At 69.1% G+C, this 56960-nt stretch carries 54 protein-coding genes (2 of these 54 running past the window's edge); 17 read left to right on the top strand and 37 right to left on the bottom strand.

All coding sequences use genetic code 11. The annotated features are described in order from the left end of the window. Window positions 1-295 carry the 5' end (the start) of a GMC family oxidoreductase N-terminal domain-containing protein gene (locus NCO8_RS25930; protein ID WP_067643052.1) on the bottom strand. Its footprint begins 1661 nt before the window's first position, so 295 of the gene's 1956 nt are visible here — the first part of the coding sequence; its start codon is at window positions 293-295; its stop codon lies off the left edge, out of view. Window positions 296-399: 104 nt separating this feature from the next. After that, window positions 400-816, bottom strand: a complete 417-nt coding sequence (locus tag NCO8_RS25925) for a carboxypeptidase-like regulatory domain-containing protein (protein ID WP_167353333.1) — start codon at window positions 814-816, stop codon at window positions 400-402. 200 nt (window positions 817-1016) lie between these two features. On the opposite strand from NCO8_RS25925, the gene msrA reads away from it, so the two are divergent. After that, on the top strand, window positions 1017-1529 hold the full coding sequence (gene msrA, locus NCO8_RS25920; RefSeq protein ID WP_067643046.1) for a peptide-methionine (S)-S-oxide reductase MsrA: 513 nt from the start codon (window positions 1017-1019) through the stop codon (window positions 1527-1529). A 117-nt stretch (window positions 1530-1646) separates the two neighbouring features. After that, window positions 1647-2711: a hypothetical protein gene (locus tag NCO8_RS32620; RefSeq protein ID WP_245655499.1), complete on the top strand. Its 1065-nt coding sequence runs from the start codon at window positions 1647-1649 to the stop codon at window positions 2709-2711. Window positions 2712-2762: 51 nt separating this feature from the next. Here NCO8_RS32620 and NCO8_RS25910 read toward each other — a convergent pair whose 3' ends face one another. Continuing rightward, complete coding sequence (locus tag NCO8_RS25910) at window positions 2763-3014, bottom strand: hypothetical protein (RefSeq protein WP_067643043.1); 252 nt, start codon at window positions 3012-3014, stop codon at window positions 2763-2765. 119 nt (window positions 3015-3133) lie between these two features. Here NCO8_RS25910 and NCO8_RS25905 point away from each other — a divergent pair, with 119 nt between their 5' ends. After that, window positions 3134-4165 (top strand): glycoside hydrolase family 18 protein, encoded by a 1032-nt coding sequence (locus NCO8_RS25905; RefSeq protein WP_067643040.1) that lies wholly within the window; start codon window positions 3134-3136, stop codon window positions 4163-4165. Here NCO8_RS25905 and NCO8_RS25900 read toward each other — a convergent pair. The 3 genes from NCO8_RS25900 to NCO8_RS31585 all read right to left on the bottom strand — a co-directional run bounded on the left by NCO8_RS25900 (window position 4155) and on the right by NCO8_RS31585 (window position 6713). Continuing rightward, entirely contained in the window at window positions 4155-4799 is a 645-nt protein-coding gene (locus NCO8_RS25900; RefSeq protein ID WP_067643036.1) for a nucleotidyltransferase domain-containing protein, read from the bottom strand. The two genes, NCO8_RS25905 and NCO8_RS25900, sit on opposite strands and share 11 nt — an antisense overlap. Window positions 4800-4888: 89 nt before the next feature. Continuing rightward, on the bottom strand, window positions 4889-6439 hold the full coding sequence (locus NCO8_RS25895; RefSeq protein WP_225282211.1) for a bifunctional phosphatase PAP2/diacylglycerol kinase family protein: 1551 nt from the start codon (window positions 6437-6439) through the stop codon (window positions 4889-4891). Between the two features lie 94 nt (window positions 6440-6533). Next, window positions 6534-6713, bottom strand: coding sequence for a hypothetical protein (locus tag NCO8_RS31585; RefSeq protein WP_157105104.1), 180 nt, complete (start codon window positions 6711-6713; stop codon window positions 6534-6536). A gap of 101 nt (window positions 6714-6814) precedes the next feature. On the opposite strand from NCO8_RS31585, the gene gcvT reads away from it, so the two are divergent. Both gcvT and NCO8_RS25885 read left to right on the top strand, forming a co-directional pair. Next, entirely contained in the window at window positions 6815-7915 is a 1101-nt protein-coding gene (gene gcvT, locus NCO8_RS25890; protein ID WP_067643033.1) for a glycine cleavage system aminomethyltransferase GcvT, read from the top strand. A gap of 26 nt (window positions 7916-7941) precedes the next feature. Then, window positions 7942-9039, top strand: coding sequence for a branched-chain amino acid aminotransferase (locus NCO8_RS25885; RefSeq protein ID WP_067643030.1), 1098 nt, complete (start codon window positions 7942-7944; stop codon window positions 9037-9039). A gap of 48 nt (window positions 9040-9087) precedes the next feature. Here the strand turns inward: NCO8_RS25885 and NCO8_RS25880 are convergent, their stop codons facing one another. The 6 genes from NCO8_RS25880 to NCO8_RS25855 form a co-directional block, all read right to left on the bottom strand. Further along, window positions 9088-9801: an MBL fold metallo-hydrolase gene (locus tag NCO8_RS25880; protein WP_067643314.1), complete on the bottom strand. Its 714-nt coding sequence runs from the start codon at window positions 9799-9801 to the stop codon at window positions 9088-9090. 135 nt (window positions 9802-9936) lie between these two features. Continuing rightward, window positions 9937-10686: an adenosylcobinamide-GDP ribazoletransferase gene (locus tag NCO8_RS25875; RefSeq protein ID WP_067643310.1), complete on the bottom strand. Its 750-nt coding sequence runs from the start codon at window positions 10684-10686 to the stop codon at window positions 9937-9939. Between the two features lie 136 nt (window positions 10687-10822). Next, window positions 10823-11890 carry a nicotinate-nucleotide--dimethylbenzimidazole phosphoribosyltransferase gene (gene cobT, locus NCO8_RS25870; RefSeq protein WP_084457479.1) on the bottom strand — a complete coding sequence of 356 codons (1068 nt, stop codon included), beginning with the start codon at window positions 11888-11890 and terminating at the stop codon, window positions 10823-10825. Between the two features lie 73 nt (window positions 11891-11963). Further along, window positions 11964-12500, bottom strand: a complete 537-nt coding sequence (locus NCO8_RS25865) for a bifunctional adenosylcobinamide kinase/adenosylcobinamide-phosphate guanylyltransferase (protein ID WP_067643025.1) — start codon at window positions 12498-12500, stop codon at window positions 11964-11966. A 146-nt stretch (window positions 12501-12646) separates the two neighbouring features. Next, window positions 12647-13579, bottom strand: coding sequence for an alpha/beta hydrolase (locus tag NCO8_RS25860; protein ID WP_247607180.1), 933 nt, complete (start codon window positions 13577-13579; stop codon window positions 12647-12649). Between the two features lie 173 nt (window positions 13580-13752). Then, window positions 13753-14715 carry a helix-turn-helix domain-containing protein gene (locus tag NCO8_RS25855; RefSeq protein ID WP_067643307.1) on the bottom strand — a complete coding sequence of 321 codons (963 nt, stop codon included), beginning with the start codon at window positions 14713-14715 and terminating at the stop codon, window positions 13753-13755. A gap of 85 nt (window positions 14716-14800) precedes the next feature. Between NCO8_RS25855 and NCO8_RS31580 the strand changes: the two genes are divergently transcribed. Continuing rightward, the gene (locus NCO8_RS31580; RefSeq protein WP_157104682.1) at window positions 14801-14968 is read left to right on the top strand and encodes a hypothetical protein; all 168 of its coding nucleotides are present in this window, start codon (window positions 14801-14803) and stop codon (window positions 14966-14968) included. 57 nt (window positions 14969-15025) lie between these two features. On the opposite strand, the gene NCO8_RS25850 is transcribed toward NCO8_RS31580, so the two are convergent. Further along, window positions 15026-15685: a DUF3043 domain-containing protein gene (locus NCO8_RS25850; protein WP_067643304.1), complete on the bottom strand. Its 660-nt coding sequence runs from the start codon at window positions 15683-15685 to the stop codon at window positions 15026-15028. A gap of 257 nt (window positions 15686-15942) precedes the next feature. Here NCO8_RS25850 and erpA point away from each other — a divergent pair, with 257 nt between their 5' ends. Continuing rightward, complete coding sequence (gene erpA, locus NCO8_RS25845; protein ID WP_067496006.1) at window positions 15943-16299, top strand: iron-sulfur cluster insertion protein ErpA; 357 nt, start codon at window positions 15943-15945, stop codon at window positions 16297-16299. A gap of 217 nt (window positions 16300-16516) precedes the next feature. Further along, window positions 16517-17443, top strand: a complete 927-nt coding sequence (locus NCO8_RS25840; protein WP_210740862.1) for a carbohydrate kinase family protein — start codon at window positions 16517-16519, stop codon at window positions 17441-17443. 52 nt (window positions 17444-17495) lie between these two features. Here the strand turns inward: NCO8_RS25840 and asnB are convergent, their stop codons facing one another. Then, window positions 17496-19439: an asparagine synthase (glutamine-hydrolyzing) gene (asnB, locus tag NCO8_RS25835; RefSeq protein ID WP_067643017.1), complete on the bottom strand. Its 1944-nt coding sequence runs from the start codon at window positions 19437-19439 to the stop codon at window positions 17496-17498. Window positions 19440-19978: 539 nt separating this feature from the next. Between asnB and ctaC the strand changes: the two genes are divergently transcribed. Together ctaC and NCO8_RS25825 are read left to right on the top strand one after the other, a co-directional pair. After that, on the top strand, window positions 19979-20977 hold the full coding sequence (ctaC, locus tag NCO8_RS25830) for an aa3-type cytochrome oxidase subunit II (RefSeq protein ID WP_067643014.1): 999 nt from the start codon (window positions 19979-19981) through the stop codon (window positions 20975-20977). A 10-nt stretch (window positions 20978-20987) separates the two neighbouring features. Further along, on the top strand, window positions 20988-21404 hold the full coding sequence (locus tag NCO8_RS25825; RefSeq protein ID WP_067495990.1) for a cytochrome c oxidase subunit 4: 417 nt from the start codon (window positions 20988-20990) through the stop codon (window positions 21402-21404). A 77-nt stretch (window positions 21405-21481) separates the two neighbouring features. Here the strand turns inward: NCO8_RS25825 and NCO8_RS31905 are convergent, their stop codons facing one another. The 7 genes from NCO8_RS31905 to NCO8_RS25795 all read right to left on the bottom strand — a co-directional run bounded on the left by NCO8_RS31905 (window position 21482) and on the right by NCO8_RS25795 (window position 32932). Continuing rightward, the gene (locus tag NCO8_RS31905) at window positions 21482-21628 is read right to left on the bottom strand and encodes a hypothetical protein (RefSeq protein WP_167353332.1); all 147 of its coding nucleotides are present in this window, start codon (window positions 21626-21628) and stop codon (window positions 21482-21484) included. 911 nt (window positions 21629-22539) lie between these two features. After that, entirely contained in the window at window positions 22540-23292 is a 753-nt protein-coding gene (locus tag NCO8_RS25820) for a bestrophin-like domain (RefSeq protein WP_067495987.1), read from the bottom strand. Window positions 23293-23295: 3 nt separating this feature from the next. Further along, window positions 23296-24507 (bottom strand): cytochrome P450, encoded by a 1212-nt coding sequence (locus NCO8_RS25815; protein WP_067643011.1) that lies wholly within the window; start codon window positions 24505-24507, stop codon window positions 23296-23298. Beyond that, window positions 24504-25961, bottom strand: a complete 1458-nt coding sequence (locus NCO8_RS25810; RefSeq protein WP_067643008.1) for an acyl-CoA reductase — start codon at window positions 25959-25961, stop codon at window positions 24504-24506. The genes NCO8_RS25815 and NCO8_RS25810 overlap by 4 nt, the downstream gene beginning before the upstream one ends. Then, complete coding sequence (locus NCO8_RS25805; RefSeq protein ID WP_067643005.1) at window positions 25961-27361, bottom strand: phenylacetate--CoA ligase family protein; 1401 nt, start codon at window positions 27359-27361, stop codon at window positions 25961-25963. Before NCO8_RS25805 ends, NCO8_RS25810 begins: the two co-directional genes overlap by 1 nt. After that, a complete protein-coding gene (locus NCO8_RS25800; RefSeq protein WP_067643002.1) occupies window positions 27358-32295 on the bottom strand; it encodes a type I polyketide synthase in 4938 nt (1645 codons plus the stop codon). Before NCO8_RS25800 ends, NCO8_RS25805 begins: the two co-directional genes overlap by 4 nt. Before the next feature lie 70 nt (window positions 32296-32365). Continuing rightward, a complete protein-coding gene (locus NCO8_RS25795) occupies window positions 32366-32932 on the bottom strand; it encodes an EF-hand domain-containing protein (protein ID WP_084457476.1) in 567 nt (188 codons plus the stop codon). Between the two features lie 537 nt (window positions 32933-33469). Here NCO8_RS25795 and NCO8_RS25790 point away from each other — a divergent pair. Further along, on the top strand, window positions 33470-34507 hold the full coding sequence (locus NCO8_RS25790) for a helix-turn-helix transcriptional regulator (protein WP_067642996.1): 1038 nt from the start codon (window positions 33470-33472) through the stop codon (window positions 34505-34507). Window positions 34508-34527: 20 nt separating this feature from the next. Here NCO8_RS25790 and NCO8_RS25785 read toward each other — a convergent pair whose 3' ends face one another. From NCO8_RS25785 to NCO8_RS25720, 14 genes are all read right to left on the bottom strand, one after another. Next, window positions 34528-35802, bottom strand: coding sequence for an FAD-binding protein (locus NCO8_RS25785; protein ID WP_067495966.1), 1275 nt, complete (start codon window positions 35800-35802; stop codon window positions 34528-34530). A 51-nt stretch (window positions 35803-35853) separates the two neighbouring features. Continuing rightward, complete coding sequence (locus NCO8_RS25780; protein ID WP_157105099.1) at window positions 35854-37398, bottom strand: alkaline phosphatase D family protein; 1545 nt, start codon at window positions 37396-37398, stop codon at window positions 35854-35856. 115 nt (window positions 37399-37513) lie between these two features. Beyond that, entirely contained in the window at window positions 37514-38917 is a 1404-nt protein-coding gene (locus NCO8_RS25775) for an ABC1 kinase family protein (protein WP_245655497.1), read from the bottom strand. A 190-nt stretch (window positions 38918-39107) separates the two neighbouring features. Continuing rightward, a complete protein-coding gene (locus NCO8_RS25770; RefSeq protein WP_067642990.1) occupies window positions 39108-39881 on the bottom strand; it encodes a sporulation protein in 774 nt (257 codons plus the stop codon). An 81-nt stretch (window positions 39882-39962) separates the two neighbouring features. Continuing rightward, complete coding sequence (locus tag NCO8_RS25765) at window positions 39963-40691, bottom strand: lysophospholipid acyltransferase family protein (protein ID WP_067495956.1); 729 nt, start codon at window positions 40689-40691, stop codon at window positions 39963-39965. A gap of 117 nt (window positions 40692-40808) precedes the next feature. Continuing rightward, window positions 40809-41798 (bottom strand): ROK family protein, encoded by a 990-nt coding sequence (locus NCO8_RS25760; protein ID WP_067495953.1) that lies wholly within the window; start codon window positions 41796-41798, stop codon window positions 40809-40811. After that, window positions 41795-42541: a serine/threonine-protein kinase gene (locus NCO8_RS32055; RefSeq protein ID WP_067642986.1), complete on the bottom strand. Its 747-nt coding sequence runs from the start codon at window positions 42539-42541 to the stop codon at window positions 41795-41797. The genes NCO8_RS25760 and NCO8_RS32055 overlap by 4 nt, the downstream gene beginning before the upstream one ends. Then, a complete protein-coding gene (locus NCO8_RS25750) occupies window positions 42538-43782 on the bottom strand; it encodes an ArsA family ATPase (RefSeq protein ID WP_084457475.1) in 1245 nt (414 codons plus the stop codon). Before NCO8_RS25750 ends, NCO8_RS32055 begins: the two co-directional genes overlap by 4 nt. Before the next feature lie 26 nt (window positions 43783-43808). After that, window positions 43809-44249, bottom strand: coding sequence for an SRPBCC family protein (locus NCO8_RS25745; protein WP_067642982.1), 441 nt, complete (start codon window positions 44247-44249; stop codon window positions 43809-43811). Window positions 44250-44261: 12 nt separating this feature from the next. After that, on the bottom strand, window positions 44262-44651 hold the full coding sequence (locus NCO8_RS25740; protein WP_067642979.1) for a polyketide cyclase / dehydrase and lipid transport: 390 nt from the start codon (window positions 44649-44651) through the stop codon (window positions 44262-44264). Window positions 44652-44694: 43 nt separating this feature from the next. After that, window positions 44695-45822, bottom strand: coding sequence for a glycosyltransferase family 4 protein (locus NCO8_RS25735; RefSeq protein ID WP_067642977.1), 1128 nt, complete (start codon window positions 45820-45822; stop codon window positions 44695-44697). A 63-nt stretch (window positions 45823-45885) separates the two neighbouring features. Next, window positions 45886-46875, bottom strand: a complete 990-nt coding sequence (locus tag NCO8_RS25730; RefSeq protein WP_084457474.1) for a peptidase MA family metallohydrolase — start codon at window positions 46873-46875, stop codon at window positions 45886-45888. A gap of 4 nt (window positions 46876-46879) precedes the next feature. Further along, window positions 46880-47905, bottom strand: coding sequence for an NlpC/P60 family protein (locus NCO8_RS25725; RefSeq protein ID WP_067642972.1), 1026 nt, complete (start codon window positions 47903-47905; stop codon window positions 46880-46882). 219 nt (window positions 47906-48124) lie between these two features. After that, window positions 48125-48694 (bottom strand): C40 family peptidase, encoded by a 570-nt coding sequence (locus tag NCO8_RS25720; protein WP_067497378.1) that lies wholly within the window; start codon window positions 48692-48694, stop codon window positions 48125-48127. A gap of 661 nt (window positions 48695-49355) precedes the next feature. Between NCO8_RS25720 and NCO8_RS25715 the strand changes: the two genes are divergently transcribed. The 5 genes from NCO8_RS25715 (at window position 49356) to NCO8_RS25695 (ending at window position 54668) form a co-directional block, all read left to right on the top strand. Then, on the top strand, window positions 49356-50585 hold the full coding sequence (locus tag NCO8_RS25715) for an ATP-binding protein (protein ID WP_067642969.1): 1230 nt from the start codon (window positions 49356-49358) through the stop codon (window positions 50583-50585). A gap of 10 nt (window positions 50586-50595) precedes the next feature. After that, a complete protein-coding gene (locus NCO8_RS25710) occupies window positions 50596-51606 on the top strand; it encodes a tetratricopeptide repeat protein (protein ID WP_067642966.1) in 1011 nt (336 codons plus the stop codon). Window positions 51607-51738: 132 nt separating this feature from the next. Further along, window positions 51739-53673: a DEDD exonuclease domain-containing protein gene (locus NCO8_RS25705; RefSeq protein WP_210740858.1), complete on the top strand. Its 1935-nt coding sequence runs from the start codon at window positions 51739-51741 to the stop codon at window positions 53671-53673. A gap of 184 nt (window positions 53674-53857) precedes the next feature. Next, entirely contained in the window at window positions 53858-54388 is a 531-nt protein-coding gene (gene trpF, locus NCO8_RS25700) for a phosphoribosylanthranilate isomerase (protein WP_157105098.1), read from the top strand. Window positions 54389-54392: 4 nt separating this feature from the next. Further along, the gene (locus NCO8_RS25695; RefSeq protein ID WP_067497390.1) at window positions 54393-54668 is read left to right on the top strand and encodes an Lrp/AsnC family transcriptional regulator; all 276 of its coding nucleotides are present in this window, start codon (window positions 54393-54395) and stop codon (window positions 54666-54668) included. A 5-nt stretch (window positions 54669-54673) separates the two neighbouring features. Here the strand turns inward: NCO8_RS25695 and trpD are convergent, their stop codons facing one another. Continuing rightward, window positions 54674-55783, bottom strand: a complete 1110-nt coding sequence (gene trpD / locus NCO8_RS25690) for an anthranilate phosphoribosyltransferase (RefSeq protein WP_157105097.1) — start codon at window positions 55781-55783, stop codon at window positions 54674-54676. Window positions 55784-55860: 77 nt separating this feature from the next. After that, entirely contained in the window at window positions 55861-56280 is a 420-nt protein-coding gene (locus NCO8_RS25685) for a hypothetical protein (RefSeq protein ID WP_067642957.1), read from the bottom strand. Window positions 56281-56460: 180 nt separating this feature from the next. On the opposite strand from NCO8_RS25685, the gene ctaE reads away from it, so the two are divergent. Further along, window positions 56461-56960: the 5' portion of an aa3-type cytochrome oxidase subunit III gene (gene ctaE / locus NCO8_RS25680; protein WP_067642954.1), read on the top strand. 112 nt of this gene lie beyond the right edge of the window; only the first 500 of its 612 coding nucleotides appear in the window; its start codon is at window positions 56461-56463; the stop codon falls past the right edge of the window.

Genomic DNA, 56960 nt, shown 5'->3' with positions numbered 1-56960 from the left:
GGGCGAGCCGGGAATCCGCGAGCCGCAGCAGGGCCGCCTCGCGCTGCGCCTGCGACAGGGTGGAGAACCGCCGGAAACCGGTACCGGTGAGCGCGCCGAACGCGCGGGTGTCCCACAGGTCGAGCAGGGTGGCGAACTGCTTGCGGTCGGCCTCGCGCGGGTTACGGCCGAGGATCGCGAGAATGGTTTCCACCGCGCCGAGGTCGGCGGCGCTGGGTAGTCCGGTCTCGTCGCCCGGTATGAACGTGTTGCAGATCGCGGCGAGCGTCGCGCGCTGTGCGGCCGTCGGTTCCATGAGGAAACCACCCCTTTTCCACTTCGGGTGATGTCTATCACGGACAGGGTGAACGCGCTGGGCGTCAACGGTTTTCGGGCCGGACGGATGCCCGGCCCGAACCGTCAGCCTGCGACGAAGCGGACCGTCTTGGTGCTCGGGGTGTCGAGAGCGACCTCGGTGGAGGTGATCGGCTGTACGTCGGAGTCGCTGGTGTAGGCGGTGAGCTGGTAGCGGCCGGGCTGTAGGCCGCGGAAACTGGCCTGGCCGGAATTGCCGGTGAACAGGTGGCGGTGGATCGAATCGCCACAGGCGTCGACGCCGATCAGCACCACCTTGCCGCCCGCGATCGGTGCGCGCGTGTCCGCCGTGACCAGCACGGCATCGATCTGGCCGACCGCCGCGCGGGTGTACCGGTCGTCGTACAGCGTTTCACCGCCCTGCTCGCAGCTGGTCGTGGTCTGGCCGATGGTGTCGTCGGGACCGCCCGGATGGGCGAGGGCACCGCCCGCCGTGCCCGTGAGAAGAGCTGTCGCGATCACTGCGATCGCCGAACACTGTGAAACCCCGAACCGTGGCATTGCGCCGTATTCCTCCTCGAATGTGGGTAACACTGGGGTTGGTGTTGCGTGAACTCTCGGGGCGAGACTGTACTGAGCGGAATTCCGGGGATGAATCCGGCGTTCTACTCCCACGGTTGTGCGCTACACGTGCGACAACGAGCTCTCATCGAGGAGGATCTGTGAGCGAGACCCGCAAGGCGATTCTGGCCGGTGGCTGCTTCTGGGGTATGCAGGACCTGATCCGCCGTCAACCGGGGGTTGTGTCGACTCGCGTCGGTTACACCGGTGGCGAGAACGAGCACCCGACCTACCGCAACCACCCCGGTCACGCCGAGGCCGTCGAGATCGTCTACGACCCCGAGCGGACCGATTACCGCGCGTTGCTCGAATTCCTCTTCCAGATCCACGACCCGACCACCAAGGACCGGCAGGGCAACGACATCGGCTCGAGCTACCGATCGGCGATCTTCTATCTCGACGACGAGCAACGGCGCATCGCGCTGGACACCATCGCCGACGTGGACGCCTCCGGGCTGTGGCCGGGCAAAGTGGTCACCGAGGTCACCCCGGCGGGGGAATTCTGGGAGGCCGAGCCCGAGCACCAGGACTATCTGGAGCGTTATCCCGACGGCTACACCTGCCATTTCCCGCGTCCGGGATGGAAATTGCCCAAACGCGAGAATGTGAGCTGATAGCGACGCCGACATATGCCATGATCGGCGATGTCGGCGTGAGCGCGATGACGCCGGATCGGTATGACTCATGACGGCGGCCGCGGTCGCCGCAGACGATGAGGAGATGCGGTTCGGATGACGTATGGACAACAGCAACCCGGATATCCTCCGGCGAGACCGGATCTCAGCGTAGGCGCCGCTCTCGGGTACGCCTGGGAGAAATACAAGAACAACGTCGTCGTCTGGATCGGTATCGTCCTGATCTTCGCCGTGATCCAGGTGGCGCTCAACTTCATCTTCGGGCTCGGCAATTCCGCCGACACCGATTACAGCGGCAACTTCAGCATCGGATTCGGTGTCTGGCAGTTCATCGGCAGTGTGGTGAGCACCGTCGTCGGCTATCTGATCTCGGCGGCGATGGTGCGTGGCGCGCTGGACGAAACCGACGGGCGCAAACCGGGATTCGGTGAATTCTTCAAGTTCACCAATGTCGGCGCGGTCATCGTGGCCTCGCTGCTTGTCGGTATCGCCACCGGTATCGGCTTCGTGCTGTGCATCCTGCCCGGCATCGTGATCGCCTTCTTCACCTGGTTCACGCTCTACTTCGTACTCGACCGGAACCAGGACGCGATCACCGCGATCAAGTCGAGTTTTTCCGCGATCTCCGCCAATGCGGGGCCGCTGCTGTTGCTGGCACTCGCGCTGTTCGGCATCAATATCGTCGGCGCGTTGCTGTGTGGCCTCGGTCTGTTGGTGTCGATCCCGCTGTCGGTGCTGGCGACGGCCTACGCCTACCGGGTGATCACCGGTGGGCCGGTGGTCGGTGGTCAGAGCGTCGCGGATCCGGGTTACCCGCCGTACGGCGGTTCTGCCGGTGGATTCGGTGAGCAGCCGGGATACGGCGCTCCGGGTGCGGGTGGTTACGGTGAGCCCGGCTTCGGTGGGCAACAGCCCGGCGGGCCCGGTTATGGTCAGCCAGGCTTCGGTCAGCAGCCCGGATACGGCGGTCAGCAACCTGGTGGTCCCGGTTATGGTCAGCCCGGTTTCGGTGGGCAACAGCCCGGATACGGTGGGCCCGGTGCCGGTGACCAGGGTTACGGCGGCCCGGGGACCGGTGGCGGCGGCCACGGCGGCCCAGGCTCGGGGCCCGATCTCGGTAAGCCCGACGACGAGGGTTGGGGCAGGCCCGAGAACCGCTGAGCTACGCCGAGGGGCGTGCGATGATCCGTCATCGCACGCCCCTCGTGCTGTCTACTCGCAGCCGTATCCGTCGCCGTCGCGATCGAGGCCGTAATCGTCGGGGCCGATGACCTTCACCTTGCCGGTGTAGACGGGTCCGTTGCCGCTGCCACCCTCGCAGTCGACGTCGCTGACGATGGGTAGGCAGGGGGAGTACGAGCCGTGGCAGTCCGAGGACTGCTGGGCGCTGGCCACGGCCGGGGTCGCGATCGCGAAGGCGAAGGCCGCGACGGCGGCGGACCCGAGGGTGACGGCGAATTTCATGTGGTGCTCCGTTCAGTTGTACAGCGGCGCACAGTGTTTCACGCGTGGGCGATTTGCCGGAAATTTCCCTGTCGGTACCTGCCGGTAGTATCGGGACGTCGTCGATCGGGGGAGGAACAATGCGGGGGAAGTGGCGGGCGTGGTCGTGGTGGATGCGTGGCGTCGTCGTCGGGCTCGCGCTGGTGGCGGTGGTATCGGTGCCGGTCGCGGGCATACTCACCGCGCTGCTGGTGTACAACGTCGGCGAGCAATCCGAGCAGGCGCGCAGCCGGGGTAAGGACGCGTTCTGGCTCGGCCACGCCTGGGTCGACGGGCGCCGCACCGACGCCGATATCGACGGGCTCGCGAAGTTGCTGGCGGGCACCGGCATTCGTGATCTGTACGTCCACACGGGTCCGCTGGAGCACGACGGGTCGCTGCGCGACGACCTGGCCCCCAGGGCGCGCTGGTTCGTCGACGCGGTACACACGAAGTTGCCCGGTATCCGGGTGCAGTCGTGGCTCGGCGACATCGTGCAGCCCGAATTCGACGGTCTCGACGTGGAATCGGCGGCGTCGCGGGAATGGGTGGTCACCTCGGCGCGGCGGGTGCTCGACTACGGGTTCGACGGCGTGCACTACGACCTTGAACCCATCCGATCGGGGTCGCCGGGATACCTGGCCCTGCTCGAGCAGACCCGCGTGATGACCGCGGCCGCCGGGGTTACCTTGTCGGTGTCGGCGCCGGTGATCGATCCGCTGCCCGGATTGCACGCGGTGGGGATCGCGGTGGCCGATCACGGGAAGTGGTGGAGCCAGGCGTATTTCGCGGAGGTGGCGCGGCGGGTCGACCAGGTGGCGGTGATGTCCTACGACACCGCGATGCCGACGCGCGCGCTCTACAGCGGCTATGTCGCGCAGCAGACGGAGCTGGCGCTGGAGGTGACGCCGGCGGAGGTCGATCTGCTGATGGGCGCACCGGCGTTCTGGGCCGACGATCCCGGCCATCACGGGGCGGCGGAGACCGTGGCGGCGGCGGTGCGTGGGATCCGATTAGGGCAGACGCGCACCGATGTGGGTCGCGCGAACTTCGGGGTGGCGTTGTACGTGGATTTCGCTGCCACGCCCCAGGATTGGGCCGATTACCGGCAGGGGTGGTGCGTCACTGCGTAGCCGAAGGGGCCGGTAGTTCGGCGAGCCAGCGGTGGCCGGGGTGTACTCGGGTCAGCCAGTTGTGCAGCCGGTTCGAGCGTTCCGGGGTGAGCAGTGGCAGTACGTGGTGGAAATCGGCGGAATCCTTGGGGCGGTCGGCCTTCGCCTTGAACAGCAGGACCGCCTCGGGGATCAGATAGGGGATACCGGTGGGGGTGGTGCGGATCAGGTCGCGGTAGGGGAGCGTGATGGTGGGGTCGCGTCGGCAGATCCAGGTGTCGCCGTCGTGCGGTTCGCGGAACACGTCCAGGTGGTAGGCGCCGGTGAACGGATCACGCAACCAGGTCTGGTGCAGGTCGGCGTTCTCGGCGGCGGCCGCGAACGACCACAGCGTGCCCTCACCGACGACATCCCACTCGTACTCGGGAAAAGCCGCCGCGATCGTCGGGAAAGCCGCTCGCGGAACAGCGATTTCGATGTCGGCGTGGGCCCGGGAGATGCTCCCGGCGAACAGGTCGAGCGCCCACCCGCCTGCCACCGCCCACGGCGCCGTGCAATCGGCGAGACGGGCGGCGACCACGCTCGGAGTCCAGGGGTCCCAGCGGCGGTCTGCTTCGAACGCGGTGATCGGACGTCCACCGTCCGGAAAGCTCATGATCCATCATGTGCACAGCCCGGCGCGGTGGCGCAAGGTTGTTGTGGGCGATGGTGATCGAGGTGAGACGGGTTCGTGAGAAACCCGGTTCAGCGGCGCCGGTCGGTGAGCCAGGCCAGCGGACGACGGTGATGCGGACGGGCCCGGTTCTCCCAGCGCGGGTTCTCCTCGTCGCGGCGGTACACCGTCACCCGGCCCGCCACCGAGAACCGCAGGGTGCTCGCCGTGCCGACCACCTCACCGTCGGCGGCCACCGCGATGGGGGACTTCGAGGTGATGGTGAGTTCGTGGGTCTGGCGTTCGCCGTACACCCGGCTGTGCCCGATCGCGGCCAGCATCAACGCGATCACCGCGCGGGTCCGGGAGAACCGCACGTCGGCGCGCAGCCAGCGCACATCGAGCAGCCCCTCGTCGAGGCGGGACCGGAACGCGGGCACCGCGCCGTGCGGGTGATAGGGGCCGTTGCCGATGAACAGGAACCACATGTCGTGCCAGCGGTCGTCGATGCGGATGTGGATCGGTTCGGCCCGGCGCAGGGTGACGACGAGGGCCGCGGCGAACGCGGGCCACTTGCCCCAGCGGTCCTCCCACTTCTCCCGCAACCGGACCAGCTCCGGGTAGGCGCCGACGCTGGCGGTGTTGATGAGGTGATGGGTGTGCGGTCCCTCTGGGGTGTCGAATTCGACTGCGGCGATGTCGACTTCGACGGCCTCGCCCGCACCGGTGGCGTCGGCCACCTCGCGCAGGTCGTAGACGCCGAGGTCGCGCGCGAAGTGGTTGAGGGTGCCCGCGGGGACGACGACCAGCGGCAGGTCGTTACGGATCGCGACGGCGGCGGCCGCGGCGATGGTGCCGTCGCCACCGGCGGCGCCGACCGCGAGCACCGACGGGTCGATCGCCTCCTGCAGTACCTCGGCGGCGTCGCGACCGGGCACGGTGTGCAGCAGTTTCGCGGCGGGCAGGGCCTCGGCGATATCGGGGGTCGGGTCGTAGGTGGAGTCACCGGAGCGCGGATTGATCAGCAGCGCAAGGCCTTTGCCGTCGGCCAGGATCGGCGCGTCCTGCACGGCGTGTGCCTCGGCCTCGTCGGATTCGCGGATCGGCCACCAGCGGCGGGTGGTGAGCGCGACGGCGGTGCCGACGCTCGCGCCGACCAGCACGTCGGAGGGCCAGTGCGCGCCGGTGTGGATGCGCGAGTAGGCGACGGCGGCGGCGACGGGAGCCACGGCGAGCGCGGTGCGCGGGCTCTCCAGCGCGACAGCCGTGGCGAACGCGGCGGCGTTGGCGCTGTGCCCGGACGGGAACGACGACGACACCGGCGCGTCGACGAGCCTGCGCCCGTGCGGCATCAGCTCGGCCGGTGGCCTGCGCCGGGGGATCAGCGTCTTGAGTACGAGATTCACCGCGATGCTCGTGCCCGCCAGGGCGATCACACCGCGCAGCGCGGCCCGGCGCGGCGGACCGGGTTTGGCCGCCAGCACCGCCGCCGTGGCCAACCACAGCCCGCCCGTGTTCGCCGAGCGGGTCAGTCGCAGCATGCCGCGATCGATGGCGGTTTCGGGAATGCGGGACACAGCCCGGCTCATGGTCTCGTCCATCCGGGCGACATGACCGAACCGGGCGCGGGGCAGATCACTCACACCGAGAACACTACCGCCGTTGCCCGTCTTCATCTTTCGCTCGCGACCGTCGCGACCCGTGCACCCCTCGAAGCCGGGTCACGACGGTTCCCGATCAGGGGATCGGGATCGGGGACGGGTTGCAGTCGGCGGTCGGGCTCTCGCCGGACAGCGACTGCAGGATGCAGCCCACATTGATCTGGCTGCTGCCGGTCTCGGCGTGCGCGACCGGCTGGGTCAGCAGCACCGACGCGCCGGCGAGCATCAGGACGGAGATGGGTCTACGGAGATTCATGGCGTGATCCTCGCATGCTCCGGCGTGCCGAGATGCCTGGTGAGAGCCCCCAAATGCAGGGGCACGCCGCGATGTCGGGAGCGCCGGATAAGCTCGCTGCCATGACCGACAACGTCCTGCTCGAAGGCCCCATCCATGCCGTTCATGTCGAACTGGGGGCGACCTTCGCCCCGTTCGGTGGCTGGGAGATGCCGGTGCAGTACGCGGGAACCGTCGGCGAGCACACCGCGGTGCGGACGACGGTCGGCCTGTTCGATGTGAGTCACCTGGGCAAGGCGACGGTGGCGGGACCCGGCGCCGCGCAGTTCGTGAACTCGGCGCTGACCAACGATCTCGGCCGCATCCGCTCGGGCAAGGCGCAGTACACGCTGTGCTGCGCGCAGGACGGCGGCGTGATCGACGACCTGATCGCCTACTACGTCGGCGACGACGAGGTGTTCCTCGTACCGAACGCCGCGAACACCGCCGCGGTCGTCGCCGAACTGCGCAAGACCGCACCCGAGGGCATCACCGTCACCGACGAACACCGTGAGTACGCGGTGTTCGCTGTGCAGGGACCCAAGTCCACGGAGGTGCTCGCCGCGCTCGGCCTGCCCACCGATATGGAGTACATGGCCTACGCCGACGCCGAATGGGACGGTCGGCCCGTGCGCGTGTGCCGCACCGGCTACACCGGCGAACACGGCTACGAGCTGCTGCCGAAATGGGGCGACGCCGAACCGGTGTTCCGCGCTCTGGTCGAACAGGTCCGCGCCGCGGGCGGTCAGCCCGCCGGACTCGGCGCCCGCGACACCCTGCGCACCGAGATGGGCTACCCGCTGCACGGCCATGAACTCTCCCTCGACATCACCCCGAACCAGGCCCGCACCGGGTGGGCCGTCGGCTGGCAGAAGCCGCAGTTCTGGGGCAAGGACGCGCTGACGAAGGAGAAGGCCGACGGACCGCGCCGCACTCTGCTCGGTCTCAAAGCGCTCGACCGAGGTGTGCTGCGTCAGGGCCAGACCGTTCTGCGCGACGGCGAACCGGTCGGCGAGACCACCTCGGGCACGTTCTCACCCTCGCTGAAGGTCGGCATCGCGCTGGCCCTGCTCGACACCGACGCGAAACTCGCGCCCGGCGACGAGGTGGAGGTCGACGTGCGCGGGCGCAGGCTGCGCTGCGAGGTGGTCAAGCCGCCGTTCGTCGACACCAAGACCAAGTAACAGTTACCGCCCGATAGGATCGCATCATGACAGTCGCTGCACAGTTCACCCGTATTCCGCACCCCGCGCCCATCTCGGCGCAGCAGCGGGAACAGGTACTGGCGGCGCCCGGTTTCGGGCGGTACTTCACCGATCACATGGTGTCGATCGACTACACCGACGGTCAGTGGGGCAACGCTCGGGTCGAGCCGTACGGTCCGTTGTCGATGGATCCGGCCACCATGGTCTTCCACTATGGACAGGCGATCTTCGAGGGCCTCAAGGCCTACCGTCAGCCCGACGGCAGCATCGCCACCTTCCGCATCGACGCCAACGCGGCGCGGTTCCGCCGCTCGGCGGCCCGCATGGCGATGGCCGAGCTGCCCGAGGAGCTGTTCATCGAGTCGGTGCGCCAGCTGCTCGAGGTGGACGCCGACTGGGTGCCCCCCGCCGGTGGTGAGGACTCGCTGTACCTGCGTCCGTTCATGTTCTCGACCGAGGCCGGTCTCGGGGTGAAGCCGGCCGCCGCCTACAAGTACCTGCTGCTCGCCTCGCCCGCGGGCGCGTACTTCCCGCGCGGTGTGAAGCCGGTGCGGGTGTGGTTGTCCACCGAATACGTGCGCGCCGCACCCGGCGGTACCGGTGAGGCGAAGGTGGCGGGCAACTACGCCGCCTCCCTGCTCGCCCAGGCCCAGGCCACCGAGAAGGGTTGCGACCAGGTGGTGTGGCTGGACGCCTGCGAGCGTCGCTACGTCGAGGAGATGGGCACCAACAACCTGTTCTTCGTGTTCGGCACCGGGTCGCAGGCGCGGCTGGTGACCCCGGAACTGTCGGGTTCGCTGCTGCCCGGCATCACCCGCGACTCGCTGCTCACCCTGGCCGCCGACTCCGGCTACCCGGTGGAGGAGCGCAAGGTCTCGGTGGAGGAATGGCGCAAGGGCGCCGAATCCGGTGAGATCAGTGAGGTTTTCGCGTGCGGAACCGCCGCCGTGATCACCCCCGTCGGCTGGGTGCGTTCCCACGACGGCGAATTCGCGATCGGCGGCGGCGAGCCCGGCGAGGTGACCATGGCGCTGCGCGACACGCTCACCGGTATCCAGCGCGGCACGTTCGCCGACACCCACGGGTGGATGCGCAAGCTGTAATCGGCGAAAAAGAGCGGGCCCTCGAGTGTGGGCCCGCTCTTTCGTTCGTCAGCCAGGCATCAGGGCTTGCCACTGCTGCAGGGACTGGGGCCGCAGCACGTAGTTGTTGTCGCGGACCGAGGACAGCTCGGCACTCGGCGCCTCGGAGTACCAGTGGCCCGGGTAGACGACGGGATTGCCGTTCAGCCCGGCCAGGTGACGCAGGCTACGGAACATCTCGTCGGAGTCACCGCCGGGGAAGTCGGTGCGGCCGCAGCCGTCGACGAACAGGGTGTCGCCGGAGATGAGGCGGCCGTCGAACAGGAAGCACTGGCTGCCGGGGGTGTGGCCGGGGGTGTGGAGCAGTTCGATGTCGAAGGCGCCGACCGAGACGGTGTCGCCGTTGTCGTGGCCGGTGAGCTCGCTCGGGGCGATGCCGGTGGTCTTGGCGACCCAGTCCAGTTCGTGCTTGTTCACGTGCACGGGCACGCTGGTCTTCTCGAGTAATTCGCGCACACCGCCGAGGGTGAAGCCGAGCATGGTTCCACCGACATGGTCGGGATGGTGGTGGGTGGCCAGCACGCCGCTCACGCGCATGCCGTCGGCGGCGGCCACCTCGACGAGGTCGGCGGCCTGATAGGCGGGGTCGACGAGAAGGGTCTCGCCGGTCTCCCGATCGCCGATGAGATACGCGAAATTGCGCATCTGTGTCGCGATCGGATCGCCGACGGCGTAATCCCGGCCCGACAGCAGCTGACGGAAGTAGAGGCGCTCGGAAGACATGTCTTCCACTGTATTGCCACCGGTGTGCTGGCGATGCACCCGAGTACCGATGACCGGGCGGTCTGTGGGAGCGCACAACCGCCACGCGCCCCAGTTGTGAACAGTGCTGGTTTCACATAGCGCTTGGGTGGGGAGTCAGAGAGTCGACGAGAAGCCAAGAGCCGCAAGGGAACTCGTGATCTCGACGGTGGCGCCGAGGACGTCGCCCGAGAGGCCACCGAAGCGGCGCACGCAGTGACGGGCGATCAGCACCGATCCGGCCAGGGCCGCGACAACGACGACGGGGCCGAGCCAGAAGTTGCCGGGGACGACGAACACCGAGCAGCCGAGCGCGAGGACCGACCAGAAGATCACCGAGGCGACCGGCTGGGTGCCTGCGACCAGGGTGCCGAAACCCGACTCCGGTGCGGCCGGAACACCACGTCGGCAGGCGATCACGACCGCGACCCGGCCGAGTACGACAGCGAGCACGATCGCCGCCCACCGCCTCTCGTCCACGAGCGCGGCGAAGGCGAACGCCTGAATCCCGATCGCGAAGATCAACGCCGCCACCCCGAACGGCCCCGCCGACCCCGACTTCATGATCTGCCGAGCCCGCTCGGGCGGCCCATAACTACCGAGCCCGTCGGCGGTGTCGGCGAGCCCGTCGAGGTGCATACCGCGCGTGCACAGGGCGAGCAGTCCGACGGCGAGCAGCCCGGCGAGCGCACTGGTGAGCCCGGCCCGCTCGAACATCCACAGCGCGCCGGCCACCCCACCGCCCAGCAATAGCCCGACCAGTGGTGCGAGTGTGATCGCCCGCCCGGAGATCTGCCGGTCCACCTGCGCCGGGCCGCCGACGGGGACAACGGTGAGCCAGGAAATCGCCAAGCGCACCGCGTTCACGACATCCACCTTCTGCCCAGCGGCGGTGTGGCTCCGTCGGCATCGCGTGGCTGCCCGAACCGGCGCAGTCGGCAGCGCTCGTGCAGTCGGCGGTGACTCGGCTCGAACAGGCTGGGGTGCAGCCTAATTCGTGTCGTCACTTGACCAGGTCGACGGTGGCTTCGTCGGCGGTGCTCACGCCCGCGTCGGCGAAGGTCGACATCTCCGACAGCGTGGCCACCGCGGCGCGGAGGAGAGGGAGGGCCGTCAGTGCGCCGGAGCCCTCGCCCAGGCGCATGCTCAGGTCCAGGAGTGGTTGCAGGCGGAGGTGTTTCAGGGCCAGGTCGTGGGCGGGCTCGGTGGAACGGTGGGCGGGGAGCCACCATGCTTTCGCGCCTGCGGCGAGGTCCTCGGCGACCAGGGCGGCGGCGGTGACGACGACACCATCGAGCAGCACAGGGGTGCGGCGGGTGGCGGCCTGGGCGAGGAAACCGACCATGGCGGCGAAATCGGCGCCCGCCGCCACGCGCAGCAATTCGACGGGGTCGGCGGCGACGGGGCGGGCCCGGCGCATGCCGTCGCGGATGGCGGCGACCTTGCGGATCCAGCCCGCGTCGTCGACACCGGTGCCGCGTCCGACGGCGGCGACCGGTTCGGTGTTGGTGAGGGTGGCGACGAGGACGGTGGCGGGGGTGGTGTTGCCGATACCCATGTCCCCGGCGACCAGCAGATCGGCGCCCGCGTCGACCTCCTCGTCGGCGATCGCCCGCCCGGCGGCGAGCGCGGCGGCCACCTCTTCCTGAGTGAGCGCGTCCTCACGGTCGATGGAGCCCGAGCTGCGGCGCACCTTGTGCTGGGAGACCGTCGGGTCGGTGTCGCCGTCGACGGAGATGTCGGCGACGCGCACGGTCGCGCCCGCGACGGCGGCCAGCGCGTTCACCGCCGCCCCACCGGCCAGGAAATTCGCGACCATCTGCGCGGTGACCTCGCTCGGATACGCGGAGACACCATGCTCGGCGACACCGTGGTCCCCGGCGAACACCACCACGCGGGCACGTTCGAACTGCTTCGGCGGACACACACCTTGGCAGGCGGCGATCCAGTTGCCGAGTTCCTCGAGTCGTCCCAGCGATCCGGCCGGTTTCGTCAGCTGCGTCTGGCGCTGCTCGGCCGCGCCACGCACCTGCGCGTCCGGGGCCGCGACCGGGCCGAATCCGTGTGTCACTGGGAAGCCTTTCGACAAAGTGTTTCTTCGGTGCTCATCTTGCCCGGACCACGGGGTGCCGGGCGACCCCGGTTCATTTCAACCGGACCGGCAGCCCGGCGACGACGAGGAAGGCTTCGTCGCACACCTGGGCCAACCGCTGGTTGAGCGTGCCGATCTCGTCGCGGAACAACCGCCCCGACCGCGTCGCCGGGATGACACCCATGCCGACCTCGGGCGAGACGATCACCAATCGTCGCCGGTAGGCCGCGACGGCGGCCACCAGTGCGTCGCAGTCCGGGGCGACGGTGCCGCGCGGTTGCTCCCACGCCCCGCGCGCGTCCAGGCGCGCGGTGAGCCAGGTGCCGATGTCGTCGAGCAGGGTCGCGAGCGATTCGGTGGCGAGAACCGTTGCGGGGTCGGCGTTCTCGACCGTCGACCAGTGGTCGGGGCGCCGGTCGCGATGCCGGTCGATCCGCTCGGCGAAGTCGTGGTCGGCCGGGTCGAGCACCGCGGTGGCGAGGTAGCGGACCTCGCGTTCTGCGGTGAGCAGTCCCTCGGCGAAGGCGGACTTCCCCGACCGGGCGCCCCCGAGAACGAGCGTGCGCGAAGGTGTGCGGTCGACCGGCATGTCAGCACGGTAGCAACCGGCCGCGCATCGCGATCGGCCCGTCCTCCGGCTCGTCGGCGCCGATTGTCCGTGGTTTCGGCGTAGGGCACCGCGCCACGGAAAGCCGGGTCACCTCGGCATCGCCGTCCCGAAACGGGCGCAGTGCCTCAGGACGCGCCAAGTGCCTCCAGGATCATGGGGCGGGCCGTGGCCAGGGACTGCTGCCAGTAGGGCCAGGTGTGGGTGCCTGCGGTGATGTCGACGCGGGCGGGGATGCCGAGGGCCGTTGTCCGTTCCCGGAATATGCTGGCGGCGATCACCGCCAGTGATTCGATGCCCATCGCGTTGACGGTGTTCCCCACGGCGGAACTCGCGTCGAGCGGGCCGGGGACACCGTTGCCCGAGGTGATGTAGAGCGGCAGGCCGCGCAGCAGTTCGGCCTGGACGGTCGCGTCGTTGCGCCGCCAGGCGGGATCGCCGACCGGGCCCCACATGTCGTCGAGATTGAAACGGCCCTCGTCGAGCATGGCGGCGCGCATCGTCAGATCCCAGCCGGGGAAGGTCGGGTTGAGGAATCCGGAGAACGCGCCCGCGAACCGGAACTGGTCGCGGTGGTGCGCGGCCAGCGTCAGCGCGGCGTTGCCACCCATGGAGGCGCCGACCACCGCGTTGTTCGTGCGTGAAACACCGTATCCGGCAAGGAAGTCCGGTAGTTCGCGGGTGAGGAACGTTTCCCACCGGTAGGTGGTGGTCTGCCCGTTGGTGCTGCTCGGGCGGTACCAGTCGGTGTAGAAGCTCGAATGCCCGCCGACGGGGAACACCAGAGTGACGTTGTCACCGGCGAATCGGTTGAGCACATCGGTGTCAGTGGTCCACTGGCTGTGGTCGGCCGGTGCACGCAAACCGTCGAGCAGATACAGCGCGGCCGAACCGCCCCGCGCCGCCCACCGCACCTGCACCTTGATCGGCCCCATGCTCGACGGAACGAACAGTTCCTCGAACCCACCTGCGGGCGTACGCGATACGGGCGCGGCAGGCACGGCCGCAGCCGTTACCGAACCGACCGACGACACCACCACAGCCGCAGTCACGGCCGCCAGAACCGTCCTCAACCGCGCGAAACTTCCCCACCCGCTACGAAACACCGTTCCAGCTGACCAGGTTCCCCCATCGCAGGTCAAGTCGCTGAGGCTTCTCGATGAACCCGCATGTTCGCAAATTGTGAGGCCTCACAGGCGAATCCGGAGCGAACAGCCCGATAGTGACCGGTCGTTCAGTTTCCGGAGCCGAAGCGTCTGCGGTACTCAGTGGGGGCCAGGCCGACCTGGCGCTGGAAATGGTGGCGCAGCAGCGCGCCGGATCCGAAACCGCACTGGTCGGCGACGCGTTCCAGTGGCAGCTCGGTGGCTTCGAGTAGGTGTTTGGCGAACAGCACGCGCTGCGTGGTGAGCCATTTGACCGGGGTGGTTCCGGTTTCGGCGGCGAAGCGGCGGGCGAAAGTTCGGGTGGACATGCTGGCGCGGGCGGCGAGTTCGTCGACGGTGTGCGGATGCGCCAGGTTCTCGCTGAGCCAGGCGAGGAGGTCGGACAGGCCCGCCGCGTGGCATTCGGGGATGGGCTGCTCGATGAACTGGCGCTGACCACCGTCGCGCTGGGGTGGCACCACCATGCGGCGGGCGATGCCGTTGGCGGCGGCCGTGCCGATCTCGCGGCGGACCAGGTGCAGGCAGGCGTCGATGCCCGCCGCGGTGCCCGCGCTGGTGATCAGATTGCCTTCGTCCACGAACAGCACGTCTGGGTCGACGGTGGCCTCGGGGTACTTGGCGGCGAGGGTGTCGACGTAGCGCCAATGGGTTGTGCATTTGCGCCCGTCCAGCAGGCCCGCCTCGCCTGCCAGGAACGCTCCGGAGCAGACGGTGAGCACGGTGGCGCCCGCGTCGGAGGCCGCGCGCACCGCCTCGACGACGCCGGGCTGGTAGGCGTGTTCGGTGGTGAAGGGGAACGCCGGAATCGCGACGAGATCGGCGTGCAGGAGCTCGTCGAGACCGTATTCGGGTGTGACGGTGACGCCGGGAGTCGTCGAGCGCAGCGGCTTACCGGGCTCGGCCCCGCACACCCGGAATTCGAAACCGGGCAAACCGTCGGCGGTGCGGTCGAGCCCGAAAACCTCGCAGACGACGCCGAACTCGAACATCGCGAGCTTCTCGTTGAGGACGACCGCAACCCTGGACAGCATCATCCCATCCTACTGGCCGAATTTTTACGCACAATGACAGAACAGCCACTTTCGGCCGAAAACCAATGGTCGCAAAATTACTGCCATGCTTACTTTTCTGATCGTCCTCGCCGCCATCACCGCGCTCGCCGTCCTCGCCGGACGTGGCACCGCGGGCGCCACCGGGGTCATCGACCGCGACGCTCAGCGCATCGACGCTGAACTCCGCGCGATTGCCGGCTACTCGACCGAGATCCGTCCGGGCCACTTCTGAAACAACGAATGCCGTCCCATCCGGGTGGATGGAACGGCATTCGCGCAGATGGGGAAGCTATACCGCGTCGCCGGGGCCGACCCGCGGCTTCGGGGCACGCATCTTGCGGATCTGGGACGCGCGAACGAAGGCGTACCAGCCCAGCTTGAAACCGGTATCGGTGGTCTCGGGGAACCGCTCGATCACCCGGTTGTTCACGATCTTGCCGAGCACGAAACCCTCGATGATCATGAACAGCATCATCACCAGCATGGCCAGGGTGACGATGCTCTGCAGCTGCGGCGCCACGAACATCGACAGGATGAGCACCAGCGCCATCGGCATGAACAAGCCGACCAGGTTGCGACGCGCGTCGACCAGATCGCGCACATACGCGCGAACCGGGCCCTGATCACGAGGCAGCAGGTACTTGTCCTCGCCCGCCAGCATCCTGGCGCGCCGCTCCTGCACGGCGGCGCGACGATCCGCGGCCGCCGCCTTGCGGTCGGCGCGGTTGCCCTTGGCCGCCTTGCGGCGGGCCCGCGCCTCCTTGGCCGTCATCGGGGCGGGCGCCACCGGGCCGCGTCGTTTGCCTTCGGCGTCACGCCTTTTCGGGGTCGGGCGACCCTTCCCGGGCGTGGTCGATGCGGGTGCGGCGGCGGTCTTCTCGACGTCGGGCACCGAGGGGTCGACGGACTCGTCGATGGTGCTGGACTCGTCGCGACGGAACAATTTCACGTTCACCAGGCTATTCGATGGGGTCGAGCAGGGGGAAACTCGGTCTCCCCGGCGGTGCCGGTGGTCTCACCGCCGAACCGATGCGAGCTGGATCACAGCCGGTAGGCGAGTAGTGTGGGCACGAGCACCCGGGGCGGGTCCACACGCGCCGGCATGGGTGGCAAAATGGAATAACGCAGCCGGTGCGATGTGTTGATTTCAGTCGTGCGCTGTGCACCTGAGGTCCGTTGACGGGCTGAGCCGAACTAGGAGTGTCCATGACTGTGCAGAACGAGACCGCCACCGAAACCCACGGTGCGACGCTGACCGACGCTGCCGCCGCCAAGGCGAAGGCGCTGCTCGACCAGGAAGGTCGCGACGACCTCGCCCTGCGGATCGCCGTGCAGCCGGGTGGCTGTGCCGGCCTGCGGTACCAGCTGTTCTTCGACGACCGCGTCCTCGACGGTGACATCGTCGTCGAGTTCTCCGGTGTGAAGCTGGCGGTCGACCGCATGAGCGCTCCCTACATCCAGGGCGCCTCGATCGACTTCGTCGACACCATCGAGAAGCAGGGCTTCACCATCGACAACCCGAACGCCACCGGTTCCTGCGCCTGCGGCGATTCGTTCAACTGAGGTCGGCTGCCGCGGGTTTGCGGGCTCCGTGAACCCGCGCTCACATGCGCCGCGACGACGTGGCGAGGTGACCAAGAGGTGAACTACCGGCGGTCACGCTTGCTACGGTTGAGGTCCGGGATCGGGTGATCCCGGGCTTCTTTGTTTCCGTCTAGCGCCGAAGGGGCTTCGCCTCGTGTCTGTAGCCGTGTCCGCGTCCATCGCCACCGACCACCTCATGCGTTTCCCCGGCAAATTCGCCGATGCGCTGCTCGCCGATCAGCTCGACCATGTGTCGCTGAGTTTCCTCGTCGACGATCTGCAGATCCGCCGCGGCGGCGTCGCGGGCAACATCGCCTACGCGATGGGGCTGCTGAAGCAGCGTCCGCTGCTCGTCGGCGCGGTCGGCGCCGACTTCGCCGAGTACCGGAAGTGGTTGGAGGACAACGGCGTCGACTGCTCGGCCGTGCACGTGTCGACCAAGTCCCACACCGCCCGTTTCGTGTGCACCACCGACGAGACGATGGCCCAGATCGCGTCGTTCTACCCCGGCGCCATGAGCGAGGCGCGCGAGATCGACATCGCCGCGATCGCCGCCGAGCACGCGGTGGATCTGGTGCTGGTCGGCGCGAACGACCCCGAGGCGATGATCGCCCACACCCGTCAGGCCAAGGCGCAGGGCATTCCGTACGCGGCCGACCCCTCGCAGCAGCTGGCCCGCCTCGACGGCGAGCAGGCCGCCGAACTCGTCGACGGCGCCGCCTACCTGTTCACCAACAAGTACGAGTGGGCGCTGCTGCAGTCCAAGACCGGCTCGAGCGAAGCCGAGATCACCGCGAAGGTCGGTATCCGGGTCACCACCCTCGGCGCCGAGGGCGTCCTCGTGGTCGACACCGACGGCACCGAGGTCCGGGTCGGCGTGGTTCCCGAGCTGAGCAAGGTCGACCCGACCGGCGTCGGCGACGGTTTCCGCGCGGGCTTCCTCACCGCCCACCGCGCGGGCCTGAGCCTGGAGCGCGCCGCCCAGCTCGGCTCCCTCATCGCCGTCCTGATCCTGGAGACCACCGGCACCCAGGAATGGACCCTCAACACCGAGGACGCCCTCGAACGCCTCACCAAGGCCTACGGCCCCGAAGCCGCCGACGACCTGGCCGTCCTCCTCTAGCTGATCTCGAAACGACGAACGCCCCCGAGATTTCCCGGGGGCGTTCGTGTTGTCAGAGCGAGACGGGGTAGGTCGGTTCCTGGATTTCGGGCTTGATGCGGTCTTCGACGAAGATGCCGTGCCAGACCATGAAGACCAGCAGGGTCCACAGGCGGCGGCTGTGGTCGGAGACGCCTGCTTTGTGGTCGCGCAGCATCTGCAGGACGGCCTGCTTGTTCAGCAGGTGATCGGTCTGGGACTCGGCGATCTGGGACTCGGCCCAGTCGTAGAGTTCGGTGCCGCGCAGCCAGTGGCGCAGGGGGACCGGGAAGCCGAGCTTGGCGCGGTTGAGGACGTGGTCGGGGACGATGCCGTCCAGGGCCTGACGCAGCGCGTACTTCGAGGTTTCCCTGGTGATCTTCTGGTCGTAGGGCAGACCCTGGGCGACGCGCATCACCTCGTTGTCCAGGAACGGCACGCGCAGTTCCAGGGAGTTGGCCATGGTCATCTTGTCGGCCTTGACCAGGATGTCGCCGCGCAACCAGGTGAACAGGTCGAGGTGCTGCATGCGCGCGATCGGGTCCCAGCCGGTGGACTGGGCGTAGATCGGGGCGGTGACGTCCTGGTGGGTCCACTCCGGGCGGAATTCACGCAGCACCGAACGCAGCTGGGCGTCGTTGAAGCTGCGGGCATTGCCGTAGTAGCGGTCCTCGAGGGTGAGCGAGCCGCGCTGCAGCAGCGACTTGCCGCGCTTGCCGTCGGGGATGCGGTCGCCGAGCTTGCCGACGAGCTTGCGTACTCCGGCGGGCAGGTATTCGAAAGGCTTGAGCGACAACGGTTCCCGGTAGATGGTGTAGCCGCCGAACAGCTCGTCGGCGCCCTCACCGGACAGCACGACCTTGACGTGCTTACGGGCTTCCTTGGCCACGAAGTACAGCGGAACGAGCGCCGGATCGGCGACCGGGTCGTCGAGGTACCAGACGATCTCGGGGATGGCGGCGGCGAACTCGGCGGGGGAGACCACCTTCACGATGTGGCGGGCGCCGATCAGCTCGGCGCTCTCGGCGGCCACGTCGACCTCGGAGTAGCCCTCGCGCTCGAACCCCGTGGTGAAGGTGATGAGCTTCGGGTTGTGGCGCATGGCGAGCGCGGCGATGGCGGTGGAGTCGATACCGCCGGACAGGAACGAGCCGACGGTGACATCGGCGCGCATGTGCTTGGCGACCGAGTCCTCGAGCGCGGCGGAGATCTCCGCGTAGCGGGCCTGTGCGGCGCCCTCGGCGAACGGGCGCACCCGGAAGTCGGGGCGGAAGTAGCGGGTGGCCGACGGCTGCGCGCCCACCCGGACCGTGGCGTAGGTGCCGGATTCGAGGCGGCGGATGTTCTTGTGCAGCGACTCGGGCTCCGGCACGTACTGCAGCACCGTGTAGTGCTCGAGGGCGCGCGGGTCGAGCTCGTCGGAGAGGCCGAGCGGGCTCAGCAGTTCGAGCACGCTCTTCTTCTCGCTGGCGAACGCGGTGCCGCCGGGGCCGGTGGCGTAGAACAGCGGCTTGATGCCGAAGGGGTCGCGGGCCAGGAACAGCTCCTGCTTCTCGGTGTCCCAGATCGCGAACGCGAACATGCCGCGCAGCTTGCGCACGGCCTCGGGGCCCCAGAAGTGGAAGGCGGCGACGATCGACTCGCCGTCGCCGTCGGTGGCGAAGATCTTGCCCTCGGGGAATTCGGCGCCGTGTTCGGCGGCCAGTTGCTCGCGCAGTTCGAGGTAGTTGTAGATCTCGCCGTTGAAGGTCATCGCGTAGCGCTGCGGGTTGTCCGCGGGGCCCCAGCGCAGCGGCTGGTGCGACTGCTCGATATCGATGATGGAGAGGCGGTTGAAGCCGAAGATCATGTGATCGTCGTGCCAGGTCCCCTTCTCGTCCGGGCCGCGGTGGCGCTGGCAGTGCAGGGCGTCGTAGACCTGATCGACCACCTCGGTCGTCGCCGCATCAGCTGTCAGGAATCCGAGCAGTCCGCACACGTGTCGGCAACCTTCTCTCGTTCGATGTGCGCATGAGCGACCCTGGCGGGCTCGGCGCGTGGACGTCCGGCGCGACGGGGTCGACCGGGGTTGCACTGAACTCTACCGACTCCACCCGCCCGGTACCCAGGCGAGCGGGCATGTGCGCCGCGAAACCCGGTGCGGCGGTTCGCGCGTCCGCGCGAATCGCCGGGTCGCGCGGACAGAACCGCAGGTCGTGCGGTCGCGTCCGATCAAGGCGGAGTGTCGAATCCGACCCCGCGACAAGACAGCACCCGCTTTGGTCTACGCTGCGTAGTACTCAGGTCCTTCTCAGGTGAACCGGCGTCACAGCCGCGATACTCGGGACGGACCGAAACGTGCTGGAAAACGTGTCGGACGGGCGGATCGCGGCCCCGAAGACGCAAAGTGTCGGAATGTGTAGCGACCAGGAAGGCGTGAGCGTGGCGCACAAGGCGAGCGAAGAGATCGGGGCTCGACCCGTTCGGGGTCGGCAGGGCCGTATCCTTCGGCGGGCCGGGCTGGCGGTGTCCTTGGGGATGACTGCTCTCCTGGTCTCGGGCTGCTCGATCGACAATGTTTGGCTGCGGTTCGGCTGGCCCTCGGGCATCACGCCGCAGGCGACCCGGATGCGGGAGCTGTGGACCTGGTCGGTCCTGGCCGCGCTCGCCATGGGCGTGCTGGTGTGGGGTCTGACCTTCTGGACCGTCATCATGCATCGCAAGCGCAAGGACTCCCCGGAGTTCCCGCGCCAGACGGGCTACAACGTGTCGCTGGAGCTGACCTACACCGCGATCCCGTTCGTGATCATCGCGGTGCTGTTCTACTTCACCGTCGTCGTGCAGAACTACGTGCACGAGAAGACCGACAACCCGGACGTCACCGTCGACGTGACCGCCTTCCAGTGGAACTGGAAGTTCGGCTACCGCGATGTGGCCAACGTGGGCGGCCTCACCTGGAACGGCATCGACACCGAGCGGGAGCAGGCCAACGAGGAGCAGCTGCGCGGCTACGAGGAGCGCGAGGGCGAGCACGGCCTCAAGCAGCCGGGCCCCGTGCACGGCAAGCCGGCCAACGACATCCTCTCGTACCTGCACTACGACAAGGTCGAGACCGTCGGTTCCAGCACCGAGATCCCGATCCTGGTGCTGCCGACCGGCAAGCGCATCGAGTTCCAGCTCGCCGCCGCCGACGTGATCCACGCCTTCTGGGTGCCGGAGTTCATGTTCAAGCGCGACGTGATGCCGAACCCGAAGGAAAACCAGTCCGACAACGTCTTCCAGATCTCCGAGATCGAGAAGGAAGGCGCGTTCGTCGGGCGCTGCGCCGAGATGTGCGGCACCTACCACTCGATGATGAACTTCGAGGTCCGCGCGGTCTCGCCGGAGAAGTTCGCCCAGTACCTGCAGGCGCGCATCGACGGCAAGACCAACGGTCAGGCCCTCGAGGCGATCGGCGAGTCCCCGGTGGCCACCTCCACGTACCCCTTCAACACCAAGCGCGATATCAAGAGCGCTTCGGTGAACGAGAGCAAGTGAGGATTCTGATATGAGGATCGAAGCACGGATCTTCGAACTGCTCACGGCGTTCTTCATCCTGGTGGGCATCGTCTACGGCTTCTTCACCGCGCAGTCGCGCACCGGCATCGAGTGGGCCGGTACCACCGCGATCGTGCTGACCGCCGGCCTGTCGCTGATCATCGGCACCTACTTCCGGTTCGTCGCGCGTCGCATCGACCTGCGGCCCGAGGACTTCGAGGACGCCGAGATCGTCGACGGCGCGGGTGACCTGGGCTTCTTCTCGCCCGGCAGCTTCTGGCCCATCACCCTGGCCGCCGCCGGTTCGGTGACGGCGCTCGGCCTGGCGTTCTTCCAGTTCTGGTTGATCGGCCTCGGCGTGGTGATGGTTCTCGCCGCCGCCGCCGGCCTCGTCTTCGAGTACTACCTGGGCGTCGAGAAGCACTGACGCACTACGCACAATCGCCGCAATCCTGTACAGGATTGCGGCGATTGTCGTTTCGGGGACCTTCGGTAGGCCAGGGGTCAGGAGCGGCGCGTCGCGGCTCTGGCCGCGCCCGCGCTGCCGATCACGAGCAGCAGGATCGCCAGCGCCCACCGTCGTTGCTCCTCGACGACCGGGCGCGCGTCGACGACCTCGGGTTCCCGTTCTCGCGAGGCCGGGATCCGCACCGGTGGCCTCGGCGGGACCGTCGAAGGAACCGCGGGTGGGCTGGTCGGTGCGCTGGGTCGGGGTTGTTCGGTGCGAGCCGGTGGTGCGGGGAGTGCGGGAGCCTGCTGGGGTGGTGCGGGCGCCGGCGGTTCGGGGACGATCGGTGGTTGCGGGGGTATCGGGGCGGGGGCGACCGGTGGCGGGTCCGGGTTGGGCAGCGCCGGGGCCGGGATGTCGAACGGGGCCGGAGCGGGTGGAGGTATGTCGAACGGGGCGGGAGCCGGTGGGGGGAGGTCAGGCGGGATGGGTGCCGCTGGTGGTGGGAGATGTGGCGGGGCGGGTGCCGCCGGTGGTGGGACGTCGGGCGGGGGCACAGGAACGGGGGCCAAGGGCATTCCGGGCTCGGGGTGGGGTGGCTCGGGTGGCATCGGGATTCCCGGCAGGTCGCCGTGTCCCGGCGGCGGGGGCAGCGGTGGCTCTGGTGCGGGGCCGGGTAGCCCCGGCTCGGGGGCAGCGGGGCTAGGCGTCGTGCTCGGAGTTTCGGGGACCGGCGCGGGTGCGGGAGGGGGCGGCGGTGCGGGAGGTGCGTCGCGCCTGGGTGCGGGGCCGGGGACGATGATCTGGGCGAACGGACCATTCGCGCCGGGCTGGTTTTGTGAGTCACCGTCTGGTTCCGGGGCGGAGACCTTCGGCAGGGCCGGTGTGTTCGGCGTCTGCGGACGTGACGGCGCTGCGGGCCGCCCATCGATCGGGGTCGGTGGCGCCGGGTACTCGTCGACCGGTCGGTCCGGCCGGATCCCGCCACCCGGGATCCCTCCGCCCGGCTCAGCGCCGGGGACGAACGGAAATCCGGGTGCGGCGTCGACCGCACCCGGCAAGCACAGGCTGGCACCCACTGCGATCGCGCAGAATCCCGTGCGCATCGGTGTTCTCACGTGAGCTGACCCAGCACAGCGGTGAAGGCGTCCGGGCTGATCTTCGCCGCCCGGCCGTACGGGTTCTGCAACTGATAGATCGTGTAGATCATGAATGTGACCACGGCGGCGAAACTCGCCACGACCACGACGTGCACCCGGGCGCTGGTGCCTGCGAACATCAACGACAGGCCGATCGACAGCAGCGCGCCGAGCATCAGCGCCACCCACATCATCGGTGACAGCGTGCTGCCCGCGGCCTCCACCCGGGTCTGACGTGCCTCGTAGACCTCCCACAGCCGGTCCGCCGCCGCGATCTGGCGGGAACGTTGCCATTCGTCGGCCGCCGGTGTGGCGGCGATGGCGGTGCGCACCTCACTGAGCTCGGTCCAGGCGGTGTCGTCGACCTCCTTGGCGGCCTTCATGGCCGGCCATTCCACCTCGATCACCTCGCCGGTGTAGCGCCGCACCGAGGCCGAGATGGTGCTGCGGGCGGGTTCCGGCAGCGAATCGCCCGCCCACTGCAGGGCGAGCAGCCGGTCGGCCTCGTCCGAGACCGCCTTCTCGGCGGCGGAGTTGGTGTCGAGTACGCCGATGAGTAGGAACGAGGCGAGCACCACCTGCAAACCGGCGACAAGGGTGAACACCTGGCCCACCGACTCGTTGACCGATTCGCCCTCATGGCCTTTCCCGCGCCTGCGCAGGTAGTACGCGCACGTACCGGCCAGGCCGGCGATCAACACGACCCACAGCAGGGCTTCCCACAGCATGTCTCAGACATCCTTCGTCGGGTGATCGAATATGACCGGAAGTGAATCCAGGCAGATATGTCTGCCGTTCTCGAAGTAGCGGGTCGGTGTGCCCGCCAAGTGGTAATTCGGATACCTGGCGAGTTCGGCTAGGACCAAGGCGAATTCCTGCCGCGCGACGTGCGCGCCGAGGCAGAAGTGGATGCCGTGGCCGAAGGTGAGGTGCCGGATCGGACCGCGATTGAGCCGGAAGGTGTCGGGGTCGTCGAACCGGCGTGGGTCGCGGTTGGCGGCACCGGTGAGCAGCACCACCCGCGCACCCTCGGGAATCACGGTGTCGCCGATGACGACCTCGGTGGTCGTGCGCCGGGTGCCGTGGTCGACCGGCGCCCACAGCCGCAACGTTTCCTCCACCGCGGCGGGGATGAGGGTGGGATCGGCCCGCAACCGGTCCTGCAGATCGGGTCGCCGGGCCAGCTGCCAGAGCAGGTGCGCGAGGGTGTTCATCGATGTTTCGTGGCCCGCGATGGCGAACGCCACCAGCATCACATGCAGTTCGTCGTCGGTGACGGGCCTGCCGTCGAACTCCGCACGGACCAGAGTGGAGAGGTAGTCGTCACCGGGTTCGTCTCTGGCCCTGGCGATTTCCTGCCGCAAGAGTTCGGCGAACGGCGGCCAGAACCCGTCGGCGTTGGGGTCGGCTGCCATCCGGTCCCAGGTGTTGGCGGTGAGATCGCGGATGCGCCGCTGAGCGTCGGGGGAGAAGCCGACGGCCATGCCGACCACTGCCAGTGGCAGCGGGACCGCCAGTTCACCCACCAGGTCGGCGGACCCGCGCCGGGCCGTCGGCCGGATCAGTTCGGCCACCGCGACCTCGATGCGTGGCCGCAATTTCTGTGCGGCCGCGAGCAGGAACGGTGGGCGCATCAGTGACCGGTAGTTGCCGTGCTCCGGCGGGTCGTACTCCAGCGGCGCGAAGCGTGGCGTGCCTTCGGCTTTCGGGAAGAAGACCCCTGCGGCCGAGCTGTAGGTCTCGTGGTCGGTGAGGGCCGCGGCCACGTCGTCGTAGCGGGCGAGCAACCACATCCCGCCGTAGGCGGGGGAGTAGGTGACCCGGCTCTGTTCGCGGATCGTCCGATGCACTTCGATCGCCACATCGGGAGTGAAGGCTGGATCGTGATGATCGAATCGCTGCGCCAGACGGGCGAATTCGGCATCGGGAAGCAGTGTGGTCATCGCAGCACCGCTTCCACGGCCGGGGCAAGCTGGGCGAAGGGGTGGATGCGGTGCGGGTCGTAGGTCTCGTCGACGACCCATTTGACCAGACGGCGCATCGGTTCGATCCCGTCCTGCGGGGTGTCGGAGCGGAAGTGCGTGGCGAAGCCGAGTGAGACCAACCGTTGCGCGCCCGCGTGTGGCGCCAGGTCACGCAGGGTGTGTTTGAGCGATTCCGGCCATACCCCGACGGTCTGGGTGTAGGCGTTCATCGCGTCCAGTGCTCGTTCCGGGTGATCGATCGGGACGACATTGGCGACCCGACCGCTGAGCGAGGCGTGGAAATCGACCGGTTCGTCGGACAGCGAGACCAGCACGGCGCCTTCGTCGTTCGTTCCACCGAAGACGCGGAAGAAGGCCGGGCTGGTGCGCAGGGCGGCGATATCGCGGCGCAGTCCGGGGTCGAATCGGGTACCGGCCGTACTGACCGCCGGAGGCAGTGCCTGGATCTGTTCGTGAAGCAGTTCGCCCCACCGCACCGCTTGTTCGATGCCCGCCGTGTCCGTGCCGGTGCAGACGTAGACGACCCGGGCGTTGAAGCACGCGTCCTGATTGAGCAGGCCGACATCGGCGGCGGCGAGTGCCGCGGTCTCGTGCAGGGCGTCGTCGTCGGTGAACGCCTCGGGCCCGATGACCGTGGCGCTGAGCTTCGGATCGAGGGTGACCAATTCCAGCCCGGGCTGTTGATAGCGGGTGAGGTGCCGGACGGCCGCGAATCCGCCCCAGGCGACAAGCTTTTCGACATGAGCCGGCCGGTAGAGCGCGCTCTCGAACCGCTCGTCCCCGCCGCGCCAATAGGCGACGGCAAGGTGGCGCACCAGTGGATGCGCCGGATCGACCTCGGCCATCGTCCGCGCGAGCGCGACGGCGGTGTAGGGGTCGTTGGCCGGCAATTTCACCACCGCGTCGCCCCGGGTGAGGGCGTTGCGTACCAGGGTGATCGCGGCGATGATCGGGTTGTTGCCCGCGATGACATGCACGGTTCTCGCCCCGAAGGCCCGCACCCGCGCCGAGCCCCATTCGGCCCAGCCGTCGAGATACCGGATGCCGATGGTGTTCTCGGCCAGGTCGAGGGTGGTCTCGCGGGCGAACAGTCCGGCCAGCTGGGCGTAGGTGGAGCGCAGCACGGGCTCGGTGAGTCCGGAGCACCCGACGAGTTTGCCGAGGGCTTCCCGCAGGTAGGGATTGTCGTCGGGGTGTAGCCGCTGCCCCACCTCGTCGAGAAAGTCGATGATGTCGGTGGTCGGGAGTTCGTGGATGTCGCGCATGCTCGTCGGTCCGGGGCAGACCAGGCCGGGGAGCAGGCGGTGTGCGTCGGGTGCCCGGAAGGCCGCGTTCCCGGCGCCGAATTCGGGGCCGTCGTCCTGCACGGTTCGCCCGCGCACGAACGCGGGAGCCAGCGGTGTCCCCGTCATCAGAGCTCACCGTTGAGGAAGGCCAGCGCCTCGTCGAGCGCTTCCGCGGTGGCGGCGCAGGTGATCTTGTCGTCCCCACCGGGACCGGCGAAGCGGCTGATGGCCGCGCCGATCCGCGGGGTGGTCCGGCCGCAGACGCACGGTTCCCAGTCCACTGTCACCAGGTCGCCGGTGACGATGCCGCCCCAGTTCAGGTCGGCGGTCAGGTCGTAGAGGGCGACGCGGCCGGTCCTGGTTCCGGTGCGGGGCAGGACCGCCCCTGTGTCCGGGTCGAGCAGGTACAGCACCAGCCACGGTTCGAGGTGATAGCCACCGGCACCGCACTGCAGGTTCAGCGACATCACCTCGACCATGGCGTACACGAATCGCAGGGCGGGCACGCCCGCGAATCGGGCGGTGCGTTCGGCCCAATCATCCGGCAGTGCACCGGCTTTGGAGCCGCCTCCGGCGAAGATCACCGAGTCCGGTGCGAAGACACCGGTGAGTCCCTGTTCGGTCGCGCTGTCGGCCATACCGGACAGCACATCCCAGGTGGACAGGGCCGCCACCCGGGAACCGGCCAGCTCGTCGGCGAGGCGCCGCACGAACGCGGTCATTCCCGGTCCGGTGGCGCGCAGGGCCTCGGTGAACTCGGCCCGTCGCAGCGCGAGCGCGGGCGGCACTTCCACGCGGCCCGCTTCGCCGCGGGCGGCGGCTGCCCGGAGCCTGCCCGCCAGGAACATCACATCGGCGGAGAGCAGTCCCGGGTGCAGGCAGTGCATGCGGTCGGGTGTCAGCGCGATCTGCTCGGCCATGGCGGTCGCGTGCCGCGCGATGCCGCTGCGGCCGGTCCGGAAGCTCGGCCACACCACGTCGACGCCGGTGTGGTCGTCGTCGGGGAGCACGTCCATGCGCACGATGCGGTACAGCCGGTCGTACTGGATCTGGGAGTGCGGGATGAACGACATGGTGCCGGTAGTGCCCGACGAATGTGCCAGGCGCAGTTCGGTTCGCTCGTCCATCGTGGCGAGCCAGTCGTCGATCGAGGTGCAGCCCGAGACGTCGAGGCCGGTCAGGTCGACGGTGGTGAGACGCGACATCCACGTGTTCATCCGGTCGAAGCGGTTCTCGACGAGCAGTCGTGTCGGGTACGCCTTGTAGACCGTGTGGGGGAACAGCAGGGGTGCCGCGTCGTCGACGGTGTCGATACCGTCGATGTGCTGTTCGGTGGCGAGTGCGTCGAGAACCGGTATGCGTGGCCGCAACTCGTCGAAGCGCAGGCGTAGCGCGTCCAGTTGGAGTGCGGTCAGCTCGGTGGGATCCATGGTGTGCATGGCGATGCGTGACCGGTCGAAGTAGGTGGCGGCGTCCTCGGCGAAGGTGCGCAGGTCGGCGGTCGTGGTGACGGGAGTTGCGGTCATCGATGGCTCCTCGAGAGCAGGTCGGCGAGCGCCCCGGCGGCGGCGTCGATCGTGGGGTGATGCCACAGCAGCGTGGCCGGAATCTGGTGTCCGAGTAGCACGGTCAGTTCGCGACGCAGGATCGCGGAGAGCAGCGAGTCGAAACCCAGCTCGGTCAGGGCGATTCCGAGCGGAACCTCCGCGGGGGACACGCCGAGCAAGGTCGCCACGGACGATCGCAGCAGGGTGACGAGCGCGGCAGGCAGATCGGCCGGGTCGAGCGCTGTCCACCCGGCACCGGGACCGAGGGCGGTGGCCGGGGCGAGGTCTGCCAGCAGCGGCGGGTGGGCCGGGTGCGGGACCACGCGCAGCACAGCGACATTCGCGCCGCCTGCCGTGATCGGTCCGTCGAGGGCGCGCAACGCCTGCTCCGTCGAGATGTCGGCTGTGCCGTGGACGGCGAGTTCGGCGGTGATCGCCGTCGAGGACGTAGACATGCCGAGCCCACGCCAGCTGGTCCAGGCGATGGCCCGGCAACCGCTGTCGCCGAGGGCGCGGCGGTGGCGGGCGAAGCCGTCGACGAAGGCGTTGGCCGCGCTGTAGACCGGTTGACCCGGCAGGTGCAGCAGCTGGCCCGCCGAGGAGAACAGGATCAGGAAGTCGAGATCGCCGGGCGCGAACAACGCACCGAGAGCGAGGGTTCCGGCCACCTTGGCGGCCAATCCCTGCTCGACGAGGTCGGGCCGCAGGTCCGCGACCGGCACGTTCGCCACGGCGCCTGCCGCATGGACCACGCCGCGCAGCGGAGGCAGACCGTGGGCGTCGGTGTCGAGGGCGGCGGCGAGCGCGGGCCGGTCGGCCAGGTCGGCGGCCACGGTTCGCACGGTGACCCCCTGAGCTTCCAGCGAGCGTTGCAAGCGGTTCGCCCGCCGTGGGGCCGCCCGCCTGCTCACGAGAATCAGCCGGCGGGCGCCGCGCTGGACCAACCACTGGGCGGTGATCGCACCCAGGGCACCCGAGGCCCCGAGGACCGCGTAGGACGCCGCCGGATCGCAGCGCACACCCGATGTGCCGGAGTTCGACGGGACCGGCACCGCACGCAGGTGGTGCACGTGGCCATCGATGACGGCGGCGACGTCTTCGCCGGAACCCGGCGGTGTGCGCAGGTGTCCGCGCAGCGCGGCCAGGTCGTCGGCGGTCGCGCGGGCGGGGATGTCGACGACCCCGGCGAAACTGTCCGGGTATTCGGCGAGCAGAGCCCGGCCCGCGCCCCACAGCGCGGTCTGCGCCAAATCGGCGGGAGTGATGGCTGTAGTTGCCCCGCGCGTTACGCACCACCACGGTCCGCGCCGGGTCCGTGCGGTCTCGAACAGTTCGGTGACCATTCGCCGCACCGACTCCTCGACGGATTCATGTGTTCGCGGCCTCGGCGCGCAGACCATGATCTCGTCACCATCGCGGGCTGAAAAGGCTTGTCTCAATAGCGGATCGCCCCCGCGGACTGTGACGCCGGGTGCCGCGGTGGTGTCGGGATCCGGCTCGGCGATCTGCCAGCACAGATCAAGAGTGGCGGCAGGCGACTCGGCGACGGTATCCGGCTCGGCGTAGCGAACACCCGTCAGGCAGGCAAGCGATCTGCCGTCGGGGTCGGACAGGTCGGCGTCGACCCGCAGTCCCGCCCGGACGGTGACGGTGAGCACCACTTCCGCTGGTGGCGGGCCCGAGGGGAAGCGGCACTCGGTGATGTGAGCGGGCATGCGGAGCACAGGTGACCCGGGGAAGACCACCGACGCCGCCGACAGCGCCGCATCCAGAAACGTGGCCCACGAATCAGGCGCGGCCGCGGTGCTTTTCACGCGGGCGGACAAGCCCTGGTCGTTGCGCTCGGCCTCGATGATCTGCCAGTGCAGACCCATCGAGGTCACGCCGAGCGCGGCGAGCCGGTCGACGACGAAGTCGGCGGGCAGGTTCTCGCCGCGGTACCACAGCACGGGAGATCGGCGGGTTCGGCCCGTCGCGCGCCGGTAGTGGGCCGTGGTGTGGGTTTGCCACCCTCCGTCGGTCCGGGAGGACAGGGTGAGTCTGCCCGCCGAAGCGGTGACCTGGATGTGTCGTGCCGGCTCCACGGTGACCGGGACCCGAAGGGCAATGTCGTAGAGCCGCCGGCCGGGCACCGCCGCGGCGAATGTGTGCAGCAGGATCGCGGCGGGCACGATCTCGCTGCCACACACCGGGTGGTCACCCGGATAGGGCCGGACGGCGCGGTCCAGGTAGGTGTGCCAGACGCGGACCGGCGGTGTGGTGTTGACGACAGTGGGTTCGCCGCCGAGCAGGGTCGCGGAGGACGGGTCGTGGCCGACGATCGCGGTGGCCACCTCGTTCGTGCGCCGCCAGAAGTGCCGGTGTTGCCAGCGGGTGGTCGGCAGGTCGACCAGCATGCCTTCGGGATACAGTGCCGCCCAGTCGATCCGGGCGCAGAGGCGATACAGCTCACCGACCGCGGCGCGGAAGGCGGCGAGCTGGGGACGTTGTCTGCGCAGGGTCGGAACGACCCGGAAGGTCTCGTCGATCTCGGCGAGGGAATGGGCGACGACCGGGTGGGCCGAGATCTCGAGGAAGGTGCGGTGCCCGTCGGCCCCGGCAGCGGCGACGGCGTCGGCGAAGCGTACCGGTGCGGCCAGATTCGTCGCCCAATACGCGGCGTCGCGAGGCCGTGGATCGCGTGGATCGGTGAGGGCGGTTGTGTACAGCGGTACCCGGGCCGGGCGAGGCTCGAGATCGGTGAGTTCCTGAGCGAGCCGCTCGGCGATCGGGGTCAGCGAAGGGCTGTGGAACGCGAGGTCGGAATCGACGCGGCGGATCGGGATCCCGCGTGCGACCCAGTCGGCTGCCAGTGCGTCGACCGCGCGGCGGGTGCCGGAGACCACCGTGCTGCCGAACGACGACCGAACGGCCGCACCGACATCGTCGTAGCCCACCAGTTCGGCTGCCACTTCGTCGAAAGAGCGCGCCACCATGATCATGGCGCCCCGGCCGGTGGCAGGTTCGAGCAACCGGGACCGCACGCAGATCAGGCGCGCACCGGCCGCCGGATCGAGCACGCCGGCGACGACGGCCGCCGCGATCTCCCCGACCGAATGACCGAGAATCGCCGCCGGTCGCACCCCGTGCGCCTGCCACATCGCCGCAAGCCCCAGCTGGGTCAGGAAGATCGCGCACTGTGCGGTCGGGGTGTGGGCGAGGTCGCCGTGGCGCAGCAGATCTTCGGCGCTGCAGCCCCATTCGCTACGGAACACCGGTGACACCTCGGCTACGGCGGCCGCGAAAGCCGGGTCCGCGTCGATCAGCTCGGCACCCATTCCCGTCCACTGCGATCCGTGTCCGGAGAACACCCACACCGGATCGTGCGGTGGTGCCGAGCGGTGATGCTCGGCGGTGACGGCTGCGTCGAGGCCTGCGAGGAGTTCGGCGGTATCTCGGGCGTGCACGGCCACCCGGTACGGGAGATGACTGCGATGCCGGGCCCGGGTGAAGCACATGTCGGCCGCATCGATATCGGGATGCGATCGCACGGCGGTGGCAAGCGCCCGCAGTTCATCGCGCAGCCCGTCGGCCGAGGCCGCGCTGACAGCACAGAGGTGTTCGGCGCGAGGAGAAGTCGTCACCGGCGCTACAGATGGCGCGGCATCGACGATGAGGTGACACAGCGTGCCGCCGTAGCCGTAACTCGCCACACCCGCGCGCGCGGTGTGCTCGGTCGACGGCCAGTCGACGGTGGCGGTGGACAGGGCGATACCGTTGCGGTGCCAGTCGATGTCGGATCGCGGTCCGCTCGTGGTCCGCGTGGGCGGGATCGTCCGATGATGCAGTGCGAGAACGACTTTGGCCAGACCGGCGATGCCAGCGGCGGCCTCGAGGTGGCCGATGTTCGGTTTGACGGAACCGATGAGGCACGGTTTGTCCGACGAACGCCCGGTGCCGAATACCTCGGCCAGCGCGGCCGCCTCTGCCGGATCGCCGGCCCTGGTTCCCGTCCCGTGCGCCTCGACATAGTCGACCGAGTCCGGTGATACTCCGGCGTCCGCGCACGCGGCCCTGGCCAGATGCCGCTGGGCCGGACCGCTCGGCGTCATGATGCCGCTGGTTCGCCCGTCCTGACGGATCGCGCCGCCGCGCAGTACCGCGAGCACGCGGCGCCCGGCGGCGAGCGCGTCGTCGAGCCGCTCCAGGACGACGAAGGCACACCCCTCACCGCGACCGTATCCGTCCGCGGCGTCGTCGAACGACTTGGACACCCCGTCGTCCGCGAGCACACCGGCCTCGGCAAGCGTGACCGACAGCGCGGCGTCGCCCATCAGCATCACCCCACCGGCGAGCGCGAGCGGAACGGAATCGTCGCGCAGCGCCGACATCGCCTGATGTACCGCGACCAGCGACGACGAACATGCGGTATCCACGGCCACGCTCGGGCCGCGCAGGTCGAGCGCGTGCGAGATCCGGTTCGCCGCACCGCACAGCGCGGAGCCGATACCGGTCCAGGCGGTGACGGTCGACGGGTCGCCGAGCAGTCTGCGGCCGTAGTCGTCGGAACCGATTCCGGCGTACACCGCGGTGTCTGTCCCCGTCAACGCGGTCGGGTCGATTCCACTGTGCTGCAATGCTTCCCAAGCGACCTCGAGTGCCAGTCGGTGCTGAGGGTCCATGTGCTCGGCCTCGGCCGCCGGAATACCGAAGAAGGCAGCGTCGAATCCCGCGATATCGTCGAAATAGGCGCCGGGACGCAGCGCCCGCCGAACTGCGGGCACGTCACGATTGTCCGGCAGACGTCCCGGTGGCTGTTCACCGACGACGGTGCCGCCGCCGGTGATGAGCCGCCAATACGCCGACGGGGAGTCGATGCCCCCGGCGAAGCGGCAACCGATGCCGATCACCGCCACCGGTGTGTGTCGTGTCATGCGTCCTCCCGAGCCGGGCGCCGACCGGATGGTGTCCCGGCCGGCGCGAAAGAGCCTGTGCCGCCGACGATCAGGCCAGCGGGCCGATGTCGCCGTAGAGCCAGTTGCCGGGCGCCTGCGGATCGGAGCTGGTGTAGTACTCGTGCCAGGCATCGAGCAGTTCCTCGACCGACAGCGAACCGCTGCCGTCGCGGTCGAGCCGCTCGAAAGCCAGGCGGCTGTTCTCGGGCGAGGTGCCGAAGGCACGCTGGTACTGGAAGAACTCCTCGGGGGAGACCTTGCCGTTGCCGTCGGCGTCGCACAGCGCGAACAGGGCCTCGGCGAGCGGACGGAAGCCTTCGCGATACATGTCGCCACTGGCGGCGAACTTGCGCAGGCCTTCGCGCCATTCGGTCTTGCTGATCAGGCCGTCGCCGTTGGTATCGAACTCGGTCGACACGTTCTCCCAGAAGTTCTGGAAGGCGACCAGCAGCGCCTGGGCCTTGGGGGAGTCGAACGGCGCGTCGAGGTAGGCGATGATGCGAGCCGCCAGGGCGATCACGTCCGCCCGTTCCATCACCCCGTCGCCGTTCTGGTCGCCGTGGCCGAAGCACACGTCGAACTTGCGGTCGAGCATGTCGGATACCACTGAAGTCATTGCTGACACCACCTCGTCAGTAAGGGAGGGACACGAACTGTGGAATCCCGCGGCGAAATCGCAAGGGATGCGGGAGATCTCGAAGTTAGACCGCGGCGATCAGTCGGTGCAATGGTCCAGTTAACGCCTCGAATGCCGGTCGCGACGTGCTCGTGACACCTAATCGCCAGGCCGCAGCGGGGTTGCCGAACTCGCGACGGCGCTGCCGGGCGATCGGGTTTGGCACGGTTTTCTGGTGAAGATGGCACGGAAAATTGGGCTCGGCCGCTCGCGGTCCGAATGCGCGGAAAGCGGTCGGGAAGAGACGAGTTCCCCTGTTATGCTTGTGTTTTCGCAGCTTGGGAGTTGTCGGCACGGTCGAGCTATCGGGGACAGGCGCGGAGGTGGGGTATGCGGATCTATGCGGGTGTGCGCGAAACCGATGAGCGGCAACACGGTGGGCGAGATGCACCCGGTGGACGCCGGGCGGGCCATTCGTCCGGCCGAACCGGTGATGCGGAGCCTTTTCCGTCTGGTTTGTCTGATTCAGGGCAATCGATGGGCGAACCCCCGCATCGGGAATTCGCGTGCCTGCTCGACACGGCAGGCCGAGGCGGCGGCGGGGGGATCGCCCTGCGCGGGCCCCGGGACCTGAACCGTCTGGCATTCGGGTGCCGGGTGCGCGCCGACGAGGACTTCACCGCCACCCTCTGGACCCTGAGCACGGGCTCGGTGCTGGTCGCCCGGCTGCGCACCTCGGGTATCACCGCCGAGCGCGACGGCGGCGCCGCCCGTGATCATTACGGCCAGTACCTGCAGTTGAGCTTGGTGATCGATGGCCGGGTCGCCCTCGAACAAGGGGGCGCCCGCTCTGTCGCGGCGTCAGGTCAGGCGTTCGCGGTCTGCCTCGACTCGCCGTTCCGGTCGGTGCTCTCGCGGGGTGAGGCGCGCGCCGTCGACGTGCTGCACCTGTATGTGTCGATGGGTGCGCTGACCGCTTGGGGTCTGGAACCCGCCGCGGCGGGCGGTCAGGTGTGGGCGCTGTCCGGCGCCGCGGTGTCGGCACTCCTGTTCGCACGCGACCTCGCCTGTGGCGCAACGAGTCCCGCGCATCTCGGCATCGCCGCCCGGATCGACGAGATCGTCTTCCGGTCGGCCGTGGTCGCGCTGCTGGAACGCGACCTGGCCGGGGCCGCGATCGAGATATCCACCGAGGACATGCTGCGCCGCCGCGCGATCGACGTCATCGACCGCGCTTTCACCGACCCGGCAATGAACCCCGACGAGGTGGCGCGACGACTGCACGTGAGCAGAAGGACACTGTTCCGCGCCTTCGAGCTGCAGGGCCTGTCCGTCGCCGGACTCATCCGCGCCCGCAGACTGGTCGCCGCAGCGACCGCGCTCAGCGAAAGCTCACGCAGTCTCCGCGAGATCGCCGAGACCTGCGGATTCCGCACGGCCGACCAGCTCTCCCGTGCATTCCGGGCCGAATACGGCGTGTCACCCGCCGCGTACCGCACCGCGCGCCGCGCCGACACACTCACCGCCCGGTGTGCGCGCCAACCCTTCGTGCACACCACCAGAACCGCGTTCTGATGCGGGTATGCGTGCAGATGTCAGACGCTGTAGCGCAGCGCCTGCTCCGAACGGCAGATGTCGTCGATACCCGCGACGATCTCCCGCAGCTGCTCCGAGGGCAGGGCCGACGGACGCAGCCGGCAGGTGAAGGTGATGAGGCCGTAGTCGGCGGGGGTCAGGCCGCGGGCGGCGGCCTCGGCCCGCAGGTACGGCGAACGCACACCGTAGGTCATCGCGGAGATGACGGTGAAGCAACCGGAGCGTTCGCGGTGCTCGGAGAACAGGTCGTGCAGGCCGTAGAACACCGAACCGTAGTTGGCCAGCGGTGCGAACACGCCCACACGGTAGGCGGGGCCGCGCTCGGAGGAGTTGATGACGGTGTCGGCCAGGTACTCGGCATCGCGCATGGTGAGCACCTTCGGCGCGAACATCAGCGCGCCCGCCGCCGCGTTGCGCACCGGCATACCGGCGCGTCCGCCCGCCGCCGAGGCGATCGCGCCCAACGACTTACGGGTGCGGGTGCCGACCTCGCGCCGCGCCCGCAGACCACGGGTGGGAGCGGTGGGGTACAGGCTCGACCACTGCCCGAACCGGACCGCGCCGAGGGTGACCTGTCCGGTGCCGACGGGGCGGGTGACCTTCAGCGGCGCGGTGTCGACCCAGCGTCCCACCTGCAGCGCCGCGCTCCCGGGGTTGGTGATCTCGGCGGTCGCGTGCTCGACGAAGGAATCGAAGTCGAGGAAGCGGTCGGCGTCGGTGGTGAGCCAGGTGTGGTCCTTGTCGACCTCGACCACATCGAGGGTGAGGGCGGTGATGATGCCCGCGCGCCCGCCCGCACCGAGGATGCGCTGGAACCGTTCGGTGTGATGGCCACGCCCGCAAGTGCCGATCCGGCCGTCGGGGTCGACGTACTCGAGGTCGACGATCTGATCGATGAACATGCCGTAGCGGTGCGAGGCGGTGCTCACGCCACCGACGGAGGCGAAACCGCCCGCGGTGATGTCGCGGTGGTCGCCGACCACGGGCAGGCCGAGGCCGTGCGCGCCGAGGCGCCGGTCGATCTCCGACAGCTTCGCGCCGGCCTGCACCCGCACCGTGCGGCGGCCGAGATTGATGTCGAGGACCGAGTTCATCTTGCGCAACGACAGCACGCCGCGCTGATCGGCCAGCCCGAACGAGGACTCTTCGGTCGGTTCGCCGCCACGTACCGTCAGACGTTCGGCTCGATCACGCGAATCACGCACGGTGCGAACGACATCCGCAGTGTCGGTGGGGAGATATTCTTCGGAGGTGACGGTATGCGGCGTGCCCATGACCGCATAGCTAACCACAGCGCGGCGATTCTGGCGACGGGTAGTTCCCACCTATTTCCGCGAGGGCGGAAGTTGCTTGCTGAACAGGACTTTTCCGGTCGCGTCACACAGGTCGACCGTCAATTCCCCGGTGCCGCCGTCGATGCGGACCTCGCCGAAATGCTGGTACTCGAGATCGAGCGGCGAGGTGTTCGGCGCCGGGGGCGCGTGCACGAAAACGGCCTCGGGTCCGAAGGTCGGATCGAGCGGGTTGGGACCGAAGGCGCCCGCGTTGAGCGGCCCGGAGACGAACTCCCAGAACTCGTCGAAATCGGTGAAGTTCGCGCGTGCGGGCGAGTAGTGGTGTGCGGCGGTGTAGTGCACGTCGGCGGTGAGCCAGACGACGTCGCGCACCTTGTTCGCCTTGATCGCCGACAGCACCAGGGCGATCTCGGATTCGCGGCCCGACGGCGCGCCCGGCGCGGCATTGGCGACGCCTTCGAACGCGGTCTTGCCGTCGGGGACCACCACGCCGATCGGCAGGTCGGCGGCGACGATCTTCCAGGTGGCCGTGGACTGCTTCAAACCATCGATGAGCCATGCCGTCTGGGCCGCACCGAGCACCTGGCCCTGGGGTCCGATGTTGGCGGTGTTGGCGTCTTTGTAGGCGCGCATATCGAGGACGAACACGTCGAGCAGCGGGCCGTAGGAGATCTTGCGGTAGAGCCGCCCGTCGACGGCCTCGCGCGGCTCGAGCGGCATCCACTCGTGGAACGCCTGCCAGGATCGGGTGGCGAGGGTGTCCATGTTGCGCTCGGTGTAGCCCTTGTCGGCGGCGACCGTGCCGCCGGGCGACCAGTTGTTGGTGGTCTCGTGGTCGTCCCACTGCACGATCTGGGCGACCGAGGCGTTGAAGCGGCGGTAGTTCTCGTCGGTGAGGTTGTAGGCGTAGTTGCCGCGGAACTGGTCGAGGGTCTCGGCGGGCTGGTTCTTGGCGTCGGCGGTGATATTGCGCCACACGCGGCCGTCGGGCAGCGTCACCGATTCCTTCAGCGCGTTGTCGGCATAGATGACGTCACCGGAATGCAGGAACAGGTGCGGGTCGCGAGCGGCCATGGTCGCGAAGACCTTCATGCCGCCGACGTCCGGATTGATGCCGAAACCCTGACCCGCCACGTCGCCGGACCACACCAGCGAGATGTCGGCGGGTGCGGTCGGGGCGGTGCGGAACACGCCGCTCAGCGTTTCCGAGGTGGCGCCGTCCTCGCCTTCGAGCCGTACCCGGTAGTGCACGAGTTGACCGGCGGGCAGGCCGTTCACCCGCACGCGGCCGGTGCCGTCGGAGGCGGGCGTGAGCAGCGGGCCGGTGAAACGTCGTACGTCACTGAACTTCTCGGTGGCCGCCGTCTCGACGACCAGCGTGGCGGGACGATCCGAGCGGGCCCAGATCAGCGCGCCGTCGCTGCGCGGGTCACCGACCGCGATGCCGTGGGTGAGAGTCGGCCTGGCCCGTACCAATCCGGGGCCGTCACCACAGGCGGCCAGCGCGGGGCCGGTGAGCACACCGAGAGCGGAGGCGCGCAGCAGCGTGCGCCGGGACATCGCGAAGTCGACCATGTCCTGCACCGTGCCCGGACGAGTCGAACGGGCGGTCGTGTGTACGGCAACAGCCGGTGAACGCTGCCGGACGGAAAGACTCACGTCCACCTGGGCGAAAGGAAGTGTTCAGCGATCAAAGACCCACGGCGGCAGCGGTTTCGGGGTACCAGCGGGTGCATTCGGCGCGGAGCGGGACTGCCGTCTGGAGTTGGCACAGGATGGCGACGCCGCCGAGGAACGAACGCAATAAGGGTGTGTCGGCGGGTGGCATGGTGAGCTGGCGCAGGATGTTCGACAGGCTCAGGTCGGTGGCCAGGCGGACCTGCTCGCGCAACCAGTCCGCCGACAGCGGGTAGGTCGGGGACATGAGTGCTTCGCGAACAGGGCGGAGACGCTCGGCGACGGTGGCGATGTCGAGGTCGCCGCCGGGGGCGACATAACCGTGGCGGCGCAGCGCGGCTTCGAGGTCGGCCACGGATTCGGCGACGACGGCGGCGCCCACGTCACCGGCGACGGTGAGGAATGCGGGCGTCCAGGGCGTGCACGCACCGAAGTCGACCACCCCGAGCCGCCCGTCGGGCATGCGCAGGAAGTTGCCGGGGTGCGGGTCGCCGTAGATGAGGGAGGCGCGCGCCGGCGCGGAGAACAGGAATCGCAGGATGAGTACGCCCAGCCGGTCGAGCTCGGCAGGTTCGGCACGAGCGATCAAGCGCGACAGCGGGATTCCGTCGAGCCACTCGGTGACCAGCACGTCACCGCGCTGCGCGATCACCCGGCCGACCACCACGTCCGGGTCGTGGCGCAGGGCGGTGCGGAAGTGCTCGAGGTTGGCGGCTTCGCGGGCGTAGTCGAGTTCGGCGCCGATCTCCTCGCACAGCGCCTCGATCACCGGACGGGTCTCGGCACCCGGCAGCAAGGCGGTGAACAGGGGAGTGGCGCGGCGCAGGACGCTCAGATCCGCCAGCACCGCTTGCCGCGCACCGGGGTACATGACTTTCACCGCCACCGGTGTGCCGTCGTGCCAGCGGGCCCGGTGCACCTGACCCACCGATGCGGCCGCCGCGGCGCGGTCGTCGAACTCGAGGAACAGCGAACGCCAGCGAGGGCCCAGATGGGTGGCGAGTTCAGTGTGGACGGCGGCGGGCAGCATGGCGGGGGCCGAGTCGTGCAGGCGGGCAAGGGCTCGGCTGTACGGTTCGGCGAGATCGGGGGCGAGCCCGAGTTCGAGCAGGCCGAGCAACTGGCCGAGTTTGGCGACGCAGCCTTTGAGTTCGCCGAGCACCTGGAAGAGGTGTTCGGCGGTGCGGTGGCGGATCTCGCGCTCCACAGTGGCCGCGTCGCGTCCGGCCGCCCGTCGGCCGATCCCCGCTACGCGTCTGCCCATATAGGCGACGGGCACCGCTGCCAGCCTGGTGCCCCGGGCGACCCGGCCGGTGGGCGGCGCCCCATCGGGCTTGCGGCGGGGAAAACGCACGACACGACCCGCGTCGAATTCATCTGCGGCCATGTCCACCTCGCCCTCCCCGTCGACGGCCACGCGACCCACATCCTCGGCCCGCGTGTGCGGCACACGTTACCAACCGGTCGTGGTGGCGTCCGCACATCAGGACCTGTCGAACAGGCGACTGCCCGAGCAGAGATGCGCCTGCGTGGATCCGCTGCCAGGTGCCCCCGGGCTCAGCCGGACCGAACCGCAGGCGGAGCTGAGCCGAATATCGCGAGGCGGCTCAGCCGAGGGCGCCGAGTCGGTGCAGGCTGCCGTGGATCTCCTGGGTCCAATCCCGGTGGGCCAGCTGGGCGTAGTCGACCCAGAACATCCCGATTCCGTCGCGGGTGCCGCGCAGCAGGCCGCCCTGGATGTCGGCCTCGAGGACCACGGCCATGCCCGTTTCGGTAGCGATGAAGGTGACCTCGAGCTGGTTCACCCGGGGAAAATGCGGGGAGCGGCCGAATTCGAGTTCCTGGTAGAACGGCAGCCGCTGCGGTGTGCGGTTGATCCGGCCCGCCTCCACGTCGGTGCGCAGCAGCGGAAAACCCATGCGCCGCACCGCGTCCAGCACCACGTGCTGAGCGGGCAGCGCGCCGATGCCGATCGGATCGGTGTCGGTGGAATCGACCGCACCGTGCAGATCGACCACGGTGCGCAGGGCGACCGCCGCGCCGGGCAGGTGGTGGCCGTCGAAGAAGGTGATCGGGGTTTCCAGCGGAACAGGTGCGGCGAAACGGAATTCGGTGATCCGGCCGGCACCGAGCGTGAACGGCCCGGTGACGGCGACGCGGCCGAACGCCTGGTCGGCGACGCGCTCCTCACCGTCGGCGTATTCGCGCTCGACGCGGGTGATGAACTCGACGGCCACCTGCCCGACCGCCTGATCGACACGCCCACCGCGCAACCGGATGACACCCTCGACGAGACCACCCGGTTGCACACCGGGAGTGAACAATTCGGTGTCGACCTCGGCGCCGCCGACACCGGCCGCGGCCAGCATTTGCTTGAACATGTGACCAGTCTGGCCGACGGCCCTTACGAGATGCTTATCAGGCGCGGTGCCGAGCCGGCCTGCGGCACAGGGGGATCGGTGTCAGCTGGCGGCGCGGTCGGGGATGCGGGTGGCCTCGATCTGGTGATCGGTAGGCTTCACACCCTTCTTGAGGCTGTGGGCGTACACGTCGACGTATTCCTGACCGGTCAGGCGCATCAGCTCGTACATCACCTCGTCGGTGACGGCGCGCTCGACGAAACGGTTGCCGCTCATGCCCTCGTACCGCGAGAAGTCCAGCGGCGCACCGAACTTCAGCGTCACCCGGTGACGACGCCACTTGAACGGTCCGGGCGGGGACACCTTGTCGGTGCCGATCACCGCGACCGGGATGACCGGGACACCGGTCTCGAGCGCGAGCCGGGCCATGCCGGTCTTGCCCTTGTAGAGGCGGCCGTCGGGGGAGCGGGTGCCCTCCGGGTACAGGCCGACCAGGCGGCCCTCGTCGAGCAGCTTCTTGGCCGCGTTGAGCGCGTCCTCGGCGGCGGTGGCGCCGCTGCGGTCGATCGGGTACTGGCCGGTGCCCGAGAAGAAGAACTTCTGCAGACGGCCCTTGAAACCGGGGGTGGTGAAGTACTCCGCCTTGGCCAGGTAGTTGATGCGGCGCGGGCTCAGCAGCGGCGCGAACAACCAGTCGGCGAAGGAGAGATGGTTACCCGCCATGATGGCCGGCCCGTCGGTCGGGATGTTCTCCACACCTTCCACAACGGGTCGGTTGTACAGGTGCATGAACGGTCCCACGAGTACGAACTTGAGCAGCCAGTAGAACATGGCGTCCTTTCCCCGGGGACCGGGATGGTCGTGTGCAGCCTCGTCGGAAAACGACTTTACCGCTGGTCGCAGGTCACAACCAACCAGGACGGTAGCCGACGGGCATGGGTGTGACCCTCATCTCCCGGTAGTACCCGCCAGCGGCGTTCCAATCGCCGCCCGGGCCAATTCGGCGGCCCCGATCATGCCCGCCGCCTCGCCGAGCTGGGTCGTGCGCAACCGCACGAGGGGGCGATGACCCGAGCCGGTGACTGCACTCGCGTAGTGCTCGCGGGCCTCGTCGAGGAACAGCGGCGCCGAACTGCTCACCCCACCGGCGATCACCACGAGATCGGGGTCGAAGATGTCGCTGACGAAGGCGAGCCCGAGCCCGAGCCAGCGCGCGAAGTCCGACATCACCCGCACCGCGAGCGGGTCACCGTCCTGGGCGGCACCGGCCACCCGTCGGCCGGTGAGCGAACCGGGATCGCGGATCACATCGCGCGCGAGCACCGAACGCACGGGGTCGGTGGCGAGCATTTCGATCGCGGTGTCGGCCAGCGCGGTTCCGCTGCAATAGCGCTCCCAGCAGCCGCGTTTGCCGCACGCGCAGGCGCGGCCGTCCGGGACCACCTGCAGGTGGCCGAGTTCGGGTGCGACGCCGTGGCTGCCGCGGTAGAGCCGGCCGTCGATGAGCAGGGCCGCGCCGATGCCGGTGCCGATCGCCACGAGGACGACGGTGTGCCCGCCTGCCGCCGCGCCGAAGCGGTACTCGGCCCAGCCCGCCGCGTTGGCGTCGTGCTCGAGGATCACCGGCAGTTCCAGCCGGGTGGTGAGCCGCTGAGCCACCGGCGCGTCCTGCCAGGGCAGGTGCGGGGCGAACCGGACGGTGGTGCGGTCGGCGGAGATGAACCCGGCCACCGCGAGCCCCACCGCCGCGATGGGATGCCTGCGGGCCAGTTCGCGCACGGACCGGTCGATGGCGGCCTCGAGCGCGCGGGCCGAATGCGGTGTCGGCGCCTGCACGGTGTCGAGCACCTCACCGTCGGCGTCGACGACGGAGGCGCGGATATTCGTGCCGCCCACGTCGACTCCGACGGTCAGTGGGTGGGTACTCGCCTGGCTCATCCCCGGATCGTGACCGGAATATCGACATAACGCGAGCGTGGCGCGCGGGCGCCCGCGGGCCGCTCCTCGCCGTGGGCCGGACGTGTGCCTGCACCGGCGGTGAACTGCCCTGTGCCCGACGCGGTTTCGTCCGCCGGTTCCGGGGTGATGTGCGGGGTACGTGCGCTGAATTCGTCGACCCGGCGTGGGCGGGGGGTCGGCTGTTCACCGAGACCGGTGGCCCGAGAGGAATCCTTGGGCGTAGCGGACCCGTCCGACCGCGGCGAGGCCGGTCGATCACCACGCGGGCCGCTCGGCGCGTGCGGGTTCCGATGATCGCCGTGCGTGGCACCGGCACCGTTCGTCGGATGCGCCCCGGGCGCTTCGTCGGTCGGCTGGTATCGCTGTGCCCCCGTGGCATTCGCGCGCGCGTGCCCGGGGTGGCCCGCGGCGTGATCGGCCCATTCCGGGGGCAGGACCGGCTCCACGGGGACGCCGGCGAGGGCTTCGCGCAGGACCGTCACCATCGAGGTGCCGTGTTCGGCGAGGGCGGCGACGACGTCGTGGTGGTCGCCGCGGACCAGGGCCGCGGCCGCGCATACCGGGCACCAGGCGCAGCCGCCGAGGTCGGCCGCGCCGTCGGCGGCGGTGCGGCGCAGCACCGGTTCGACGCGCGCGAGCAGCACCTCGGCGAGCAGGCGCAGTTCTTCGGCGAACTCGGCGAAACCGTCGTGGTTGCGGTCGGACTGCCTGTCACTGCTCATGTGCGCCTGGCCTTCGTGTAGTTCGGATCGGCGGGCCACACCTGCGGATCGGGCCGGAACCGGACAACGAGATGACCGTCGTCGAGCTCGGCGCCCGCCACCGTGCAGCGGCGAAGCACCGGCGCGAGGCGCACCCTGGTGCGCACCCCGTCAGCTCCCACGATCAGATCGTCCTCCACTCGGCCCAGCCGCAAGGTGCCGGGATCGACCACCGGCAGCCGCATCCGCATCGCGTACACGGAGTCGACGCCGGAGCCCGACTCCCATCGAACCATCGGTTCCCCCGATTCCGCAGCCCCGAGCGATGGGCGGGGCAGCGTGTCGACCGAATAGGAGAACGCGGACAGCGCGCTCAGCCCCACCGGTTCGGCCCCGGCGTGCTTGGCGACGACGATCGGGACATCGGTGAGCTGCTCGTGTAACCGCGCGACCACCTCGAGTTGTTCGGCGCGCCGATTCAGATACCAGTGCACCGCCGGGTGCGCGTTCTCACCGGGCGGCGGGACGGGTGCGAGCACCTTGTTCACCACCACCGCGTCCAACCGCAGGCCGAGCAGTGCCGCGGCCGAACGCACCCGCCGCGCCTCGGCCACCGCGACCTGCTCCGGTCCGGTGACCAGGCGGGCACTGGTGCGGGCGCGGTCGGCGAGCAGGTCACGCACCTGGGTCACCGCGTTCACCACCCGCTCCACCGCCGCAGCCAGTACCGCTTTACGCAGGTCCGTGCCGATCGCGCTCATCGCGCGAGCGTGCTTGGGCCAGAGCCGTTCCAGGTAGTTGAGCAAGGTGTCGGGGGCGGTGACGATCCGCAGCATGTCGGCCGAGGGCGGACAGTCGACCACGATGACGTCCCAGTCGTTCTCCTCGGCGAACTGCCCGATCTCCACCAGCATCAGCAGTTCCTGCACCCCGGGCAGCCCGGTGAGCTCGGCGGGATCGAGTGCGGCCAGGTCGATGCCGTGATCGTGGCCGCTGCCCTTGTCCAGCATCCGCACCACATCGCGGAACCGGTCCTCGAGCAGGGCGAGGGAATCGATCTCGATCACCTCGAGACCCGGCGCCACCCGCGCCACCCCGGCCACCGTGCCCGGGTCGTGCGGGAAACGGAAACCCAGCGCGTCGCCGAGGGAATGCGCCTGATCGAGCGAGGCGATGAGCACCCGTTCGCCGGCGCGCGCGTAGGACATGCCCGTCGCGCAGGCCAGCGTCGTCTTGCCGACCCCGCCCTTGCCGACGAACAGTTCGACGCGGGTGATGCCCGGGGCGCTCAGCCCTCGACCCGCTTCTTCAGTTCGTTCAGCGCCGTATCGGTGATCACCTTCTCGGCCTTGCGCTTGAACATGCCGATCATCGGGATGTTCAAGTCGACGGTGAGCTCATAGGTCACCTCGGTGCTGCCGTCGGGACGGTCGAGCAGTTCGTAGCTGCCATCCTGGGCTTTCTGCAAATCGCCCTCGAGCAGGTGCCAGCTCACCGCCTTGCCGTCGGCACGCCAGCTGTAGCTGAGGGTGTAGGCGTCCTTGACGACGCCCGCGTCGAGCACGAAGCGCGCGGTCGCGGCCCGGCCCGCCGCGTCGGTGCCCAGCACCTCGACCGATTTCGCCGCGGCCACCCATTCCGGGTAGGACTCCAGATCGGCGATAACGGCCATCACCTGCTGCGACGGCGCCTCGATGACGATCGATCTCTTGGTCCGGTCGGGGGCCATGGATTCCTTTCGTTACAGCGCCGAGGCGGGGGCGACGCCCGCGGGGCGGCCCGCTTCCAGCCGTGCCTTCAGTTCGAACGACATGTCCTTGCCCGCGACCCGCCGCGCGCGGTTGGCGGCGGCCAGCGCACGCGGCGTGAGCGGCTTGCTCGCAGTGGGCTCGGCGTGCAGGAAGTAGTGCAGGATCGCGCCGTCGGCGACGGCCTCGAGCCACACCTCCATGGTGCCGGTCAGCGGGCCCGCGACCGTCCAGCGGATGCCCTTGTCGCCCCGGTCCTCCCGCACGTCGAGGTGCAGGTCGGGCCACCAGCGGCGCCAATTGTTCGGTGCGCCGAGCACCTCGGCGATCGCGGCGGGCGGCGCGGCGAGAAAGGTCTGATCGGCGACCTGGATACTGCTCACCTCGCTGAGAGTAATGGACGCGCCACCGCGACAGTCCGGGGTGTCATCCGAGCAGTTGCCGCAGACGGGCTCCCTGGCGATCCCAATGCCAGTTCCGCTGCACCCATTCGCGGCCCGCGGCACCCATGCGCGCGGCGTTGTCGCGGTCGGTGAGCAGCTCGACGATGGCATCGCTGATCTGCGGCAGCGAACGACCGTGCACCACCAGACCGGTCTCGCCCTCGCGCACCGTCTCCGGCGCCCCACCGGAATCGCCTGCCACCACCGGCACCCCGGTCGCGGATGCCTCGAGGAACACGATGCCGAGGCCCTCCACGTCCAGCCCGGCGCCACGGGTGCGGCACGGCATGGCGAACACATCGGCGATGGTGTGGTGGGCGGCGAGCTCACCGGAGGGGACGCGGCCGGTGAACACCACGCTGTCACCGAGGTCGAGGGCCTCGGCCAGGCCGCGCAACCGGTTCTCGTACGGTCCGCCGCCCGCGATGACCAGCACCGCGCCGTCGACCCGTTCCCTGATCTCGTTCATCGCGACGATGAGCATGTCCTGGCCCTTGCGTGGCACCAGTCGCGACAGACACAGGACGGTCGGCCGGTCGCCGAGGCCGTAGCGGGCGCGTAGCTCGGCGCGGGCGCCCGGGTCGGGGCGGAATTCGGACGGGTCGACGCCCGGGGGCAGATGTTCCAGCGCCGCGCGCGGACCGAACGCCGAGGCGAACCGGCCTCGGGTGTACTTGCTGACGTAGGTGACCACATCGGTGTTCTCGCCGATCGTGCGCAGCACCTGGCGCGAACCGGGCAGCATCGACCAGCCGACCTCGTGCCCGTGGGTGCTGGCCAGGATGCGTTCGGCGCCCGCTCGTCGCAGTACGGGCGCCATCGCGGCCAGTGGCGCGGCGGCACCGAACCAGACTGTGTCGCAATCGTTTTCGCGCAACAGCGCACTTGCTCGCTTGATCACGGCTGGGGTGGGAAGCATGAGTGTGGTCGGGTGGCGGACCACGCGGAACTTCTGGGTGGCGTCGAACTTCTCGTGACTGTCACCGCGCCAGCGGGGGGCGTAGACGACGAGGTCCTCCGGGGGCAGCTGCTGGGTCAGTGCCTGCAGATAGGACTGGATACCACCCGGCCGAGGTGGGAAATCGTTGGTAACCAGGAGAGTTCGGGCCATAGTGAACAACCTAATGTGTCGGTGCCTCGACGAGGGGCGGCGGTCGGGCGAGGTGGCCGGTGGTCAGACAGCGTGGGCGCGCAGCCAGGAGCGCCAGCCGTCGAGCAGCTGGGATCGGGAGGCACCGAGCACGGTGGTGATCGCCGCGTCCTGTGCTGCGGTCGACTGCGAGCCCTGCGCGAGCTGCCGGTACAGCTGGGTGAGCGCGGCCGGACCGTGCTGGTCGGCGATGTAGGCGCACGCGCTCCACGCCGATTCGTAGGCGAAGGCGGCGTCGGTGCCGGTGAACTCGGCGTCGGTGACCAGGTCGGCAGGCAGCGTGCCCGCCCGTAATCGGGTGGTGAGTGTCGGGGCGATCTGCGAGAAGGTCTGACCGCTCGCGCGCTGGGCGACGTACTCGGCGAACCCCTCGAGTAGCCACTGCGGTGCACCGTCGACGGTGACCGCACGTGTGGCGACGTGGGTGAGTTCGTGGCGCAACAGGGTCGCCATGCCTTCGTCACCGACGCGGCGACGGGCATCGGGGTTGAACACGATGCGCTGCTCGGTGGGCTCGGTACCGGGTACGTAGGAGCCGGTCAACGACACCGCGGCCACGTCGGCGGTGGTCGACGCCCCCGCCCGGCGGGTCAACGCGGTGAACTCGGCGCTGTTGCTCGCGACCACGATGACTGGTGCCCGGTTCCACTCGGTGCCCCACACGGCGCTGACGTCGGCGATCGCGGGCGCGAGCTGGGCCTCGAGCACCTCGAGATCGGCTTCGTGGCCCGGATGAGCGACCACCAGCGCGGTGTCGGCGCCACCGGCCTCGACCTGACGCACCAGGATCGGGCCGAACGGCTGCACCTCGCGGCGCACCGGGGCCAGACGCGGATCGTCGATGCCGACGGTCGTGCCGAGCACCTCGGCCTGATCGGTGGCCAGCTGCAGCGGTCCGGCGTTGCGCGGCACCAGGATCAGGGCGACGCACGCCCCGGTCAGCAGGGTGACCGACGCGAGCGTGAGACAGAATTCGAGTCGGCCACGCGCCGACAGCCAGGTGCGCACGTTCACGGCCTCAGTATCGCCGGGCCGAGTGATAGGGGGTGGTGTCGATCGGTGCGACGGCGACGGGTACGCCGAAGGTGGAGGCGTGCACCATCATTCCGTTGCCCGCGTAGATCCCGACGTGCGAGATCTCCGGATAGAACAGCACCACGTCACCGGGTTGCAGATCTTCCTTGGCGACGGGCGTGCCGTACCCGGCCTGCGCGGAACTGGTACGCGGGACGTTCTTGCCGACCTGCTTGAAGGCCCACTGCACGAGACCGGAGCAGTCGAACTGGTCGGGGCCCGTGGCGCCCCACACGTACGGATCGCCGACCCGGGTGAGGGCGGCGGCCAGCGCGCTCGTTCCGCTGCCGGGAACGAGGCCCGCGAGCAGGCTGTCGCGATCGAAGCCGGGCGGGAAGGGGGAGCCGGCGAGAGTTGACTTGTCGCGGGCCGACAGCGCGCCCCACGCCTCGACGACCTGGGTGGTCGCGGCCGCGAGGTCGGCACGCTTGCGGTCGACATCGGCGCGCACGGCCTCGGCGGCGGCGGTCGCGGCGCGGGCGGCATCGGCGGCGGTGCGGGCGGTGGTCTCGGCGGCGGTCGCCGCGTCGGCGGCCTTCTTGAATTCGCGGACCGAGTCGGCGGTCTGCTGGGACAGCACGTCGAGGGTAGACATCTTGTCCAGCAGTTGCTGGGGGGAGTTGCTCGACAGCACGGCGAACATGCGGTCGGTGCGCGCGCCGGTGTAAGCGGCCACGGCGGCGCGGTCGATCATCGGCTGGAACTTGCGCACCTCGGCGCGGGCGGCGTCGGCTACGGCCGTCGCGGCGGCGAGCGCGGCGTCGACATCGCGCTGGACGGCCAGTTTCGCGTCGAGTTCGCTTTGCGCGGTGAGGGATTCCTGGTTGACCGCTTCGGCCTGCCGGGACAGGTCGACCATGCGGGCGATCGCGTCACCGGCGGTGGTGGGGAGGGCGACCGGGTCGGCCGAGGAGGGGCCGGCCACGGCGGCGGTGCATACCAGGACGGTCGCGGACAGGGCTCCGGCCAATCCACGCGCTGCGTGAAATCTCCGGTGTTGTGATCTCACAGTGCCCCGTGCCCCGTTCTCTCGATATCCGACGATGCAAGCGCCTTACCTGAACCCGGACTTCCTCGTCCGCCACGAAGGTCTCGATCAGATTACGGAACGGCGAGGGTTCGTGTCCAGTGGGGCACGAAAGGGTCACGGTGCGCCCTTCCCCGAGAACGACGCACCGTGCCGGCTGGATCAGAAGCGGCGAGCGCCCGCGAACGGCATCGAGTCGAGCGAGGCGACGTGCACCGGCGAACCCGAGGTGGCGGCGTGGACGACATTGCCGTCACCGGCGTAGAGGCCCGAGTGACCGCCGCCGTAGAACGACACCAGGTCGCCGGGGCGCAGGTCGCCGAGCGCGACCGGGGTGCCCGCGCCGAGCTGGGCGCCGCTGGTGCGGGGCAGCTCGACGCCCGCCTGGCGGTAGGCCCACTGGACCAGACCCGAGCAGTCGAAGGCGTCCGGGCCCGCGGCACCGTAGACGTAGGGGGAGCCGACCTTGCTCAGCGCGGCATCGAGGGCGATGTCGGCGGCGGTGGCGGTGGGCGCGGTGAACACGTGCGGCGCGGCCGGGGCCTCGATGCCGGGGATGCCCGCCGGGATCGGGATCTCGTTGGGCACCTCGAAGGTGCCGATGCCGGGCACGGTGACGGGCGTCGCCGACGCGGGAGCGGCCGGCAGGAGGAACGCGCCGATGGTGGCAGCGCCGACGGCTCCGGCGGCAACGGCACGCTGCGCCTGACGCTTGACGGTGTTGGTCGCCATGATGCGGTACTTCCAATCTGCCCCACGACGTCCCGTCCGTATGACGGGGCGGACTCCTCGCGCCGAGCCGTTGCGGCCTGGCGGACTCCGTGAGGTCTCGAAAAGGTTACGAACCAATCACGGTGGTTTGTAAAGTCGGACATGCGTCCTGGAAGGGAATTCGTCGATTCGACCGGAACGAACGTGCGACGTGAGTCACACCGAATCACGAAAAGATAACGCCAGGTCGAATTTCTCGAGCGGGCCGACTGCCACCCGGCGCGGCATCGGGTCGGTGTGTCTGTGCGACACGCCGTGAATTCTCAGTGAAGTCCCAGGTTGGGCGAGCGTGGCGCCAAGGCGACCCGCCGGTTGGCATCCAGTCAACACGCCGGGCGCGCCGCCCGCTGTCGCGGTCGGAATCTGGAAACGTCACTTATCCGATCGTTTCGGCGGCAGTAATGCATAACTGCGATATCTGTGATGCCGGTCTCAATTGGGTTTGCTCGCGGTCATTTTGTTCGCATCGGTGCGAAATATTCGCGGCGAATGATCGGCATCGGGTCGGGCACCGGGCTCGCGGACCTGGTCCCGGTGGGTGGGACCGATCTTCGGCCGATTCAGCGAAACCCGTTGGGGCGGTTACGGTACGGTCGAATGTTCGCGGTGCGAAGGGGGAGCGGTGGCCGACGACCAGGTACTCACCGACATGCTGACGATGCTTGACCGCAGTCCGGGGGTGCTCGCGCTGCGCGTGTGCGTCATCGAGCTGCTGATCGAGCGGCAACGGTATGCCGACGCGCTGGCGCATTGTGGTGTCGCACTCGGAGACGAGCCGGGGAACGCGCAGGTCCTGGCCTTGATGACACGGTGCAGTACCGCGTTGAGTGGTGGATCGCCGGAACCGGCGCCCGCCGCCCCGCCCGCTGCCGTGCCGACCGGCTACGACTGGGCGGCCGCCGAGAGCCAGGTCGGCGACATCATCGCCCCCGCCTTCGTCGATGCCCCCACCGAGTTCGTCACCGACGACGACGCGGCCACTCTCGAACGCCCTCGCTTCGGCTTGGCCGATGTGGGTGGCATGGACGAGGTGAAGCGGCAACTCGACCTCACCCTGCTCGGTCCGCTGTGCAATCCCGAACTCGCCAAGGCGTTCGGCACCTCCGCCCGCGGCGGCCTGCTGCTCTACGGCCCGCCCGGCTGCGGCAAGACCTTCATCGCCTCGGCGGTGGCGGGGGAACTCGGCGCCAACTTCTATCCGATCGAGATCGCCGACATCCTCGACATCTACACCGGGTCGAGTGAGCGCAATGTGCACAGCGTCTTCGAGATGGCCCGCCGTAACGCCCCGTGCGTGCTGTTCCTCGACGAGGTGGACGCGCTCGGACACAAGCGCAGCCAGATGCACGGCTCCTCGGCGATGCGCACGGTGGTGAACCAGCTGCTCACCGAGATGGATTCGGCGACCCACAGCAACGAGGGCGTGTTCGTGCTTGGCGCGACGAACCACCCGTGGGACGTGGATGTGGCGCTGCGCAGGCCGGGCCGCTTCGACCGGATGATCTTCGTCGGTCTACCGGACGCGGCCGCGCGCCGGTCGATCCTGCACTACCACTTGCGCGACCGCCCGATCGCCGGCATCGACCTCACTGCCCTCGCCACGCACACCGAGGGCCTGTCCGGCGCCGACCTCGCCCACATCTGCACCTCGGCCACGCAGCTGGCGATGGCGGACTCGATGCGCACGGGCGAGGTGCGTCCCGTCGGCATGCCCGATGTGCGGGCCGCGCTCGCCCAGGTGCGGCCGAGTACCGGTGCCTGGTTCGAATCCGCCCGCAATGTGGTCGAATTCGCCAACGGCGACGGGAGCTATGACGATCTCGCCCGGTACCTGAAGCGCATCAAGCGCTGAACCGGCACCGATGAGCGAACCGCGACTCGACCGGGCCGTCGTACTGGTCGAGTTGGACCGGCTCGAGGCGGCCCGCGCCGAGCTGGCCGCCCTCCTGGCCGTCGAGCCCGACAACGCCGATGCCCACGCACACGTCGCGCACACGTGGCTGAGGTCCGCGGATTTCGCCACCGCGAGCGCGGCGGCACGCACGGCGCTGCGCCACGACCCCGAGCACCTGTTCGCGTGGGTCCTGCTCGCGCTCAGTGAACACGGCTTGTTCGACCGGCTGACCGACACCGATCGGATCGCGGCGCTCGCCCATCAGGACGAGGCGGTGCGCGCGGCGTACACCTGCGTGGACCTGAACCCTTGGGCGGCCGAGTGTCACCGGGTACTCGCGGTCGTGCTGGCGCCCCGGGACCGCGAGGCGGCGCTGGCAGCCGTCGACGTCGGCATCGAACTCGACCCGCAGGAACCCCTCCTCTACATCACGCGTGCCCGCGTGCTGTGGCACGGCGCCGAGGCCGACGCCCAGCGCGCCGCGGCGTTCCGTGCGGCACTCGAGCAGGCGTTGCGGCTGGAACCCGACAATGCCGAGGCCATGTATCTGCTCGGCGCGGACGCCGCGCGGTCGGGCAGGCGGGCGGATGCCGAGCGGTGGTTGTTGCGGGCCGCCGAACTCGAACCGGCCCACGGGCCCGCGGCGCGGGAACTGCTGCGGCAGGTACCCGATCCTTCCGGGTCGTTGCGAGACCCGGCGGTGCGCCGCGAGTACCTCGGCGGTCCGAGCGCCGGCGGTGCCAGACGATCGAGCACAGGCGTGATCGCCGTACTCGTCTTCTTGTTCGTCGTCGGACTGGCCCGCGCTGTGTCGGGAGTCGACACCGACGACGCCTCGACCCGCCCCACCACGACCCTGCGCCCACCGCTCACCAATTACAAGCCGCAGCCGTTGCCCAACTTCCCCGAGTGGAGCCGCTACTTGACGGCTCGTCCCACCCCACCCCTCCCCGCCTGGCCACAGCACGTGCCCCGCTGAACCCGCCACCCTTCACCGAGGCAACCTCCTGGCACGGCGGAGGGATCGCCGCGCAGCGTCGGGACCGCATGGGGCCGCCGACTCGAGCGCGCCAGCGCTCCAACAATCCTGTCGGACCCCTTCCTTACTCTGCTGTCCGTGCCCGACCCTGTACTCCCGGCCGCGCGGCAGCTGGCCTTCGACGAGCTCGATACGCCGTTGTATGCCACCACTTTCGTCGTCGTCGACCTGGAGACCACCGGGACCAGTCCCGACGGTGATGCGATCACCGAGATCGGGGCCGTGAAGGTGCGTGGGGGAGAGGTGTTGGGGGAGTTCGCGACCCTGGTGAATCCGGGGTACGAGATTCCGCCCGCGATCGTGCAGATCACCGGGATCACCACGGCCATGGTGTATGCCGCGCCGCGGATCGAGGCGGTGTTGCCGGGGTTTCTCGAGTTCGCGGCGGGGGCGGTGCTGGTGGCACACAATGCCCGGTTCGACACGGCTTTCCTGAAAGCCGCTGCCGCGCGCCAGGACATTCCGTGGCCGAATCCCCAGGTGCTGTGCACGGTGAAGCTGGCGCGGCGGGTGCTCACTCGCGACGAGGCGCCGTCGGCGCGGCTGGGGGTGCTGGCACAGATCCTCGGTGCGTCGACCACGCCGACGCACCGCGCTCTCGACGACGCCCGCGCCACCGTCGACGTGTTGCACGCGCTGATCGCCCGCGTCGGTAACCAAGGTGTGCAGAGCCTGACGGAGCTGCTCGACTATCTGCCAGGGGTCACCGGAACACAGCGCGCCAAAAGGACATTCGCCAACGATCTCCCTGCCGCGCCGGGTGTGTATCTGTTCCGCGGCCCGTCCGACGAAGCCCTCTATATAGGGACGGCGGTGAATCTGCGCCGCCGCGTGCGCAACTACTTCACCGGTTCGGAGACGCGTGGCCGCATGAAAGAGATGGTGGCGCTGGCACAACGGGTCGACCACGTGGTCTGCGCGCACGGACTCGAAGCCGGTGTTCGCGAACTGCGACTGCTCGCCGCCCACGCCCCGCCTTACAATCGCCGCTCGAAGTTCCCCAAGCGTGGCTGGTGGCTCACTCTCACCGACGAACCCTTCCCGCGCCTGGTCGCCGTTCGCACGCCGACCCGAACTGCTCTCGGCCCGTTCAACTCTCGCGCCGACGCCGTAGATGTCGGCCTGACCATCGCCGAATTCGCGGGTCTGCGCACCTGTGCCACCCGGCTCACCCGCGCCGCGAGACACATGTGCCAACCAGCGATCGTCGGCGGATGCCCGGCCGCCCGCGACGACGGCTCGGATGCCGCCACCTACGCACCCGCCGCCGGTTCGGTTCGCGATCTGCTCACGGGTCGCTCCGACACCCTCCTGCGCGCCATGCTCGAGCGCATCGAAACCTATTCCACGGCAGAGCATTTCGAGGCAGCCGCGCGCCTGCGTGATCGCACCGCCGCCGTGGTCACCAAACTGGCTCGCACGCAACGACTGGCTGCCCTGGCCCGCCTCGCCGAATTGATCATCGCCCTTCCCGACGGCGCGGGTGGCTGGGAATTCTCCGTCATCCGCCACGGCCGCCTCGCCGCCGCGGGCGTCGCCCGCCGCGGCACCCCACCCATGGCTGTCGTAGACCAGATCGTGGCCGCCGCGGAAACGGTCGTGCCCGATCTCGGCGACGCGGCAACGAGCAAGGAGCGCACACCGTCACGAGCAGCGATGCCGATCCCCGGAATCGCCGACGTCTCGGCGACAACCGATCCGTCCGAGCCCACTGCTGAGCCTCCCGCGTCGCCCATCATGGCTCCGTCGCTCGCCGAGTTTGCCGGGTCGCGCGCCGAGCGGCCAGCCATGTTCGCCCACGACGTGCCCCCGCTCCTCGGTGCGCCGCCGGAAGAGGTCGGCGTCATCGCGCGCTGGCTCGCCAAACCCGGCGCCCGGATCGTCCGGACCAGCGACGGGTACTGCGAACCGCTGCACGGTGCCGCCCGCTGGGTCGCCTGGGCGCAGCTGGCCCGGGAGGCGGCGGAAGTACGGTCCGAGCAGGAGCAGTATCTGGCGGAGCGGTGATCGCCCGCCGGGTCGTGGGGAAACCGCAGCAGGCGCGTGTTCTACGCCGAACAGCAGGGGAGGGGCTGGGGTAAACGGTGGTGTTCGGCCGACCTGTCCGAGACGCACCTGGCCCGTCCTGGATCATGGATGGTGGCGTTCACGGTGGAAAGGACTGGTGGCGGTGTTCGTGAAGGTGTGTGGGTTGACCACCGAGGAACAGATCGACTGGGCGGTCGAGCTGGGTTACTCGGCGATCGGCGTCATGGTCACGCCCAAGAGCAAGCGGTACCGCACGCCCGAGCAGGCCCGTGCCCTCGCCGACTACGCGCGCGGTCGCATCACCACCTTCGCGGTCGCGCTGGAACACGCCGAAGTCGCCGAGGTGGCCGACGCCTTCGACGTCGTCCAGCTCTACCGGTGGGCCGACCTGCCGAACCTGGCCTTCTGCTCCTCGACCCCGCCCGCACCCGAGCAGACCAGCGAATACTTCTTCTACGACGCCAGCGCGGGCAGCGGCGTCTTCGAGGAGTTCCCCGACTGGGTGCGCGCCCAGCCGGGACGGGTAGTGCTGGCCGGTGGCCTCGACCCGGACAATGTCGCCGACGTCATCGCCCGCCACCGTCCCTACGGCGTCGACGTGTCGAGTTCGCTGGAAACGGCACCGGGTGTAAAGAGCTACGACCTCATGCGACGGTTCAAAGCGGCCACCGAGCGGCCCGAAGTTCTAGGCTGATTCCATGATTACCGCGATCGTGCTGATCCAGGCCGAGAACTCTCGCATCCCCGAGACCGCACAGGCGCTCGCCGATACCGCAGGAGTCGCCGAGGTGTACTCCTGCGCAGGCGATGTGGACCTGATCGCGATCGTGCGGGTACGCGATCACGAGCGCATCGCCGAGGTCGTCACCGAGGGCATCGACAAGGTCGACGGGGTGGTCCGCACCACCACCCACATCGCCTTCAAGTCCTATTCCAGTGCCGACGTGGAAGCCGGATTCTCCCTGGGGGAGTAGGGCTTTCAGTTGTCGTCGAGGACCTGGGTGAGTTCGGCCCAGGTCTGCAGCAACTTCGCGGACGCGCCGCTGTCCACCGCGGCGGCGGCGCGTTCCATCGCCGCCGAGAGCGCGGCATCCAGGTCGAGATCGACATCGCCCACGCCACGTGACAGGTCGTAGGCGACGATCGCCGCGGCCGAATTCAGCAGCACCGCGTCCCGCACCGGCCCCGGTGTCCCGGCGAAGACCTCCCGCGCGATCCGCGCGTTCTCGGCCGCGTCGCCGCCACGCAACTCGTCGAGATCGACGCGGGGGATGCCGAGCGCGGTCGGGTCGAGCACCGTCTGCTCGACGCGCCCACCGCTGACCACCCACACATCGGTCAGATCCGAGGTGGTGATCTCGTCGAGCCCGTCGCGCCCACGCACCACCAGCGCACTGGCGCTGTACTCGGCGGGGGTCCCCGCGACACCCGGCACCGCGTCGGCGAAGCGGCGTCGCGCGAACACACCCGCGATCACCGGCGCCAGGTCCTCGAACGCGCAGCCGATCAGCCCGGCGCGCGGCTGCGCCGGATTCGTCAGCGGGCCGAGGATATTGAACACGGTCGGAATGCCGATCTCCTTGCGCGCCGCACCGGCGAAACGCAGCCCCGAATGGAACAGCGGTGCGAAGCAGAACCCGATCCCGGCCTCGCGCACCGACCGCGCCACCGACTGCGGGCCGAGCGCCAGCTTCACACCGAGCGCCTCGAGCACATCGGCGCCACCGGCCTTCGACGACGCGGCCCGGTTGCCGTGCTTGACCACCGGCACCCCCGCCGACGCGACGACCACCGAGGACATAGTGGAAATGTTCACCGACCCGGAACGGTCACCGCCGGTGCCGACGATGTCGACCGCGTCCCCGTCGACGTGCACCAGCCGCGCGTGCCCGAGCATCCCCGACACCATGCCCGCCAGCTCGGTGGGGGTGGGGCCCTTGATCTTCATGGCGACGCCGAAGGCCGCGATCTGGGCAGGGGTGGCGTTGTCGGTGAAGATCTCGTCGATCACCCACGCGGTGTCGTCGGAGCCGAGGTCACCCCCGTCGGCGAGTGTCCCGAGTACCTGGGGCCAGCTGCGCACGCTCATCTGCTCTGCATCTCCGTTTCGACGACGGGCGCAACGAGGTTGCGCTTGCGCAACCACTGTGCGCTCGATCGGCAAGTTTAGGCGGCCGGACGTGGCGGCTGCAGCGCGTCCCACCCGTCGGCGACCCCGTCGTGGCGTTGCGCGAGGCCCGCCATCCGCGAACGTTCCTGTGAGATGGTCAGCGGGTCGAGCAGCTGTACCCGTTGCAGCAGCACGGGCACGAGATCGTCGGAGACCCCGCGCACCGCCTCCGCGCGCTCGTATCCGTCGTATCCGGCGATCTCACAGGCCTCGTCGATGCGATCGGCGGGCAGCCGCAGATGGTGCCGCAACACCGCCTGCGCCCCACGATCGAGATCGACGGCCCGGTCGAGCGCCACCGAGGACGCCTCGGTGTCGTCGAAGCTCGACGCGACGACGACCAGATCCTCACGCGTGGGATCGAGCCCACCGGGTTGCCCACCGAAGAGCCGCCGCCACATCCGCACTACGACCATCGTCGCCTCCTCGTCTCAGCCTATCCACATCCAACGCTGTCACAATGAGTTGTCACGCGACGAGTCGCCAACACGCCGACGGTTGCTTCGGACCCCCTCTGTACGTGGGTTTTCCGGTCCGCGCGACAAACTTTCGTACCCGGGTACAGCTGTCGTACTACGAAGAGTCATACTTACCCCGTGACGACCGCAGTAGGCACCCCAGGATCGGCCATTACTCAGCGTGTGCATTCGCTGAACCGGCCCAACATGGTCAGCGTCGGAACCATCATCTGGCTGTCGAGCGAGCTGATGTTCTTCGCCGGGCTCTTCGCCATGTACTTCGTTGCGCGCGCGCAAGCGCACGGCGACTGGCCCCCGGAGCCCACCGAGCTGAACCTCGCGCTGGCTGTCCCGGTGACGGCCGTGCTGATCGCATCGTCGTTCACCTGCCAGATGGGCGTGTTCGCCGCGGAGAAGGGCGACGTGTTCGGCCTGCGCCGCTGGTACACGATCACCCTGCTGATGGGTACCTTCTTCGTGCTCGGCCAGGGCTACGAGTACTACCACCTGGCGCACGAGGGCACGACCATCGCGGGCAGCTCCTACGGCTCGGTCTTCTACATCACCACCGGCTTCCACGGTCTGCACGTGATCGGCGGTCTGATCGCGTTCGTGTTCCTGCTCATCCGCACCACGCT

It is taken from the genome of Nocardia coubleae NBRC 108252 (assembly GCF_001612805.1).
Lineage (GTDB): Bacteria > Actinomycetota > Actinomycetes > Mycobacteriales > Mycobacteriaceae > Nocardia > Nocardia coubleae.
The sequence above is the reverse complement of the archived record's forward strand: the minus strand, read 5'-3'. Positions and strand labels throughout refer to the sequence as shown.

Bases quoted from the DNA above. Each gene is read 5' to 3' on its own strand.
- NCO8_RS32620 (WP_245655499.1), top strand. From the start codon at position 1,647: ATGACGTATGGACAACAGCAACCCGGATATCCTCCGGCGAGACCGGAT.
- NCO8_RS25910 (WP_067643043.1), bottom strand. From the start codon at position 3,014: ATGAAATTCGCCGTCACCCTCGGGTCCGCCGCCGTCGCGGCCTTCGCC.
- NCO8_RS25905 (WP_067643040.1), top strand. From the start codon at position 3,134: ATGCGGGGGAAGTGGCGGGCGTGGTCGTGGTGGATGCGTGGCGTCGTC.
- NCO8_RS25900 (WP_067643036.1), bottom strand. From the start codon at position 4,799: ATGAGCTTTCCGGACGGTGGACGTCCGATCACCGCGTTCGAAGCAGAC.
- NCO8_RS31585 (WP_157105104.1), bottom strand. From the start codon at position 6,713: ATGAATCTCCGTAGACCCATCTCCGTCCTGATGCTCGCCGGCGCGTCG.
- gcvT (WP_067643033.1), top strand. From the start codon at position 6,815: ATGACCGACAACGTCCTGCTCGAAGGCCCCATCCATGCCGTTCATGTC.
- NCO8_RS25885 (WP_067643030.1), top strand. From the start codon at position 7,942: ATGACAGTCGCTGCACAGTTCACCCGTATTCCGCACCCCGCGCCCATC.
- NCO8_RS25880 (WP_067643314.1), bottom strand. From the start codon at position 9,801: ATGTCTTCCGAGCGCCTCTACTTCCGTCAGCTGCTGTCGGGCCGGGAT.
- NCO8_RS25865 (WP_067643025.1), bottom strand. From the start codon at position 12,500: ATGCCGGTCGACCGCACACCTTCGCGCACGCTCGTTCTCGGGGGCGCC.
- NCO8_RS25855 (WP_067643307.1), bottom strand. From the start codon at position 14,715: ATGCTGTCCAGGGTTGCGGTCGTCCTCAACGAGAAGCTCGCGATGTTC.
- NCO8_RS31580 (WP_157104682.1), top strand. From the start codon at position 14,801: ATGCTTACTTTTCTGATCGTCCTCGCCGCCATCACCGCGCTCGCCGTC.
- erpA (WP_067496006.1), top strand. From the start codon at position 15,943: ATGACTGTGCAGAACGAGACCGCCACCGAAACCCACGGTGCGACGCTG.
- NCO8_RS25840 (WP_210740862.1), top strand. From the start codon at position 16,517: ATGCGTTTCCCCGGCAAATTCGCCGATGCGCTGCTCGCCGATCAGCTC.
- ctaC (WP_067643014.1), top strand. From the start codon at position 19,979: ATGACTGCTCTCCTGGTCTCGGGCTGCTCGATCGACAATGTTTGGCTG.
- NCO8_RS25825 (WP_067495990.1), top strand. From the start codon at position 20,988: ATGAGGATCGAAGCACGGATCTTCGAACTGCTCACGGCGTTCTTCATC.
- NCO8_RS25820 (WP_067495987.1), bottom strand. From the start codon at position 23,292: ATGCTGTGGGAAGCCCTGCTGTGGGTCGTGTTGATCGCCGGCCTGGCC.
- NCO8_RS25815 (WP_067643011.1), bottom strand. From the start codon at position 24,507: ATGACCACACTGCTTCCCGATGCCGAATTCGCCCGTCTGGCGCAGCGA.
- NCO8_RS25810 (WP_067643008.1), bottom strand. From the start codon at position 25,961: ATGACGGGGACACCGCTGGCTCCCGCGTTCGTGCGCGGGCGAACCGTG.
- NCO8_RS25805 (WP_067643005.1), bottom strand. From the start codon at position 27,361: ATGACCGCAACTCCCGTCACCACGACCGCCGACCTGCGCACCTTCGCC.
- NCO8_RS25800 (WP_067643002.1), bottom strand. From the start codon at position 32,295: ATGACACGACACACACCGGTGGCGGTGATCGGCATCGGTTGCCGCTTC.
- NCO8_RS25795 (WP_084457476.1), bottom strand. From the start codon at position 32,932: ATGACTTCAGTGGTATCCGACATGCTCGACCGCAAGTTCGACGTGTGC.
- NCO8_RS25790 (WP_067642996.1), top strand. From the start codon at position 33,470: ATGGGCGAACCCCCGCATCGGGAATTCGCGTGCCTGCTCGACACGGCA.
- NCO8_RS25785 (WP_067495966.1), bottom strand. From the start codon at position 35,802: ATGGGCACGCCGCATACCGTCACCTCCGAAGAATATCTCCCCACCGAC.
- NCO8_RS25780 (WP_157105099.1), bottom strand. From the start codon at position 37,398: ATGGTCGACTTCGCGATGTCCCGGCGCACGCTGCTGCGCGCCTCCGCT.
- NCO8_RS25770 (WP_067642990.1), bottom strand. From the start codon at position 39,881: ATGTTCAAGCAAATGCTGGCCGCGGCCGGTGTCGGCGGCGCCGAGGTC.
- NCO8_RS25765 (WP_067495956.1), bottom strand. From the start codon at position 40,691: ATGTTCTACTGGCTGCTCAAGTTCGTACTCGTGGGACCGTTCATGCAC.
- NCO8_RS25760 (WP_067495953.1), bottom strand. From the start codon at position 41,798: ATGAGCCAGGCGAGTACCCACCCACTGACCGTCGGAGTCGACGTGGGC.
- NCO8_RS32055 (WP_067642986.1), bottom strand. From the start codon at position 42,541: ATGAGCAGTGACAGGCAGTCCGACCGCAACCACGACGGTTTCGCCGAG.
- NCO8_RS25745 (WP_067642982.1), bottom strand. From the start codon at position 44,249: ATGGCCCCCGACCGGACCAAGAGATCGATCGTCATCGAGGCGCCGTCG.
- NCO8_RS25735 (WP_067642977.1), bottom strand. From the start codon at position 45,822: ATGGCCCGAACTCTCCTGGTTACCAACGATTTCCCACCTCGGCCGGGT.
- NCO8_RS25720 (WP_067497378.1), bottom strand. From the start codon at position 48,694: ATGGCGACCAACACCGTCAAGCGTCAGGCGCAGCGTGCCGTTGCCGCC.
- NCO8_RS25710 (WP_067642966.1), top strand. From the start codon at position 50,596: ATGAGCGAACCGCGACTCGACCGGGCCGTCGTACTGGTCGAGTTGGAC.
- NCO8_RS25695 (WP_067497390.1), top strand. From the start codon at position 54,393: ATGATTACCGCGATCGTGCTGATCCAGGCCGAGAACTCTCGCATCCCC.
- trpD (WP_157105097.1), bottom strand. From the start codon at position 55,783: ATGAGCGTGCGCAGCTGGCCCCAGGTACTCGGGACACTCGCCGACGGG.
- NCO8_RS25685 (WP_067642957.1), bottom strand. From the start codon at position 56,280: ATGGTCGTAGTGCGGATGTGGCGGCGGCTCTTCGGTGGGCAACCCGGT.